Source organism: Streptomyces aquilus, assembly GCF_003955715.1.
Classification (GTDB): domain Bacteria; phylum Actinomycetota; class Actinomycetes; order Streptomycetales; family Streptomycetaceae; genus Streptomyces; species Streptomyces aquilus.
In genome coordinates this window covers 4,505,042-4,562,036 of sequence record NZ_CP034463.1, presented here as the reverse complement: position 1 = coordinate 4,562,036, position 56,995 = coordinate 4,505,042, and the positions used below count along the sequence as shown (strand labels likewise).

The 56,995-nt window shown below is 71.5% G+C and carries 51 protein-coding genes (2 of these 51 cut by a window edge); 30 read left to right on the top strand and 21 right to left on the bottom strand.

The window, feature by feature from the left end:
* The 4 genes in view from hutU to hutI are tightly spaced (at most 32 nt apart) and all read left to right on the top strand, a layout consistent with a single transcriptional unit that may run on beyond the window.
* Positions 1–1,134, top strand: the 3' portion of a protein-coding gene (hutU, locus tag EJC51_RS20945; RefSeq protein WP_126272494.1) for a urocanate hydratase. 531 nt of this gene lie to the left of the window's left edge; 1,134 of the gene's 1,665 nt are visible here — the last part of the coding sequence; its start codon lies off the left edge, out of view; it ends in the stop codon at positions 1,132–1,134.
* Positions 1,135–1,166: 32 nt separating this feature from the next.
* Positions 1,167–2,378, top strand: a complete 1,212-nt coding sequence (locus EJC51_RS20940; RefSeq protein ID WP_126277061.1) for an allantoate amidohydrolase — start codon at positions 1,167–1,169, stop codon at positions 2,376–2,378.
* Positions 2,375–3,706: a formimidoylglutamate deiminase gene (locus tag EJC51_RS20935; protein WP_126272493.1), complete on the top strand. Its 1,332-nt coding sequence runs from the start codon at positions 2,375–2,377 to the stop codon at positions 3,704–3,706. The genes EJC51_RS20940 and EJC51_RS20935 overlap by 4 nt, the downstream gene beginning before the upstream one ends.
* A 26-nt stretch (positions 3,707–3,732) precedes the next feature.
* Entirely contained in the window at positions 3,733–4,905 is a 1,173-nt protein-coding gene (gene hutI / locus EJC51_RS20930; protein WP_126272492.1) for an imidazolonepropionase, read from the top strand.
* 51 nt (positions 4,906–4,956) lie between these two features.
* Here the strand turns inward: hutI and EJC51_RS20925 are convergent, their stop codons facing one another.
* A complete protein-coding gene (locus EJC51_RS20925) occupies positions 4,957–5,886 on the bottom strand; it encodes an RNA polymerase sigma factor SigF (protein ID WP_126272491.1) in 930 nt (309 codons plus the stop codon).
* Positions 5,887–6,135: 249 nt separating this feature from the next.
* On the opposite strand from EJC51_RS20925, the gene EJC51_RS20920 reads away from it, so the two are divergent.
* The 8 genes from EJC51_RS20920 to EJC51_RS20885 all read left to right on the top strand — a co-directional run bounded on the left by EJC51_RS20920 (position 6,136) and on the right by EJC51_RS20885 (position 13,824).
* Positions 6,136–6,513 (top strand): STAS domain-containing protein, encoded by a 378-nt coding sequence (locus EJC51_RS20920; protein WP_126272490.1) that lies wholly within the window; start codon positions 6,136–6,138, stop codon positions 6,511–6,513.
* Positions 6,514–6,744: 231 nt separating this feature from the next.
* Positions 6,745–7,260 carry an ATP-binding protein gene (locus tag EJC51_RS20915; protein ID WP_126272489.1) on the top strand — a complete coding sequence of 172 codons (516 nt, stop codon included), beginning with the start codon at positions 6,745–6,747 and terminating at the stop codon, positions 7,258–7,260.
* A 106-nt stretch (positions 7,261–7,366) separates the two neighbouring features.
* The gene (locus EJC51_RS20910) at positions 7,367–7,837 is read left to right on the top strand and encodes a carboxymuconolactone decarboxylase family protein (protein WP_126272488.1); all 471 of its coding nucleotides are present in this window, start codon (positions 7,367–7,369) and stop codon (positions 7,835–7,837) included.
* Between the two features lie 408 nt (positions 7,838–8,245).
* Positions 8,246–9,532, top strand: a complete 1,287-nt coding sequence (serS, locus tag EJC51_RS20905) for a serine--tRNA ligase (protein ID WP_126272487.1) — start codon at positions 8,246–8,248, stop codon at positions 9,530–9,532.
* Positions 9,533–9,686: 154 nt separating this feature from the next.
* Positions 9,687–10,376 carry an LPXTG cell wall anchor domain-containing protein gene (locus EJC51_RS20900; protein WP_126272486.1) on the top strand — a complete coding sequence of 230 codons (690 nt, stop codon included), beginning with the start codon at positions 9,687–9,689 and terminating at the stop codon, positions 10,374–10,376.
* 246 nt (positions 10,377–10,622) lie between these two features.
* A complete protein-coding gene (locus EJC51_RS20895; RefSeq protein WP_126272485.1) occupies positions 10,623–11,480 on the top strand; it encodes a hypothetical protein in 858 nt (285 codons plus the stop codon).
* Complete coding sequence (locus EJC51_RS20890) at positions 11,477–12,547, top strand: hypothetical protein (RefSeq protein WP_126272484.1); 1,071 nt, start codon at positions 11,477–11,479, stop codon at positions 12,545–12,547. Before EJC51_RS20895 ends, EJC51_RS20890 begins: the two co-directional genes overlap by 4 nt.
* On the top strand, positions 12,544–13,824 hold the full coding sequence (locus tag EJC51_RS20885) for a hypothetical protein (protein ID WP_126272483.1): 1,281 nt from the start codon (positions 12,544–12,546) through the stop codon (positions 13,822–13,824). The genes EJC51_RS20890 and EJC51_RS20885 overlap by 4 nt, the downstream gene beginning before the upstream one ends.
* A gap of 95 nt (positions 13,825–13,919) precedes the next feature.
* Here the strand turns inward: EJC51_RS20885 and EJC51_RS20880 are convergent, their stop codons facing one another.
* Positions 13,920–15,416, bottom strand: coding sequence for an oligopeptide:H+ symporter (locus tag EJC51_RS20880; RefSeq protein WP_126272482.1), 1,497 nt, complete (start codon positions 15,414–15,416; stop codon positions 13,920–13,922).
* A gap of 328 nt (positions 15,417–15,744) precedes the next feature.
* On the opposite strand from EJC51_RS20880, the gene EJC51_RS20875 reads away from it, so the two are divergent.
* Both EJC51_RS20875 and EJC51_RS20870 read left to right on the top strand, forming a co-directional pair.
* The gene (locus EJC51_RS20875; RefSeq protein WP_016436346.1) at positions 15,745–16,422 is read left to right on the top strand and encodes a response regulator transcription factor; all 678 of its coding nucleotides are present in this window, start codon (positions 15,745–15,747) and stop codon (positions 16,420–16,422) included.
* A 9-nt stretch (positions 16,423–16,431) separates the two neighbouring features.
* The gene (locus EJC51_RS20870) at positions 16,432–17,706 is read left to right on the top strand and encodes an ATP-binding protein (protein ID WP_126272481.1); all 1,275 of its coding nucleotides are present in this window, start codon (positions 16,432–16,434) and stop codon (positions 17,704–17,706) included.
* A 70-nt stretch (positions 17,707–17,776) separates the two neighbouring features.
* Here EJC51_RS20870 and EJC51_RS20865 read toward each other — a convergent pair whose 3' ends face one another.
* Positions 17,777–18,280: a GtrA family protein gene (locus EJC51_RS20865; RefSeq protein ID WP_126272480.1), complete on the bottom strand. Its 504-nt coding sequence runs from the start codon at positions 18,278–18,280 to the stop codon at positions 17,777–17,779.
* 216 nt (positions 18,281–18,496) lie between these two features.
* Here EJC51_RS20865 and EJC51_RS20860 point away from each other — a divergent pair, with 216 nt between their 5' ends.
* The 3 genes from EJC51_RS20860 to EJC51_RS20850 are packed head-to-tail and all read left to right on the top strand — an operon-like array spanning position 18,497 to position 21,347.
* Entirely contained in the window at positions 18,497–19,636 is a 1,140-nt protein-coding gene (locus EJC51_RS20860) for a 5-(carboxyamino)imidazole ribonucleotide synthase (RefSeq protein ID WP_166682885.1), read from the top strand.
* On the top strand, positions 19,633–20,163 hold the full coding sequence (gene purE, locus EJC51_RS20855; protein WP_126272478.1) for a 5-(carboxyamino)imidazole ribonucleotide mutase: 531 nt from the start codon (positions 19,633–19,635) through the stop codon (positions 20,161–20,163). Before EJC51_RS20860 ends, purE begins: the two co-directional genes overlap by 4 nt.
* Positions 20,164–20,168: 5 nt before the next feature.
* The gene (locus tag EJC51_RS20850) at positions 20,169–21,347 is read left to right on the top strand and encodes a dipeptidase (protein ID WP_126272477.1); all 1,179 of its coding nucleotides are present in this window, start codon (positions 20,169–20,171) and stop codon (positions 21,345–21,347) included.
* Here the strand turns inward: EJC51_RS20850 and EJC51_RS20845 are convergent.
* Positions 21,296–22,435 carry an alkene reductase gene (locus tag EJC51_RS20845; RefSeq protein WP_126272476.1) on the bottom strand — a complete coding sequence of 380 codons (1,140 nt, stop codon included), beginning with the start codon at positions 22,433–22,435 and terminating at the stop codon, positions 21,296–21,298. The genes EJC51_RS20850 and EJC51_RS20845 overlap by 52 nt on opposite strands.
* A gap of 62 nt (positions 22,436–22,497) precedes the next feature.
* Between EJC51_RS20845 and EJC51_RS20840 the strand changes: the two genes are divergently transcribed.
* Together EJC51_RS20840 and EJC51_RS20835 are read left to right on the top strand one after the other, a co-directional pair.
* A complete protein-coding gene (locus EJC51_RS20840; protein WP_126272475.1) occupies positions 22,498–22,857 on the top strand; it encodes a MerR family transcriptional regulator in 360 nt (119 codons plus the stop codon).
* A gap of 109 nt (positions 22,858–22,966) precedes the next feature.
* Positions 22,967–24,097, top strand: coding sequence for a dipeptidase (locus tag EJC51_RS20835; RefSeq protein WP_126272474.1), 1,131 nt, complete (start codon positions 22,967–22,969; stop codon positions 24,095–24,097).
* On the opposite strand, the gene EJC51_RS20830 is transcribed toward EJC51_RS20835, so the two are convergent.
* Positions 24,080–24,487 carry a VOC family protein gene (locus EJC51_RS20830; protein WP_126272473.1) on the bottom strand — a complete coding sequence of 136 codons (408 nt, stop codon included), beginning with the start codon at positions 24,485–24,487 and terminating at the stop codon, positions 24,080–24,082. The genes EJC51_RS20835 and EJC51_RS20830 overlap by 18 nt on opposite strands.
* Positions 24,488–24,503: 16 nt before the next feature.
* On the bottom strand, positions 24,504–24,866 hold the full coding sequence (locus EJC51_RS20825) for a VOC family protein (protein ID WP_126272472.1): 363 nt from the start codon (positions 24,864–24,866) through the stop codon (positions 24,504–24,506).
* Positions 24,867–24,950: 84 nt separating this feature from the next.
* Between EJC51_RS20825 and EJC51_RS20820 the strand changes: the two genes are divergently transcribed.
* Positions 24,951–25,451, top strand: coding sequence for a CGNR zinc finger domain-containing protein (locus EJC51_RS20820; RefSeq protein ID WP_126272471.1), 501 nt, complete (start codon positions 24,951–24,953; stop codon positions 25,449–25,451).
* Between the two features lie 132 nt (positions 25,452–25,583).
* Here EJC51_RS20820 and EJC51_RS20815 read toward each other — a convergent pair whose 3' ends face one another.
* Positions 25,584–26,927, bottom strand: coding sequence for a UDP-glucose dehydrogenase family protein (locus EJC51_RS20815; RefSeq protein WP_126272470.1), 1,344 nt, complete (start codon positions 26,925–26,927; stop codon positions 25,584–25,586).
* 190 nt (positions 26,928–27,117) lie between these two features.
* Between EJC51_RS20815 and EJC51_RS20810 the strand changes: the two genes are divergently transcribed.
* Positions 27,118–28,275: an acyl-CoA dehydrogenase gene (locus tag EJC51_RS20810; protein WP_126272469.1), complete on the top strand. Its 1,158-nt coding sequence runs from the start codon at positions 27,118–27,120 to the stop codon at positions 28,273–28,275.
* 60 nt (positions 28,276–28,335) lie between these two features.
* Here EJC51_RS20810 and EJC51_RS20805 read toward each other — a convergent pair whose 3' ends face one another.
* A complete protein-coding gene (locus tag EJC51_RS20805; RefSeq protein WP_097264954.1) occupies positions 28,336–28,884 on the bottom strand; it encodes an acyl-CoA thioesterase in 549 nt (182 codons plus the stop codon).
* Positions 28,885–29,003: 119 nt separating this feature from the next.
* Here EJC51_RS20805 and EJC51_RS20800 point away from each other — a divergent pair, with 119 nt between their 5' ends.
* On the top strand, positions 29,004–30,296 hold the full coding sequence (locus EJC51_RS20800) for an LCP family protein (RefSeq protein ID WP_126272468.1): 1,293 nt from the start codon (positions 29,004–29,006) through the stop codon (positions 30,294–30,296).
* Positions 30,297–30,358: 62 nt separating this feature from the next.
* Here the strand turns inward: EJC51_RS20800 and EJC51_RS20795 are convergent, their stop codons facing one another.
* The 3 genes from EJC51_RS20795 to EJC51_RS20785 form a co-directional block, all read right to left on the bottom strand.
* On the bottom strand, positions 30,359–30,730 hold the full coding sequence (locus EJC51_RS20795) for a four-helix bundle copper-binding protein (protein WP_126272467.1): 372 nt from the start codon (positions 30,728–30,730) through the stop codon (positions 30,359–30,361).
* 168 nt (positions 30,731–30,898) lie between these two features.
* Positions 30,899–31,723, bottom strand: a complete 825-nt coding sequence (locus EJC51_RS20790; protein ID WP_126272466.1) for an SAM-dependent methyltransferase — start codon at positions 31,721–31,723, stop codon at positions 30,899–30,901.
* 123 nt (positions 31,724–31,846) lie between these two features.
* Positions 31,847–33,298, bottom strand: a complete 1,452-nt coding sequence (locus EJC51_RS20785; RefSeq protein WP_126272465.1) for an LCP family protein — start codon at positions 33,296–33,298, stop codon at positions 31,847–31,849.
* A 140-nt stretch (positions 33,299–33,438) separates the two neighbouring features.
* On the opposite strand from EJC51_RS20785, the gene EJC51_RS20780 reads away from it, so the two are divergent.
* Entirely contained in the window at positions 33,439–34,467 is a 1,029-nt protein-coding gene (locus EJC51_RS20780) for a glycosyltransferase family 2 protein (RefSeq protein WP_126272464.1), read from the top strand.
* Between the two features lie 112 nt (positions 34,468–34,579).
* Here the strand turns inward: EJC51_RS20780 and EJC51_RS20775 are convergent, their stop codons facing one another.
* The 5 genes from EJC51_RS20775 to EJC51_RS20755 all read right to left on the bottom strand — a co-directional run bounded on the left by EJC51_RS20775 (position 34,580) and on the right by EJC51_RS20755 (position 42,380).
* Positions 34,580–36,139, bottom strand: coding sequence for an LCP family protein (locus EJC51_RS20775; RefSeq protein WP_126277060.1), 1,560 nt, complete (start codon positions 36,137–36,139; stop codon positions 34,580–34,582).
* Between the two features lie 250 nt (positions 36,140–36,389).
* Positions 36,390–37,982, bottom strand: a complete 1,593-nt coding sequence (locus tag EJC51_RS20770) for an LCP family protein (protein ID WP_126272463.1) — start codon at positions 37,980–37,982, stop codon at positions 36,390–36,392.
* 204 nt (positions 37,983–38,186) lie between these two features.
* Positions 38,187–39,938: an LCP family protein gene (locus EJC51_RS20765; RefSeq protein WP_126272462.1), complete on the bottom strand. Its 1,752-nt coding sequence runs from the start codon at positions 39,936–39,938 to the stop codon at positions 38,187–38,189.
* A gap of 230 nt (positions 39,939–40,168) precedes the next feature.
* On the bottom strand, positions 40,169–41,383 hold the full coding sequence (locus EJC51_RS20760; RefSeq protein WP_126272461.1) for an LCP family protein: 1,215 nt from the start codon (positions 41,381–41,383) through the stop codon (positions 40,169–40,171).
* Between the two features lie 241 nt (positions 41,384–41,624).
* A complete protein-coding gene (locus EJC51_RS20755; RefSeq protein WP_126272460.1) occupies positions 41,625–42,380 on the bottom strand; it encodes a TIGR03089 family protein in 756 nt (251 codons plus the stop codon).
* 140 nt (positions 42,381–42,520) lie between these two features.
* Here EJC51_RS20755 and EJC51_RS20750 point away from each other — a divergent pair, with 140 nt between their 5' ends.
* On the top strand, positions 42,521–43,876 hold the full coding sequence (locus tag EJC51_RS20750) for a peptidoglycan recognition protein family protein (protein WP_126272459.1): 1,356 nt from the start codon (positions 42,521–42,523) through the stop codon (positions 43,874–43,876).
* A gap of 157 nt (positions 43,877–44,033) precedes the next feature.
* The gene (gene manB, locus EJC51_RS20745) at positions 44,034–45,116 is read left to right on the top strand and encodes a mannose-1-phosphate guanylyltransferase (protein WP_126272458.1); all 1,083 of its coding nucleotides are present in this window, start codon (positions 44,034–44,036) and stop codon (positions 45,114–45,116) included.
* Between the two features lie 192 nt (positions 45,117–45,308).
* Here manB and EJC51_RS20740 read toward each other — a convergent pair whose 3' ends face one another.
* The 4 genes from EJC51_RS20740 to EJC51_RS20725 all read right to left on the bottom strand — a co-directional run bounded on the left by EJC51_RS20740 (position 45,309) and on the right by EJC51_RS20725 (position 49,274).
* The gene (locus EJC51_RS20740) at positions 45,309–46,340 is read right to left on the bottom strand and encodes a DNA-3-methyladenine glycosylase family protein (RefSeq protein WP_126272457.1); all 1,032 of its coding nucleotides are present in this window, start codon (positions 46,338–46,340) and stop codon (positions 45,309–45,311) included.
* A gap of 148 nt (positions 46,341–46,488) precedes the next feature.
* On the bottom strand, positions 46,489–47,790 hold the full coding sequence (locus EJC51_RS20735; RefSeq protein ID WP_126272456.1) for a coenzyme F420-0:L-glutamate ligase: 1,302 nt from the start codon (positions 47,788–47,790) through the stop codon (positions 46,489–46,491).
* Positions 47,787–48,746, bottom strand: a complete 960-nt coding sequence (gene cofD / locus EJC51_RS20730; protein ID WP_126272455.1) for a 2-phospho-L-lactate transferase — start codon at positions 48,744–48,746, stop codon at positions 47,787–47,789. Before cofD ends, EJC51_RS20735 begins: the two co-directional genes overlap by 4 nt.
* Before the next feature lie 33 nt (positions 48,747–48,779).
* Entirely contained in the window at positions 48,780–49,274 is a 495-nt protein-coding gene (locus tag EJC51_RS20725) for a cysteine dioxygenase (RefSeq protein ID WP_126272454.1), read from the bottom strand.
* 613 nt (positions 49,275–49,887) lie between these two features.
* On the opposite strand from EJC51_RS20725, the gene EJC51_RS20720 reads away from it, so the two are divergent.
* The 3 genes from EJC51_RS20720 to EJC51_RS20710 all read left to right on the top strand — a co-directional run bounded on the left by EJC51_RS20720 (position 49,888) and on the right by EJC51_RS20710 (position 55,458).
* Positions 49,888–50,151, top strand: coding sequence for a WhiB family transcriptional regulator (locus EJC51_RS20720; RefSeq protein WP_010986447.1), 264 nt, complete (start codon positions 49,888–49,890; stop codon positions 50,149–50,151).
* A 181-nt stretch (positions 50,152–50,332) separates the two neighbouring features.
* Positions 50,333–53,968, top strand: coding sequence for a glycosyltransferase family 2 protein (locus EJC51_RS20715; protein ID WP_126272453.1), 3,636 nt, complete (start codon positions 50,333–50,335; stop codon positions 53,966–53,968).
* Positions 53,965–55,458 (top strand): DUF5719 family protein, encoded by a 1,494-nt coding sequence (locus EJC51_RS20710; RefSeq protein ID WP_126272452.1) that lies wholly within the window; start codon positions 53,965–53,967, stop codon positions 55,456–55,458. Before EJC51_RS20715 ends, EJC51_RS20710 begins: the two co-directional genes overlap by 4 nt.
* Before the next feature lie 27 nt (positions 55,459–55,485).
* Here the strand turns inward: EJC51_RS20710 and EJC51_RS20705 are convergent, their stop codons facing one another.
* On the bottom strand, positions 55,486–55,929 hold the full coding sequence (locus EJC51_RS20705; protein WP_126277059.1) for a metallopeptidase family protein: 444 nt from the start codon (positions 55,927–55,929) through the stop codon (positions 55,486–55,488).
* 295 nt (positions 55,930–56,224) lie between these two features.
* Between EJC51_RS20705 and EJC51_RS20700 the strand changes: the two genes are divergently transcribed.
* Entirely contained in the window at positions 56,225–56,647 is a 423-nt protein-coding gene (locus EJC51_RS20700; protein WP_053760356.1) for a DUF3499 domain-containing protein, read from the top strand.
* Between the two features lie 195 nt (positions 56,648–56,842).
* Positions 56,843–56,995, top strand: partial view of a phosphomannomutase/phosphoglucomutase gene (locus EJC51_RS20695; protein ID WP_126272451.1) — the 5' end (the start) only. Its footprint extends 1,212 nt past the window's final position; the window shows 153 of its 1,365 coding nt (coding positions 1–153); it begins with the start codon at positions 56,843–56,845; the stop codon falls past the right edge of the window.

Genomic DNA, 56,995 nt, shown 5'->3' with positions numbered 1-56,995 from the left:
CCCCTCGCGGTCACCATGAACGACGGCGTCGCGATCTGTATCGACTGCGACCCGCGCGCCATCGAGCGCCGCATCGAGCACCGCTACCTCGACGTCAAGGCCGACAGCCTCGCCCACGCGCTCCAGCTCGCCACCGAGGCCCGCGACCAGCGCAAGCCGCTGTCCATCGGCCTCCTCGGCAACGCCGCCGAGCTGCTCCCGCAGATGCTCGCCGAGGGCGCCCCCATCGACATCGTCACCGACCAGACCTCGGCGCACGACCCGCTGTCCTACCTGCCGGTCGGCGTCGCCTTCGAGGACATGGCCGACGCGGCGGCGAAGGACCCGGCCGGGTTCACCACCCGCTCCCGCGAGTCCATGGCCCGGCACGTGGAGGCCATGGTCGGCTTCATGGACGCCGGCGCCGAGGTCTTCGACTACGGCAACTCCATCCGCGGCGAGGCCCAGCTCGCGGGCTACGACCGCGCCTTCGCCTTCCCCGGCTTCGTCCCCGCCTACATCCGCCCCCTCTTCTGCGAGGGCAAGGGCCCCTTCCGCTGGGCCGCCCTGTCCGGCGAGGCCTCCGACATCGCCAAGACCGACAAGGCGATCCTCGACCTGTTCCCGGAGAACGAGTCCCTCGCCCGCTGGATCAAGATGGCCGGCGAGCGCGTCCACTTCCAGGGCCTCCCGGCCCGTATCTGCTGGCTGGGCTACGGCGAGCGCGACAAGGCCGGCGAGCGCTTCAACGACATGGTCGCGAGCGGCGAGCTGGCGGCGCCCCTCGCCATCGGCCGCGACCACCTGGACGCCGGATCGGTGGCCTCGCCGTACCGCGAGACCGAGGCCATGCTCGACGGCTCCGACGCGATCGCCGACTGGCCGCTGCTCAACGCCATGGTCAACGTGGCGTCCGGCGCCTCCTGGGTCTCCCTCCACCACGGCGGCGGCGTCGGCATGGGCCGCTCCATCCACGCCGGCCAGGTCACCGTCGCCGACGGCACCAAGCTCGGCGGCGAGAAGGTCCGCCGCGTCCTCACCAACGACCCCGGCATGGGCGTCATCCGGCACGTGGACGCGGGCTACGACATCGCGGAGTCGGTCGCCGACGAGCGGGGCGTGCGGATCCCGATGCGCGAGGGTGACTCGGCGTGACGCAGACGTCCCACGGCAGCTCGTTCCACACCATGTGGCGCGAGCTGCTCCCCATCGGCCGCCACCCCGACTCCCACGGCTACCGCCGCTTCGCCTGGACCGGCGCCGACGCCGAATGCCGGGCCTGGTTCAAGGAGCAGGCCGAGGCGCGGGGGATGAGCTACGAGCTCGACCGGAACGGCAACCAATGGGCCTGGCTCGGGGACCCGACCGCCGGGGACGCCGTCGTCACCGGGTCGCATCTGGACTCCGTGCCCGACGGCGGGGCCTTCGACGGGCCGCTCGGCGTCGTGTCGTCCTTCGCCGCGCTCGACGAACTGCGGGCCCGGCGGGTGGAGTTCACCAAGCCCCTCGCCATCGTCAACTTCGGCGACGAGGAAGGCGCCCGCTTCGGGCTCGCCTGCGTCGGCTCACGGCTCGCCTCCGGGCAGCTCACCGTCGAGCAGGCGCACCGGCTGACCGACGGCGAGGGCATCAGCCTGCCCCGGGCCATGGAGGCCGCCGGGTACGACCCCGACGCCATCGGGGCCGACCACGAGCGGCTCGGCCGCATCGGCGCCTTCGTCGAACTGCACGTCGAGCAGGGCCGCGCGCTGGACCTGTCCGGCGACCGCGTCGGCATCGCCAGCGCCATCTGGCCGCACGGCCGCTGGCGCTTCGACTTCCGGGGCGAGGCGAACCACGCCGGCACCACCCGTCTCGTCGACCGGCACGACCCCATGCTGTCGTACGCCGAGACCGTCCTCGCCGCCCGCCGCGAGGCCGAACTCGCCGGTGCCGTCGCCACCTTCGGCAAGATCTCCGTCGAACCCAACGGCGTCAACGCGATCCCCTCCCTCGTGCGCGGCTGGCTCGACTCCCGCGCCGCCGACCAGGCGAGCCTGGACCAGGTGGTCGGCGGGATCGAGAAGGCCGCCCGCGAGTACGCCGACGCCCACGGCATCGCCCTCGACATCGTCCGGGAGTCCTTCACCCCCGTCGTCGAGTTCGACCACGCCCTGCGCGACGAACTGGCCCGCATCCTGGGCAAGGAGGCGAAGGACACGGACTTCAGCGTCCCCGTCCTGGGTACCGGTGCCGGACACGACGCCGGAATCCTGTCCGGGACGATCCCGACCGCCATGCTGTTCGTACGCAACCCCACCGGCGTCTCGCACTCCCCGGCCGAGTTCGCGGCCGAGGACGACTGCGTGGCCGGGGTCCTCGCCCTCGCCGACGTACTGGAAGGACTGGCCACCTCGTGACGACGTACTGGCTGGAGCACGCCTGGCTCGACACCCACGTCGAGCCGGGCGTCGCCGTCGAGGTCGCGGACGGCCGGATCACCGCCGTCCGCACGGACGTGCCCACCCCGCCGCCCGGCGCCGAGATCCTGCGCGGCCTCACCCTCCCCGGCCTCGCCAACGCCCACAGCCACGCCTTCCACCGCGCCCTGCGCGGCACCGTCCAGGTCGGCTCCGGCACCTTCTGGACCTGGCGCGAGGTCATGTACGCCACCGCCGACCGGCTGACCCCGGAGAGCTACCACGCCCTCGCCCGGGCCGTGTACGCGGAGATGGCGCTGGCCGGCGTGACCTCCGTCGGCGAGTTCCACTACGTCCACCACGCCCCCGGCGGCACCCCCTACGCCGACCCCAACGCCATGGGCGAGGCCCTGATCGCGGCCGCCGCCGACGCCGGTATCCGCATCACCCTCCTCGACACCGCCTATCTCTCCGCCGGCTTCGGACAGCCCCCCAACACCCACCAGCTCCGCTTCTCCGACGGCACCGCCGAGGCCTGGGCCGAACGCTGTTCACTTCTCAAGGAACGGGATCACGCGCGGATCGGGGTCGCGATCCACTCCGTACGGGCCGTGCCCGCGGGCGAGTTGGCGACCGTGGCCGCATGGGCCGAGGAGCGGCGGGCGCCGCTGCACGTCCACCTGTCCGAGCAGACCGCCGAGAACGACGCCTGCCGGGAGGCCCACGGTCGCACCCCCACCCGGCTCCTCGCCGACCACGGCGTCCTCGGCCCCCGCACCACCGGCGTCCACAACACCCACCTCACCGACGAGGACATCGCCCTCCTCGGCGGCTCGGGGACCGGGACGTGCATGTGCCCGACCACCGAGCGGGACCTCGCCGACGGCATCGGCCCGGCCGTGGCCTTGCAGAAGGCCGGGTCCCCGCTCTCCCTCGGCTCCGACAGCCACGCCGTCATCGACCTGCTCGAAGAGGCCCGCGCGATGGAGCTGAACGAGCGGCTGCGCACCCGCACCCGCGGCCACTGGACCGCGGCGGCGCTGCTGCGGGCCGCCTCCGCCGACGGCCACGCGGCCCTCGGCTGGGACGCGGCGGGCACCATCGAGCCCGGCGCCCTCGCCGACCTCACGACGATCGCGCTCGACTCGGTCAGGACAGCGGGCCCGCTGCCCCGGCTGGGCGCCGAGACGGCCGTATTCGCGGCGACGGCAGCGGACGTACGGCACACGGTCGTGGGCGGCCGGCAGGTCGTACGCGACGGGGCGCACACACTCGTACCGGATGTGCCGCAAGCCCTCGCGCGGGCCGTCGACGCCCTCCGCGGCTGACCACCACCCCGAAGGACGCCACCGCCATGAGCAGCACCGTCATCACCAACATCGCCGCGCTCGTCACCAACGACCCCTCCCTCGGTGACCGCTCCCCCCTCGGTCTGATCCAGGACGCGGCCGTCGTCATCGACGGCGACCACGTCGCGTGGACCGGTGAATCAAGCAAAGCACCCGCCACTGACAATCGCGTCGACGCCGGGGGACGGGCCGTCCTGCCCGGGTTCGTGGACTCCCACTCCCACCTCGTCTTCGCGGGCGACCGCACCCAGGAGTTCAACGCCCGCATGTCGGGCCGCTCCTACACCGCGGGCGGCATCCGGACGACGGTCGCCGCGACCCGCGCCGCGAGCGACGAGGATCTCGAAGCGAACCTCACCCGCTATCTCGACGAGGCCCTGCGCCAGGGCACGACGACCTTCGAGACGAAGTCCGGCTACGGCCTCACGGTCGAGGACGAGGCCCGCGCCCTGCGCATCGCCGCCGCCCACACCGACGAGGTCACCTACCTCGGCGCGCACATCGTCTCCCCGGACCACGCCGACGACCCGGCCGCGTACGTGGCCCTCGTCACCGGCGAGATGCTCGACGCCTGTGCCCCGTACGCCCGTTGGATCGACGTCTTCTGCGAGAAGGGCGCGTTCGACGGCGACCAGGCCCGCGCGATCCTCACCGCCGGCAAGGCCAAGGGCCTGCACCCGCGCATCCACGCCAACCAGCTGTCCTACGGCCCCGGCGTCCAGCTGGCCGTCGAACTCGACGCCGCCAGCGCCGACCACTGCACCCACCTCACGGACGCCGACGTCGACGCCCTCGCGAACGGCGACACCGTCGCCACGCTGCTGCCCGGCGCCGAGTTCTCCACCCGCGCCGAGTGGCCGGACGCCCGTCGCCTCCTCGACGCCGGTGTCACCGTGGCCCTGTCCACCGACTGCAACCCGGGCTCGTCCTTCACCTCGTCCGTGCCGTTCTGCATCGCGCTCGCCGTGCGGGACATGGGCATGACCCCGGACGAGGCGGTCTGGTCGGCCACGGCGGGCGGCGCGGCCGCCCTGCGGCGCACGGACGTCGGCAGGATCACCGCGGGCGCCCGGGCGGACCTCACCCTCCTCGACGCCCCGAGCCACGTCCACCTGGCCTACCGGCCGGGGGTGCCGCTGGTGAGCGGGGTATGGCGACGGGGCGTGCGCGTCGTCTGACGCACACGCCCCGCACCTGAAAAGCAGTCCCGCACCTGAAAAAACCAGGGGTCAATCCTCGACTGTCAGCCCTTTTCGCAGCCGCACCAGCGTCCGCGACAGCAGCCGTGACACATGCATCTGCGAGATGCCCAGCTCGTCGCCGATCTCCGACTGGGTCATGCCCGCCACGAAGCGCAGGGACAGGATCTTCCGGTCCCGGGCGGGGAGGTCGGCGATCAGGGGCTTCAGGGACTCCACGTACTCGATGCCCTCGATGCCGTGGTCCTCGTAACCGATCCGGTCCGCCAGCGCGCCCTCGGCGTCGTCCTCCTCCGGCTGCGCGTCCAGCGACGACGCGGTGTACGCGTTGGAGGCGGCCATGCCCTCCACGACCTCGTCCTTCGTCAGCCCCAGGCGCTCGGCGAGTTCGGCGACCGTCGGTGCCCGGTCCAGCTTCTGCGCCAGTTCGTCGCCGGCCTTGGCCAGGTCGAGGCGGAGTTCCTGAAGACGGCGGGGTACCCGCACCGACCACGAGGTGTCGCGGAAGAAGCGCTTGATCTCGCCGACGATCGTCGGCATCGCGAAGGTGGGGAACTCCACACCGCGGCTGAGCTCGAAGCGGTCGATCGCCTTGATCAGGCCGATCGTGCCGACCTGGATGATGTCCTCCATCGGCTCGCTGCGGGAGCGGAAGCGGGAGGCGGCGAACTTGACCAGGGCCAGGTTGAGCTCGACGAGCGTGTTGCGGACGTACGAGTATTCGTGGGTGCCCTCCTCCAGCGACTCCAGGCGCGCGAAGAGGGTCTTGGACAGGGCTCGTGCGTCCACCGGCCCCACCTCGTCGTACGGGGGGATCTCCGGAAGCCCGGCCAGCAGGTCGTCCCGCTGGTCCTGCTCGATCCGTTCCATCTGTTCGAGCTGCTCGATGGGATCCAGCTGTTCCGGGGGGGATGTCGACGTCGCGATCTGGGTATGCGATGCGTCGAGCCGGGGTGACATGATGTCCTCCATCGTTCTCGGCATGTGGCTGCCGAAGCCGTGCGTGCACTGCGGTGTGCGGCGCCTCCAAAGCCGGCCGTGTCGAGTACGTGTCCCTACTAGCCCTACCCGCTATCCCGACCTCACCGCAAGTGCGTTCTGTGGAGAAATGTCCGTTTGTGTGCGGATGTTCAGGTGTCAGGGTGTGTGAGGAAGGCGTAGTGTTCGAGGGCGTCAACAGCAGCCACGACGTCGGGAGAGAGAGACGGCATGGACCGCGGGACGGTCGGCAGCGCACAGTCTGGCCGGCTTCTGGTCGAGGTGCGGGAAGAGGGCGCCAGCGCCGTCGTGACCCCGGCAGGTGAGCTCGATCACCACACGGCCGATTTGTTGCGTGAGCCACTCGAGGAGTGCCTCGCCAAGGGCTTCAGTCGCCTGGTGGTCGACTGTTCGCGCCTGGAGTTCTGTGACTCCACGGGCCTGAACGTACTGCTGGGGGCGCGACTGAAGGCGGAGGCCGCCGGGGGTGGGGTGCATCTCGCGGGGATGCTGCCCGTGGTGGCGCGCGTCTTCGAGATCACGGGTGCGGACGCGGTCTTCACCGTGCATGACACGCTCGCCGCGGCCCTGGCCGACGAGGCCGGCTGAGCCGGTCCGTGCCGGCCGCGCGGAGCTCGTCGCCGTCCCGGGTGGCACGGCGCTTTTCCCGCGTGTCGCCTTCCGTACCGAAACAGGGGGTGTTCTGCCGGTTCGGTCGGGCAGGAGACATCCTGGGCGTCGCGGAGGCGACATCCGCAAAAGTCGCGCGGGGGACACGTCCGCGACGTGACTATTGAATCGTGAATTGATGACTTGGTGAATCGGTGAGGTGAAGCGCTGATGAGCAGCACCCGGCCTTACTCGCCGGGCGACCGCGGCCGGGAGGCCGACGGCGCTTCCGGGGCGTCCGAAGGGGGTGCGGTCGTGCCGTCTGACTCCTCGGCGGGCCGGCAGGTCCGCAGGCTGAGCTTCGACGGCGCGAGCGGGGTCGTCCCGCTGGCCCGCGACTTCGCCCGGCAGGCGCTGTACGCGTGGGGCTGGCTGCCCGCCGCCACCGCGGACCAGCGGGCCGCCGCCGAGGACGTGCTGCTCGTCGTCTCCGAGCTGGTCACCAACGCCTGTCTGCATGCCGAGGGGCCGGACGAGCTGTGGATCGCCTGCGACAACAAGGTGATCCGCGTCGAGGTCTCCGACCGCGGCACGGGCCAGCCGGCGCCGCGCACCCCGCACCGCGCGGGCCGTCCCGGCGGCCACGGCATGTTCATCGTGCAGCGGCTCTGCCTCGACTGGGGGGTCATCCGTAACCCCGGGGTGACGGGCAAGACGGTCTGGGCGGAGCTCGGAGCGCCCGCGTAAGCGGTGGCTATCGCACGTGACGCAGGTCACATTCGCTGATGTCACAAATGGACCGGGTCCTTCAGTCCTAGGTGTGTAAGGCCAAGCAACGGCAGAGGAGCACACCATGGAAGCCCGGCTCTCCCCCCACGGCACCCCCCTCCTGGGCAAGGTCCTGCCTCACCTCATCGCGGCGAACAAGGCGGTCGCCGAGTCCGGCGTACCGGCCGCGACACAGGAGCTGGTCAAGATCCGCGCGAGCCAGATCAACGGCTGCGGGGCCTGCCTCGACATGCACACCAAGGAGGCCGCCGCCGCGGGAGAGACCCAGCACCGGCTGCTCATGGTCGCCGCGTGGCGCGAGGCCAAGGCCTTCACCGAGCCGGAGCGGGCGGCGCTGGAGCTGACGGAGGCGGGCACCCGGCTCGCCGACGGCTCCGGAGTGCCGGACGACGTGTGGCAGAACGCCGCGAAGCACTACGACGAGGAGCAGCTGCTGGCCCTCGTGATGCTGATCGGCGTGATCAACTTCTTCAACCGCATGAACGTCATGACCCGTCAGCCGGCCGGCGACTACCAGGTCGGCATGCTCCACTGACACCACCGGGGCGGTACGACCGAGGCGCGGCCGGGACCTGTACGAGGGGCCCCGGCCGTCGCCGTTCCGGCCGCCCGAAATCCGTTTCCCCCGCCCCCGCCCCGTCCCCTACCCTCGGCCACAACGCGCTGACGGAGACAAGTAGCCCGGGTCACGCGAGTCGAGAGAGCCGCCGGTGGGTGTGAGGGCGGCCTCGCCGGCCCGGCGCGAATCCACTCCCGAGTGCGGGGAGGAAATGCCCCGCCGGCCGGCCCCCGTCACCGGGCCCGACGAGACCGTCGTACCCACGACAGTGGCGTACGGCGGTGAAGGCGTGGTGGCACCGCGAGCACCCTCTCGCCCACGCCCCGAGGGATCAGCCCCGGGGCGGTGCATGCCGCTCCGGACGAGACCGGACGGAGCAGCGACATGCTCGACGTCACCCTCATCCGACAGCACCCCGACCGTGTCCGCGACGGCCTGCGCAAGCGGGGCGTCGACGTCGACGTCCCCGGCTTCCTCGCCCTCGACGCCGAGTTCCGCGCGGCCCGTACCGCCGTGGAGGAACTACGGGCCGAGCGGCGCCGGATCTCGGCCGCCGTGGGCGCCCGGCGCAGGGACGGCGACCCGGGTGAGGAACTTCAGGCCCAGGCCCAGGAGTTGACCGGACGGCTCGCCGAAGCCGACGCGGCGCTCAGGCGGCTCGCCCAGCGGCATCAGGAGTTCCTCGACGGACTGCCCAACCTCCCGGCCGACGACGTCCTCGCGGGCGGCAAGGAACACAACCAGGTCGTACGGACTGTCGGCGCCCCGCCCGAACTCGCCCAGCCGGTACGGGATCACGTGACGCTCAGCGAGGAACTCGGCCTGGTCGACCACCGCCGTGGCGTCCGTCTCGCCGGCAACGGCTACTGGGTCTACCGGGGCGAGGGCGCCGCCCTGGAGTGGGCGCTGCTCAACCACTTCCTCGACGCGCACCGCCGGGCGGGCTACGAGTTCGTGCTGCCCCCGCACCTGCTGACCGAGGAGGCCGGTTACACCGCGGGCCAGTTCCCGAAGTTCGCCGACGAGGTCTTCCGCACCGGCGAGGGCGGTGGACGCCGCTTCCTGCTCCCCACCGCCGAGACCGCCCTCGTCAACCTGCACCGCGGCGAGACCCTCGACGAGCGCGACCTGCCGCTCAAGTACGTGGCCTACACGCCCTGTTACCGGGTGGAGAGCGGCAGCCACCGCACCGCGGAGCGCGGCACCCTGCGCGGCCACCAGTTCAACAAGGTCGAGCTGTTCCAGTTCGCCCGGCCGGAGGACTCGGAGGCCGCCCAGCTGGAACTCCTCGCGCGGGCCGAGGAGTTGGTGGCCGGGCTCGGCCTCCACTACCGCGTCACCAAACTCGCCGCCAAAGACACCAGCCCCGCCCAGGCCAAGACCTACGACGTCGAGGTGTGGCTGCCCAGCCTCGGCGCGTACGCCGAGGTCAGCTCGGTGTCGAACGCCCGCGAGTACCAGGCCCGGCGCGGCGGCATCCGCTACCGCCCGGCGGGCGGCGGCAGGACGGCGTACGTGCACACCCTCAACGCCTCGGGCCTTGCCACCAGCCGTCTCCTCCCCGCGATCCTGGAGCAGCACCAGTGGCCGGACGGGACGGTGGCGGTCCCGGAGGTGCTGCGGCACCGGGGCCTGCCGGATGTCCTCCGCCCTCGGGTTACCCAGGGTTAGCTCACCACCCGGGCCTCCACCCGAACCCCCTTCGGTGCGCGCCGGATCGTCACAACTCCGGCGCGCACCGTGTCTTCCTTCCTCACGACCCCGGGCGTACCTTGACGGCCGAATCTGATGTGCCGTCAGGAATCGACGAAGAGGGAGCGGAACCGTGTCGTACCGGAATCGAACCGCCGCGCTCGCGTCCGCCGCGGCCCTGGCCGGCTCGGCGGTGCTGATGGCCGCCCCCGCCGCCCATGCCGAGGTCGTCGACGTCAAGTACCAGTGCAAGACACCGATCGGCGACAAGAGCGCCGTCTCGCCCATCGACATCAAGGGCGTCAAGAGCGGCAGCGGCTACAAGATCACCATGTCGTGGCAGAAGGGCGTCTCCTCCAGCCCGGTCGACCTGGGCAAGGGTGCGATGGCCCCGAGTGCCGTCATCAAGCTGGGCGGCGCCGACAGCGGCACCCTCAGCGTGTCCGGGCCGGCCAACCAGGCGGTCGTCCCCGCCAACACCCCCATCAAGATCAGCGACTTGAGCGGGACGTACACCCCGAAGAAGTCCGGCAAGGTCACCTTCACCGCGGGCGTCCTCACCATCAAGGCCCTCGGCACGACGACCACGTGCACGCCGACGAACAGTCCCGGCCCGTCGCTCACCCTGGACGTCACGGCCGCGAGCGGAGGTTCCGGCGGCAGCGGCACCCAGAGCGGCAGCGACTCCGGCGCCGAACTCCCGCAGACCGGCCCCGAGGACTCGGCGATCGCCCTCGGCACCCTCGGCGGCACGGTCCTCCTCGCGGGCGCGGCCGGCACGCTGTGGCTGACGAGGCGGCACCAGGCGGCAACCCGCCGCTGACCCCGTGAGCCGGTACGGCAAGCCGGAGCCTCGCCGCGCCGGCCCCGCGCCGCTCGACAGCCGGTGCCCCGCCGCCGGCCCCGCGCCGCTCGACAGCCGGTGCCCCGCCGCCGGCCCCGCGCCGTCCGACACCCGCAGCCCCGCCGCCGACCCCGCCAGCCGTACGACAGCCGGAGACACCCCGTGAGCCGTACGCCAGCCGGAGACCCGCCGCACCCGTGAGCCGTACGCCAGCCGGAGCCGCCGATGCCGTCCGCCGTCCGTGTCCTGGGCCTGACCCTCCTCACCGTCCTCACCCTGCTCGCCGCCGTCCCGGCCGCGCACGCCGCCGCCGGTGACGACGGTTGGTCGGCCGCGCCCGCCGGGGAGGCGCGGCCGTCGTTCTACGCCGAGGGCGGGCCCGGCACGGTCCTGGAGGACACGGTGTCCCTGACCAACCGCGGCCGCACGCCCGTGGACGTCTCGCTGCGCGCGGAGGGCGCCGAGGTCACGTTCGCGCACGCCCGGCTCCGGCTGCCCCCGCGCACCCGCACCGAGGTGCCCTTCACGGTGACCGTCCCGGCCCACGACGCCACCGCCCGGCTCGTCGCGCGCGCCGGCGACGGCACCACCCGGCGCGTCCCCGTCCATCTGCGGGCCACCGTTCCCACGGTGTCGGCCCTGACCGTCGAACACGTCTCCGTGCACGCCGACCGCATCACGTACGAGCTGGTCAACCGTGGTACGACCGCGCTCGCACCCCGGCTCGCCGTCCACGCCGACGGCCTTCTCGGCCCCCTCCTCGACCGCGCCCCGCGCGCCCTGCCCGTCGCCCTCGCGCCGGGCAGCCGCACCGAGTTGAGCGAGCCCTGGGAGGGCCCCGCGCTGGACTCCGTCGAGGTGCGGCTGACGGTCACGGCGGCGGGCGGCGCACGGGACGAGGCGCGGGTCTCGGCGGGCGTCGGGCCGTGGGGCGCGGTGGCGGGCGGGGTGGGGGTGGCGGTGGCCGGGGGTGCGCTGTTCGTCGTACGGCGGCTGTTCGTCGTACGGCGTCGTGGGCGCCCTGGGGCGGGCCCGGCCGAACCCTCTTGTCCGGAAGCCGAGTTGACGGGAGCGGTGTCGTGAAGCTGCGGATTCTCGGGGCGGCGGTGCTGGCGCTGCTGCTGGCGTCGGTCTCGGCCGGCCCGGTGCGGGCCGCCGAGCAGCCCGTCGTCAAGCTGTCCAAGTCGCAGGCGGGGACCGGCGGTTCGATTACCGTCACCGGCAGCGGCTGGCGGCCGAAAGCGCTGCTGATGATCCTCGTCTGCGGCCAGGCCGTGCCCGCACGGGGGGTGCCCGGCGGCACCAACTCCTGTGCCAACGCCGACGGCCGGGCCGTCACCACCGACGCCAAGGGCCGCTTCAGCAGGAAACTCCCGGTCGCCGAACCCCCGGTGCCCTGCCCCTGCGTGGTGCACGTGGCGACGGTGACCGGGGCGAAGGCGGAAGCGGACGCGATCTTCCAAGTGGCCGGGCACGCGGTGGAGCCGCTGCCCGCCGAGACCTCCGGCGGCCGGCTGTCGATCCTCACCGACACCCGCCTCGACGGCTCCGGCGGGCTGCTCACCTGGTTCGGGGCGCCGCCCGCCCGCACCCTGGTCTTCACCGTCGGCAACGTCGGCACCTCGGCCGTCAAGAACCCCGTCTTCCAAGTCGGCACCTCCCACGGCGTGTTCGCCCCGCAGTGGGAGGAACAGCAGTGGCGCGGCACGATCGAGCCCGGCAGGAAGGCCCGCGTCGAACTGCCCGTCGAGCTGACGGGCGGCGCGCACGGCGACTACACGGTCTCGCTGAAGTACGGCGGCAAGGTCCTCGCCGAACAGCCCTGGGGGGTGGGCCGCCCCTGGGGCGTGACCCTGTTCTGGGTCCTGGTCTGCCTGGTCGTGCCCGCCGCCCTGTTCCGTCTCGGGATGGCCGTGGTCGACCGGGTACGGCCGCGCCGCCCGGGTCGCCCGCAGCGGGCCCCCGCCCGGCTGCGGCTGCCCGAACTCACCCTGCGGCTGCCGGGGTTGCGCACCGGCCCCGCCGAACAGCCGCCCCCGCCCTCGACCCTGCCGTGGTTCACCCCGGACTCCGATCCGGGCACGGCCGGTCGGCTCTCCGCACCGCACGACGACAGCCCGACGACCCCCACCAGAAAGGGATCCACGTGAGCAAGCGAAGGAGAGCCGTACCCGACCGTGCGAGAGTCGCGCTGGCGCTCTGCGGGGCGGGCGTCCTGATCGGCGTCGCCGTCGCGCCCGCACAGGCCGCGGAGGTGTCGTACGCGACCCACTGCGTGCCGCCCGCCGGCGTCGGCCTCGACCCCGTGGACGGCACCACCAAGGTGGAGATCACCGCGCCGGCCACCGCCGAGGTCGGCGACGAGGTCGAGGTGGTGTGGAAGTTCGTCCAGGCCGCCTCGAAGAACCCCGACCTCATCGACATCGGGGAGAACCAGGTCAAGCCGACCGGCACCCTCAAGGCGGCCGGCGCGCAGAGCACCGACATCGCCATGGCGGGGCCGCAGCAGAACCCGCCCATCCCCAAGGGCGGCGACATGGTGCTCTCCGACATGAAGGGCACGCTGAAGCTGACGACGGCCGGTGAGGTGACGCTGACGCCGGACGCGTACACGGTCACCGCGTACGGCACGGACACCAAGTGCACGCCGAGCGCGCAGGTGCCGACGGCGGCGACGATCGACGTGCAGGCGGGTGACGGGAGTTCGCCGACCCCGACCTCCTCCGACGAGCCGAGCGAGAGCCCGAGCTCCAGCGCGTCCGAGGAGCCGACCGCGAGCGCCACGCAGTCCGACGGCGGACAGACCGACTTCCAGGGCAAGGTCGTCGACATCCCCTACACCTGCAAGTCGCCGATCGGCGAGCAGAAGGCGACGTCCACGATCCAGATCAACGCCAAGAAGGACGGCGGGAACTACGGCCTCACGGTGCAGTTCAAGAAGTCCCCGATGAACAGCCCGGCCAACATCCCGAAGGACTCCATCAAGCCCTCGATGGAGGTCGTCCTGGGCGGCGCCGACAAGGGTTCGGTCCCTGTGGAGGGCCCGACCAACGCCGAGGACATCAAGGCGGGCGACCCGATCGAGATCCCGGACATGACCGGCACCTACAGGCCGGGGGCGACGGGCGAGTCCACGCTGTCGCCGGGCGTCCTGACGATCAAGGCCCTCGGCACGACGACCACCTGCACGCCGGACTCGACCTCGGTGTCCCTGAAGCTCGACACCTCTAAGCAGGAGGGCGGGGCGTCCGGCGGCTCCTCGACCGGCGGCGGCTCGTCCTCGGGCGGCGGCTCCTCCTCGGGCGGCCTGGCGGCGACCGGCGCCGAGGACCACGGCGCCCTGAAGGCCCTGGGCCTGGTGGCCGGCACGGCCGTACTGCTGGGCGCGGCGGTGTTCACGTTCCTGCCGGGCAGGCGACGCGTCTGAAGGCCCCGAAGGGCCGCCGCACCGGGGGCCCGTCTGAAAAACCTGAAGGGCCGCCACACCGGGGGGTGCGGCGGCCCTTCGTCACAGTCCTCGGGTCAGCGGACGCTGCCCATGAGTTCCTTGACGCGGCTGCGGTACATCCAGACCGCGGCGCCGGCGAGCACGGCGAGCGTGGCCTCCAGGGCGACGATGCCCGTCTTGTTGAGGTCGACGCCGGCGATGGACAGCAGGCCCGTCGTGGCGTCGCCCGCGGTGACCGCGAGGAACCAGACGCCCATCATCTGGGAGGCGTACTTCGCCGGGGCCATCTTCGTCGTCACCGACAGGCCGACCGGGGAGAGCAGGAGCTCACCGACGGTCTGGACGAAGTAGATCGCCACCAGCCAGGCCGCCGCCGCCTTGTGACCGCCGTCGGCGATCGCCAGCGGGGCGAGGAACAGGAAGAAGGACGCGCCGACCAGGACCAGGCCCGAGGCGAACTTCACGATCGTGCTCGGCTCCTTGCCGCGCCGGTTCAGCGCCAGCCAGAACCAGGCGAAGACCGGGGCCAGCGCCATGATCAGGACCGGGTTGACCGACTGGTACCAGGAGACCGGGAACTCCCAGCCGAAGATGGTGTTGTCGGCCGAGGAGTCGGCGAAGATCGACAGGGTCGAGCCGCCCTGGTCGTAGATCATCCAGAACACGGCCGCGGCGACGAAGAACCAGATGTACGCCGACATCGACTTCTGCTCGCTGCGGTCCAGGTCCTTGTCGCGCTTGATGCGGGCCAGCACCATCACCGGGATGATCAGGCCGAGCAGGGTCAGCGGGACCAGGATCCAGTTCAGCGTGTAGTGGCCCGAGAAGCCGACGATCGCGTAGAAGACCACGGCGACACCGGCCCAGATCGCGGCCTTGCGCAGGGTCGAGGCCTTCTCCTGCTCCGACAGCGGGGTCGGGACGACGCTGGAACGGTCCGCCAGGTGGCGGGAGCCGATCAGGAACTGGCCGAGGCCCAGCGCCATGCCGAGCGCGGCGAGGGCGAAGCCCAGGTGCCAGTTGACGTTCTCACCGATGGTGCCGATGACCAGCGGCGCGGCGAACGCGCCGAGGTTGATGCCCATGTAGAAGACGGTGAAGCCACCGTCCCGGCGCGGGTCGTCGGGGCCGTCGTAGAGGTGGCCGACCATCGGGGAGATGTTGGCCTTCAGCAGGCCGGAGCCGATCGCCACGAGGCCGAGGCCCGCGTAGAAGGTGCCGGAGGACGGCAGGGCCAGCGTGAGGTGGCCGAGCATGATCACCGCGCCGGCGACGGCGACGGTCTTGCGGGGACCCCAGACGCGGTCGCCGAACCAGCCGCCCGGCAGGGCGAGCAGGTACACCAGCGAGACGTACACGGAGTAGATCGCGGTCGCGGTGGCGGCGCTGAGGTGGAGGCCGCCGGGGGCGACGAGGTACAGCGGGAGGAGAGCCCTCATGCCGTAGTAGGAGAAACGCTCCCACATCTCGGTCATGAAGAGAGTGGCCAGTCCGCGGGGGTGGCCGAAGAAGGTCTGCTCGGTTCCGGGGGTGCCCCGGCGGGCCGAGTCCTTCGTCAGGCTGGACGCCATTGGTCGTTCCTTGCTGGTGGGGACGCGCAACGTGTTTCAAGGCTGGCGGTGGCCGGCCCGCACACAAAAGAGACCTTCAGCGTGAACTGCTCTGCCAAAGGTCCCCGTGCTGCAAAAGGCGTCTTTCACCATACGGCAGGACAGTGCCGGAAATGGAAGGACTTGAGAGATGGATCACAGGCGTCAATGGAACCCTGCACGCCTTTTCCAAGGCTCTCACCAGGCTCTCACCTCTGGTACATAGGTTCGTACCAGAACGCCCCATGGTAAGAATCACGGGCTTGCGATCACACCCCAGCATCTGCATTCCGCGGTCTACCATCAGCTCATGACCCGTGTACTGCTCGCCGAGGACGATGCGTCCATCTCGGAGCCGCTGGCCCGCGCCCTGCGCCGGGAAGGGTACGAGGTCGAGGTGCGTGAGGACGGCCCCACCGCACTCGACGCCGGAATGCAGGGCGGTGTCGACCTGGTCGTGCTCGACCTGGGTCTGCCCGGCATGGACGGCCTGGAGGTCGCCCGCCGGCTGCGCGCCGAGGGCCACGCCGTGCCGATCCTCATCCTGACCGCGCGGGCCGACGAGGTGGACACCGTCGTCGGTCTGGACGCGGGCGCCGACGACTACGTCACCAAGCCCTTCCGCCTCGCCGAACTGCTCGCCCGGGTCCGGGCCCTGCTGCGGCGCGGCGCCGCCGAGCCCGCGCAGCCGCCGGCCACCCACGGCGTGCGGATCGACGTCGAGTCGCACCGCGCCTGGATGGGCGACGAGGAGCTCCAGCTCACCGCGAAGGAGTTCGACCTGCTGCGCGTCCTCGTGCGGGACGCGGGCCGGGTCGTCACCCGCGACCAGCTGATGCGCGAGGTCTGGGACACCACCTGGTGGTCCTCCACCAAGACCCTCGACATGCACATCTCCTGGCTGCGCAAGAAGCTCGGCGACGACGCGGCGAACCCCCGCTACATCGCCACCGTGCGCGGTGTCGGCTTCCGGTTCGAGAAGAGCTAGCCGAACCCCGTGCGCCGCCGCCTCATCCAGTCGACGCTCGCCGTCGTCCTCGTCGTCATCGCCGTGTTCGGGGTCTCGCTCGTCATCGTCGAGACCCGGACCATCAGCAACAGCGCCCAGGAACGCGTCGACTCCGAGGCGGTCCGGCTGGCCAGCATCGTCGACAGCCGGCTGCTCGGCGAGCAGACCGTCGACGCGGAGGTGCTGAAGGAGCAGGTCGCAGGGGAGCGGTTCGCCGAGATCCACATCCCCGGCGAGCCGGTCATCGAGGTCGGCGTCAAGCCCACCGGTGACGTCATCAGCTCCACCGAGAAGGGCGAGGAGGGCGAGACGGTCACCGTCCAGGAGCCGCGCTCGTCCGTCACCCGCGAGGTCGGCCGCACCCTGCTGATCATCGGCGCGGTGGCGCTGCTCGCGGTGATCGCCGCCGTGCTGCTCGCCGTACGGCAGGCCAACAAGCTGGCCTCGCCGCTCACCGACCTCGCCGAGACGGCGGAACGGCTCGGCTCCGGTGATCCACGCCCCCGGCACAAGCGGTACGGCGTCCCCGAGCTGGACCGGGTCGCCGACGTCCTCGACGGCTCCGCCGAGCGCATCGCCCGCATGCTCACCGCCGAGCGGCGCCTCGCCGCCGACGCCTCCCACCAGCTGCGCACCCCGCTGACCGCGCTGTCCATGCGCCTGGAGGAGATCACCCTCACCGACGATCCCGACACGGTGAAGGAGGAGGCGACGATCGCGCTCACGCAGGTGGAGCGGCTGACGGACGTCGTCGAGCGGCTGCTCACCAACGCCCGCGACCCCCGCACCGGCTCCGCGGTCTCCTTCGACCTCGACGAGGTCATCCAGCAGCAGCTCGCCGAGTGGCGCCCCGCCTACCGCAGCGCGGGCCGGGCCATCGTCAGCTCCGGCAAACGGCATCTGCGGGCGGTCGGCACCCCGGGCGCGGTCGCGCAGGTGCTGGCGGCGCTCATCGAGAACTCGCTCATGCACGGGGGCGGCACGGTGGCGCTGCGGACGCGCGTGACCGGCAACCAGGCCGTCATCGAGGTCACCGACGAGGGGCCGGGCGTGCCGGCCGACCTGGGCGCGCGGATCTTCGAGCGGACGATCAGCGGGCGGAACTCCACGGGCATCGGACTGGCGGTCGCGCGCGACCTCGCGGAGGCCGACGGGGGGCGCCTGGAGATGCTCCAGGCGCAGCCGGCGGTGTTCGGGCTGTTCCTGTCGCGTACGCCCCTGAAGAAGCCGGCGATGGACGACCAGGAGCCCACGGTCCGATAGGGCTTGTGTTGTGTGGCAGGTGCGGCGCCGTCGTGGCTGGTCGCGCAGTTCCCCGCGCCCCTTAGGGACGTCAGCTGACCCTTTGCTTGGAACGCGGCCCGCGCTCCGCCTGGGCCAGGATCTCCTCCGCGCTCGCCACCAGCTCAGGCGCCGGCAGGGCCTTGAACACCCACGTGCGGTACGACCAGAAGCGGAACAGCGTCGCGATGCCGATGCCGAGGAACTTGAAGACGTTGCTCTCCAGCGGGCTGTCCCAGCCGAAGCCGTACGTCGCCACGTACAGCACGCCGTTCTCGATCACCAGGCCGACCGCGCTGAACAGCAGGAACAGCGTCAGCTCCTTCGTACGGCCGCTCTTGTCGCGGTCGCGGTACGTGAAGTACCGGAAGCCGATGTAGTTCGAGACGATCGCGACGACCGTCGCGATCACGCTGGCGCGCACCACCTGGAGGTCGGTGGTGTGCCGTACCAGGTTGAAGACGAGCAGGTTGACGAGCAGCCCCGCACCGCCCACGGCGCCGAACTTGGCGATCTCGTGCACGAGCCTGCGCAGCCCTGAGGAACCACGTCCCATGGAAGTACAGGCCCCCAGTCGGTCGGTTTCGTCGACGTCGGTCGGTTTCGTCAACCCAGCCATGCTAACCATCCCCCCTGCCGGTTGCCTGCGCGCGGACGTACACGGCCGTAAAGAAGCTGGTATGAGCGGGGGAAAGCGGGCGGAAAGCAGGCACAAAGCGGGCGGAGGAGGAGCGCAATCCGGCCGCCGTGGCGTGGCCGATACCCTAGGAGCGTGACGTTCCCGGTAGTCGGCATGGTCGGCGGGGGCCAGCTCGCTCGTATGACACACGAGGCAGGCATCCCGCTCGGCATCAGGTTCAAGCTCCTCAGTGACACCCCTCAGGACTCGGCGGCGCAGGTCGTGAGCGATGTCGTCATCGGCGACTATCGCGATCTCGACACGCTGCGCGCGTTCGCGAGGGGCTGCGATGTGATCACCTTCGATCACGAACACGTACCCACCGAGCACCTCCGGGCTCTGGAGGCGGACGGCATCCCCGTGCGCCCCGGTCCGGACGCTCTCGTGCACGCCCAGGACAAGGGCGTGATGCGGGCGCGGCTCGACGCGATCGGGGTGCCGTGCCCACGGCACCGGATCGTGAGCGACCCGGCGGACGTGGTGGCGTTCGCCGAGGAGGGCGACGGCTTCCCGGTCGTGTTGAAGACCGTCCGCGGCGGCTACGACGGCAAGGGCGTGTGGGTCGTCGACTCCGCCGAGGAGGCCGAGGACCCCTTCCGGGCCGGTGTGCCCGTCCTCGCCGAGGAGAAGGTCGACTACGTCCGCGAGCTCGCCGCCAACGTCGTCCGCTCCCCGCACGGCCAGGCCGTCGCCTACCCGGTGGTGGAGTCCCAGCAGGTCAACGGCGTCTGCGACACCGTGATCGCCCCGGCCCCCGACCTGGACCCGGCGCTCGCGCTGGAGGCCGAGGAGATGGCGCTGACCATCGCCAAGGAACTGGGCGTCGTCGGCCACCTCGCCGTCGAGCTGTTCCAGACCCGCGACGGCCGCATCCTCGTCAACGAGCTGGCGATGCGCCCGCACAACAGCGGCCACTGGTCCATGGACGGCGCGATCACCAGCCAGTTCGCCAACCACGTCCGGGCCGTCCTCGACCTGCCGCTCGGCGACCCGCGCCCGCGCGCTCCGTGGACGGTCATGGTCAACGTCCTCGGCGGCGACTACCCGGACATGTACTCCGCGTACCTGCACTGCATGGCCCGCGACCCCCAGCTCAAGATCCACATGTACGGCAAGGACGTGAAGCCCGGCCGCAAGGTCGGCCACGTCAACACCTACGGCGACGACCTGGACGACGTGCTGGAGCGCGCACGTCACGCTGCCGGTTACCTGAGAGGCACCATCACCGAATGAGCCCTGTCGTAGGCATCGTCATGGGGTCGGACAGCGACTGGCCCGTCATGGAGGCCGCCGCCCAGGCCCTCGACGAGTTCGAGATCGAGTACGAGGTCGACGTCGTCTCCGCCCACCGCATGCCGCGCGAGATGATCGCGTACGGCGAGGAGGCGGCCGGGCGCGGCATCAAGGTGATCATCGCGGGTGCGGGCGGCGCCGCCCACCTCCCCGGCATGCTCGCCTCCGTCACCCCGCTGCCGGTCATCGGCGTGCCCGTGCCGCTGAAGTACCTCGACGGCATGGACTCCCTGCTGTCGATCGTGCAGATGCCGGCCGGCGTGCCCGTCGCGACCGTCTCCGTGGCCGGCGCCCGCAACGCCGGGCTGCTCGCGGCCCGCATCCTCGCCACCTCCGACGAGGAACTCCTCGGCCGCATGAAGGAGTTCCAGCAGGAGCTGGGCGACCAGGCCACGGAGAAGGGCAAGCGGCTGCGCGCCAAGGTCGAGGGGGCCGGCGGCGGCTTCGGCTTCGGTTCAGGGAAGTGACGGCCATGTCCTCGCTGGGGGCCGCCCGGGAACTCCTCGCCGAGTTCCCGGTCGTCGACGGCCACAACGACCTGCCCTGGGCGCTGCGCGAACAGGTCCGCTACGACCTCGACGCCCGTGACATCGCCACCGACCAGAGCGCCCATCTGCACACCGACCTCGTCCGGCTGCGGGCCGGCGGGGTCGGGGCGCAGTACTGGTCGGTGTACGTCCGCGCGGACCTGCCCGACGCGGTGCCGATGACGCTGGAACAGATCGACTGCGTACGGCAGTTGATCGACCGGCACCCGGCCGACCTGCGGGCCGCGCTGACCGCGGCGGACATGGAGGCGGCGCGGTCGGAGGGCCGTATCGCCTCCCTGATGGGGGCCGAGGGCGGCCACTCGATCGCCAACTCGCTCGCGACGCTACGCGCGTTGTACGCGCTCGGTGTCCGCTACATGACCCTCACCCACAACTACAACAACGACTGGGCGGACTCGGCGACGGACGAGCCGAACGCCGGCGGCCTCACGGCCTTCGGGCGGGCGGTCGTGGCGGAGATGAACCGCGAGGGCATGCTCGTCGACCTCTCCCACGTGGCGGCGACGACCATGCGGGACGCGCTGGACGCCAGCCTGGCGCCGGTGATCTTCTCGCACTCCTCGTCCCGGGCGGTCTGCGACCATCCGCGCAACATCCCCGACGACGTCCTGGAGCGCCTGCCCGCCAACGGCGGGGTCGCGATGGTGACGTTCGTGCCGAAGTTCGTCCTCCAGGCGGCCGTGGACTGGACGGCGGCGGCCGACGAGAACATGCGCGAGCACGGCTTGCACCACCTGGACACCACCCCCGAGGCGATGAAGGTGCACCGCGCCTTCGAGGAGCGGCACCCGCGCCCGGTCGCCACGGCCGCGACCGTCGCCGACCACCTCGACCACATGCGCGAGGTCGCCGGCGTCGACCACCTCGGCATCGGCGGCGACTACGACGGCACGGCGTTCACCCCGGACGGCCTGGACGACGTGTCGGGCTACCCGAACCTGATCGCGGAACTCCTCGACCGCGGCTGGTCCAAGGCGGACCTGGCCAAGCTGACCTGGCAGAACTCGGTGCGGGTGCTGGGCGCGGCGGAGGACGTGGCCCGGGACCTTCAGGCGACGCGCGGCCCGTCCAACGCGACGATCGAGTCGCTGGACGGCTGAGCGCCGGTTTCGTGCAGGGCGGGGTAGTCGGTGTAGCCGGCCGCCCCGCCCACGTACATCAGGTACCGGTCCCGTACGGGGTTCAGGGGCGCCCCGAGCCGCAGCCGGTCCACCAGGTCGGGGTTGGCGAGGAACGGCCGCCCCAGGGCCACCAGGTCGGCGCCCGCGGCCAGCATGTCCCGCGCGGCCCGGGTGACCGCCTCGGTGCCGAGGTCGGTCAGCACCGGGTTGCCGATCAGGGTGCCGGGCCAGTCGGCGCGGATGCGGCGGTACCAGTCGGTCGCCGGGTCGGCGTGCACCAGGTGCAGATAGGCGAGACCGAGGTCCTTCAGGCGGGCCACCAGCGCCGGGTAGAGGGTGTCGGTGTCGTCCTCGACGATGCCGTTGACCGTGCCGCCGGGGGAGACCCGTACGCCCACCCGGTCGGCGCCGATCGCGTCCGCGACCGCCTCGGTGACCTCGACGGTGAACCGCACCCTGCGCTCCACGGGGCCGCCGTACGCGTCCGTCCTGCGGTTGGTGTTGGCCGCCAGGAACTGGTGCAGCAGATGCCCGTTGGCCGAGTGCACCTCCACCCCCTCGAACCCCGCCTCGACGGCCCGGCGCGCGGCCGCGGCGAAGTCGGCGGCGGTGGCGCGGATGTCGTCGAGGCTCATCTCCCGTGGGACGACGGCCGGCCGGTGCCCACGCGAGGTGAAGATCGTCTCCGGGAGCGGGACGGGGGAGGGGGCGACGGGGTGCAGCCCGGTGGTCTCCGGGTGGCTGACCCGCCCGCCGTGCTGGAGCTGGAGGAACATCCGCCCGCCCGCCGCCCGTACGGCGTCGGTCACCCGCCGCCAGCCCGCCACGTGCCGGTCGGTGTGGATCGCGGTGATGTTCGGGTACGTCTGCCCGACCGCGTTGGGTGTCGCCGCCTCGCCGATGATCAGACCGGCGGAGGCGCGCTGGGCGTAGTGGGTGACCATGAGGTCGGTCGGGGTGCCGTCGGCCTCCGCGCGGTTGCGGGTCAGCGGGGCCATCACCAGGTGGTGGGGGAGGGCGAGGCGGCCGAGGCGGGCCGGGGCGAGGAAGTCCGTTGTATGCGTCATGCCGGGACGGTAGAACTTGACACTGATGTCAGATTCAAGTCCGTCGGAGGGGTGCGACACAGATGCGGATCGGTGAACTCGCCCGGCACACCGGCGTCAGCGAGCGCTCGCTGCGCTACTACGAGGCCCAGGGCCTGCTCGCCGCCGACCGCACCCCGGGCGGCCACCGGGACTATCCCGAGGCGGCCGTGGACCGCGTCATCAGGATCCAGGAGCTGTACGCGGCCGGCCTGCACAGCGAGAAGATCCGCCAGCTGCTCCCCTGCATGCGGGACCAGGACGGCGGCCCCTCCACCGTCGCCACCCCACGCCTCGTCGCCGACCTCACCGCCGAACGCGACCGCATCGACCGCATGATCGCCGACCTGGTCCGCTCCCGCGACACGCTCGACGAGGTCATCCAGGCCGCGGAGGCCGGCTAGGACACGGCCAGTACGCCGAACGCCCCACCCACCAGGAAGCCCCCCGCGCCCCGTGCGACGGTGACCGTACTGCTGATCATGTCGCCGACCACGACGTACGGAGCCCGCCATGGCAGATCTCCAGGACGAACTGCACACGACGACCGAGGTCGGCGCGCTCGACGAGCTGCCCGACCCGTTCGCGGAGACGGTGGAGGCGGCGCAGTCCTACACGCCCGTCTCCGACCCGGACACCGAGCCCCTGGAGCGGGCGCACGCCATCCTCGCCGCGCATCCCGTCGCCGACGGCTACAGCGGACTGCCCTGGGCCCTGCGGCACCTGTCCTGGTTCGACCTCGAACTCGGCGAGAGCTCCGTCGACACGGACGTGCCCCGGCTGCGCGAGGGCCACGTGGGCGCCCTGTTCTGGTCACTGCACCTGCCCGAGAGCATCGGCGGTGACCGTGCCGTCGGCGCCACCCTGGAGCAACTGGACCTGGTCAAGACGGTCGTGGGGGCGCACCCGGAGGGTCTCCGGCTCGCCCACACCGCCGGCGAGACGGCCGACGTACGGCACTGCGGCCGCGTCGCCGTCCTGCTCGGCCCCGCCGGTGCCGCCGCCCTCGGTGACTCCCTCGGCATCCTGCGCTCGCTGCACGCCCTCGGCCTGCGCGCCCTCACCCTGTCCGGCGCCTCCTGGGCGAGCGAGGCGGGACTCACCCGGTTCGGCGAGGAGGTGCTGCGCGAGATGAACCGGCTCGGCGTCCTCGCCGACCTCTCCGGCGCCTCCGCCGACACCGTCCGCCGGGCGCTCGCCGTCTCCAAGGCGCCGCTGCTGTGCACCCGCTCCGCCGCCCGCGCGCTGCGCCCCCACCCCGCCAACCTCCCCGACGACCTGCTCGCCGAGCTGGGCGCCGCCAAGGGCCTGTGCATGGTGCCGCTCACCGCCGAGCAGACCGGCCCGAACGTGCGGGACGTGGCCGACCACCTGGACCACGTCCGCGCGGTCGCCGGTCCTGAGTGCGTCGGCCTGTCCGGTACCTACGACGCCGGCACCGCCCATCCGCAGGACCTCGCCGACGCCTCCTGCTACCCCCACCTCGTCGCCGAACTCCTGCGCCGCGACTGGTCCGAGTCCGACATCGCCCTGCTGACCTGGGGCAACGTCCAACGCGTCCTGCGCAGCGCGGACTTCACGGCCCGCGCCGCCCGGGAGCGGCGCGAGCCGTCGACGGCGAAGATCTCAGACCTGGACGGGTAGCCGCCGGTGCGGGTCGATCCGGCAGAGGCAGAACGGATGCCCCGCCGGATCGGCGTACACCCGGAAGTCCTCCTTGTCCGCCGCGTGCAGCGGCCGCGCACCGAGCGCCAGCACCTTCTTCTCCGCCTCCTCGACCTCCTCCCACGTCGACCCCGCGTCGAAGTCGAGGTGGAACTGCTGCGAGTTGCGGTCCGCGCGCGGCCACTCCGGCGGCGTGTACCCCTCGGCCCGCTGGAAGCAGAGCCGGGGGCCGCCCGGCACGTCGAGCACCACCCACTCGGGATCGTCGTCCTGCGGAGTGCCGCCCACCACCCCGGCGTAGAACCGGGCGAGCGCCCGGGCGTCGGGGCAGTCGAGGACGACGGAACGGAAGCGGGTCACGGCGGTCATGGGGATACCTCCCGGCTCAGCAGGCACACAGGCAGAACGGGTGCCCCGCCGGATCGGCGTACACACGCCAGGTGCGGGTGCGGTCGGCCGCGTCCAGGGCCGTGGCGCCGAGCGCCAGGACCTCCTTCTCGGCGGCGTCCATGTCCTCGACGGTCAGGTCCAGATGGAACTGCTGGGAGTTGTGGTCGGCGCGCGGCCACTGCGGAGCCACGAACCCGGGCGCGGCCTGGAACGCCAGCGACGGTCCGCCGGGCACCTTCACGTCCACCCACTCCCCGTCCCCCTCCACCGTGCCGCCCAGCACCTCGGCGTAGAAACCGGCCAGTGCGCGGGGGTCGGGACAGTCCAGGACGACGACGCCCAGCTTGGCGAGAGCCATGACTTCCTCCGGTGTTACCTGTAGGAGCGGTCAACGAGTAACGCGGTTACCGCATACTCCCCCATAAGAGGTAACGTCGCAAGCATGAGTGAGAGATCGGCCGCCCCGGGCAGCCTGGCGCTGGTCGAGTCGCTGGTGAACACGCTGGACATCGAGTCGGGCGCCGACGCCCTCGACACGGCGGACGGCCGCGCGCGCTTCGGGCTCACGGAGGAAGAGGTGCCGGGGGCGCGCGAGCTGCGGGAGTCGCTGCGGGCGGCACTGCTGGCCCACGCGGGCCATCCGGCGCACGCTCAGGTCACGCCCCTCGGCGAGCTGCTGGCCGCGGCACCCCTGCGCGTGACGGTCGACGCGACCGACGGCTCCGCCGCCCTCGCCCCCGCCGACGCCGGACGCCTGCCCGCCCGTGTCGCCGCGGCCGTCGCCGAGGCCCTGATCGCGGGCACCTGGCTGCGCCTCAAGTCCTGCGAGGCCCCCACCTGCCACTGGGCGTACTACGACCGCAGCCCCGCCGGCCGCGGCCGCTGGTGCTCGATGCAGGTGTGCGGGGCGCGCGCGAAGATGCGGCGCTACCGGGCCAAGTAGTTCACCGGATGCCGCACAACCCGGATGCCGCACAACCCGGATGCCGCACAGGCCGGTGGTGCAGAATGCAACAAGACGCCGGTTCGGCCGACTGAGCCTCGGCCGAACCGGCGTCGCCTTCTCCGGCAGGGATCAGGCGGTGGGCCGCCCCATCGCCCGGTACGTCCACCCGGCCTTCCGCCACAGCACCGGGTCGAGGCTGTTGCGCCCGTCCAGGATCAGCCGCACCGCCGCGGCCTCGCCGAGCGCCGCCGGGTCCAGCTCGCGGAACTCCCGCCACTCCGTCAGATGCAGGACGACGTCGGCGCCCCGGACCGCCTCCACGGCGGTGTCGGCGTAGCCGAGGGTCGGGAAGACCCGGCGGGCGTTCTCCATGCCCATCGGGTCGTAGACGGTCACCTGGCCGCCCTGGAGATGGATCTGCCCGGCCACGTTCAGCGCGGGCGAGTCCCGGACGTCGTCCGTGTCGGGCTTGAAGGTGGCGCCGAGCACCGCGACCCGCTTGCCGAGGAACGGTCCGCCGCCCAGCGCCTCCCGCGCCAGCTCCACCATCTGCCCGCGCTGGCGCATGTTGATCGAGTCGATCTCCCGGAGGAAGGTCAGCGCCTGGTCGGCCCCCAGCTCACCGGCGCGCGCCATGAAGGCGCGGATGTCCTTGGGCAGACAGCCGCCGCCGAACCCGATGCCGGCCCGCAGGAACTTCCGGCCGATCCGGTCGTCGTACCCGATCGCCTCCGCCAGCTTGGCGACATCGCCGCCCGAGGCCTCGCACATCTCCGCCATCGCGTTGATGAAGGAGATCTTGGTGGCGAGGAAGGAGTTCGCCGAGGTCTTCACCAGCTCGGCGGTGGGGAAGTCGGTGACGACGAACGGCGTGCCCTCCGCCACCGGCGTCGCGTACACCTCGCGCAGCAGCTTCTCGGCCCGCTCGCTGCGCACCCCGACCACGATCCGGTCCGGGTGCAGCGTGTCCTGCACGGCGAAGCCCTCCCGCAGGAACTCCGGGTTCCAGGCCAGCTCGGCGTCGGCCCCGGCGGGGGAGTGGTCCGCGAGGTAACGGGCCAGCCGGTCGGCGGAGCCGACGGGCACGGTGGACTTGCCGACGACGAGCGCGGGCCCGGTCAGGTGCGGCGCCAGAGAGGCGATCGCGGAATCGACGTACGACATGTCGCAGGCGTACTCGCCGTGCTTCTGCGGCGTGTTGATGCACAGGAAGTGGACATCGCCGAAGGCACCCACCTCGGCCCAGTCCTGGGTGAAGCGCAGCCGCCCGCTGGACCCCTCGATCCCGGCGACGTGCTTGCGCAGCAGCTCGTCCAGGCCGGGCTCGAACATCGGGGCCTCGCCGCGCTGGAGCATGGCGATCTTCTCCGGTACGACGTCCAGGCCCAGCACCTCGAAACCGAGCTCGGCCATCGCCGCCGCGTGCGTGGCGCCGAGGTAGCCGGTGCCGATCACGGTGATCTTGAGGGCCATGGGTGCTCCAGGGGTGGACGGCGTTGGTGCGCTGCCCGAGCATAGTCGGGGCGTGACGGCGCCCCTCGTCGGGCAGCCTTCCCCCTGTCGCCAAGCTCACGTATCACTCCCGTGGGCGGGCCTCTAAAATTTGAGTTACTTAACGGTAATTAGCGTCGACCACCGCAGCGCACTGGGAGCGTGAGACACCTTGGCCGGATCGGCTGACTTCGACCTGTACCGCCCGTCCGAGGAGCACGACATGCTCAGGGACGCCATTCGCTCGCTGGCCGAGGCGAAGATCGCGCCGTACGCCGCCGCGGTGGACGAGGAGGCCCGCTTCCCGCGCGAGGCCCTCGAGGCGCTGGTCGCGAACGACCTGCACGCCGTCCACGTGCCCGAGGAGTACGGCGGCGCCGGCGCGGACGCGCTGGCCACCGTGATCGTGATCGAGGAGGTCGCGCGCGTCTGCGTGAGCTCCTCCCTGATCCCCGCGGTGAACAAGCTGGGCTCGCTCCCGGTGATCCTCTCCGGCTCCGAGGAGCTGAAGAAGAAGTACATGACGCCGCTCGCCAAGGGCGACGGGATGTTCTCGTACTGCCTCTCCGAGCCCGACGCGGGTTCCGACGCGGCCGGCATGAAGACCCGCGCGGTCCGCGACGGCGACCACTGGATCCTCAACGGCGTGAAGCGCTGGATCACCAACGCGGGCGAGTCCGAGTACTACACGGTGATGGCCGTGACGGACCCCGAGAAGCGCTCCAAGGGAATCTCGGCGTTCGTCGTCGAGAAGTCCGACGAGGGCGTCTCCTTCGGCGCCCCGGAGAAGAAGCTCGGCATCAAGGGCTCCCCGACCCGCGAGGTCTACCTCGACAACGTCCGCATCCCCGCCGACCGCATGATCGGCGAGGAGGGCACCGGCTTCGCCACGGCGATGAAGACCCTGGACCACACCCGCATCACGATCGCGGCCCAGGCCCTCGGCGTCGCCCAGGGCGCCCTCGACTACGCCAAGGGCTACGTCCAGGAGCGCAAGCAGTTCGGCAAGGCCATCGCCGACTTCCAGGGCATCCAGTTCATGCTCGCCGACATGGCCATGAAGATCGCCGCCGCCCGCGCCCTGACCTACCAGGCCGCGGCCGCCTCCGAGCGCGGCGACAAGGACCTCACCTTCCAGGGCGCGGCGGCCAAGTGCTTCGCCTCGGACGTGGCGATGGAGGTCACCACGGACGCGGTCCAGCTGCTGGGCGGCTACGGCTACACCCGTGACTACCCGGTGGAGCGGATGATGCGCGACGCCAAGATCACGCAGATCTACGAGGGCACCAACCAGGTTCAGCGCATCGTCATGGCGCGCAACCTGCCGTAACGGCCGTACGAGGAAGGGGCGCCCGGATGATCTCCGGGCGCCCCTTTCCGTCTGCCGCCGTCAGTCCTCGAAACCCTCCGCGGCCCGCTTCTCCCGCAGCTCCATGATCGCCCGGCGTCGGGCCAGCCGGTGGGTGCGGCGGATCTGGGCCTCCTGGTAGCGGCGCTTGTCCTTCTCCGTCTCCGGGATCACCGGCGGTACCACGCGGGGCTTGCCGTCGGCGTCGACCGCGGCGAAGACGAGATACGCGGAGCCGACCTGGGTCGCCGGGTTCGACTCGTTCCAGCGCTCCGCCAGCACCCGCACCCCGACCTCCATCGAGGTCCGGCCGGTCCAGTTGACCTGGGCCTTCACATGGACCAGGTCACCGACCCGGACCGGCTCCAGGAACACCATCTCGTCCATGGAGGCGGTCACCGCGGGCCCGCCGCTGTGCCGGCCGGCCACCGCGCCCGCCGCGTCGTCGACCAGCTTCATGATCACGCCGCCGTGCACCGTCCCCAGAAGGTTGGTGTCGTTGTGGGTCATGATGTGGCTGAGGGTGGTGCGGGACGCCGACGTGGGCTTGCCAGGAATGTCGGACTCCGCTGCGGGGGCCTGGTCTGTCATGCCGTCCACCTTATGCCGCCGCCTCGAACGCGGACTTTGTGTTGGGTTCGCAACAGCAGTGCCCTGATTTTCCTACGACCCTTGTAAAGGGCACAGCCGTTCCCGGCACACTGGGCCCCATGAACGATTGGCCCGAGGCATGGTCCGACGAGAACCGCGGCAACCGCTACGGACGCGGCAGCGCGAGCGCACAGCCTGAAGGCGCCCGCGCCATGCGGCAGGTCCGCAGGCCCGCCTCGGGTGCGTACGGGGGCGGCCCCGGCCAGTCCGCGCCGCCCTACGGCGGCGGAGTGCCGCAGCAGCCCTCCTACGGCGGCGGCTACACCGACGCCCCCGCCGGCGACGGGTACGACAGCGGCTACAACACCGGCCAGGTCTACGGCGGTGGCGGCCCCGCCGGGCCCGGCGGCCGGGGGCGAGGTGAGCGTCCCGCGCCGAACTGGCGCCGCCGGATCAAATGGACGGCGATCACGGTCGTCACCGTCCTGGTCGTGACCACGATCGGCACGTACTTCTGGGCCGACTCCAAGCTCAACCGCGAGGTCGACCTGTCGAAGGTCATCGACCGGCCCGACTCGGGCAAGGGCACCAACTACCTGATCGTCGGCTCCGACAGCCGTGAGGGCATGTCGGCCGAGGAGAAGAAGAAGCTGCACACCGGGTCCGCCGAGGGCAAGCGCACGGACTCGATGATGATCCTGCACACCGGCGACAACGGCGACACCCTGATCTCCCTGCCGCGTGACTCCAACGTGACGATCCCGCAGTTCAAGGGCTCGGAGTCCGGCAAGATCAGGCCCGCGATGGGCGCGAACAAGCTGAACGCGGCCTACGCCATCGACGGTCCGACGCTCCTGGTCCGCACCGTCGAGTACAACACCGGTCTGCACATCGACCACTACGTCGAGATCGGCTTCGCCGGCTTCGCCAACATCGTGGACGCGGTCGGCGGCGTGGACATCACCATCCCGGAGGGCGGCATGAAGGACACCAAGTCCGGCGCCGACTTCGCGGCGGGCAAGCAGACCCTGAACGGCGAGGAGGCCCTGGCCTTCGTCCGTACCCGGTACGCCCTCAAGGCCTCCGACCTGGACCGCACGAAGAACCAGCAGAAGTTCCTCTCGGCCCTCGCCAACAAGGTCGCCACCCCCTCGACGGTCCTCAACCCCTTCAAGCTCTACCCGACCATGGGCGCGGGCCTGGACTCCCTGATCGTCGACAAGGACATGGGCCTGTTCGACCTCGCGGAGATGTTCTGGGCGATGAAGAGCGTCAACGGCGGCGACGGCAAGTCGATGAACATGCCGATCTCCGGCTCGGTCGGCGGCAACCTCGTCTGGGACAAGGCGAAGGTGAAGACGCTGGTGGACGAGCTGAAGAACGACGAGAAGGTCACCGTCTCCGGCAACTGACCCGACGACACCACTCAGGGGCACCCCTCGGGGTGCCCCTGAGCCGTTTCAGGCCGCCCTGCTCACATCGTGGCGCCCGCCATGCTGCGACACATCTCCGCGCAGCGACGACACGCCTCCGCACAGCGCATCATCATCGGGTCGTCCGGCATGGCCATACACGCCTCGGCGCACATGTCGCACGCCTTGGCGCACAGCGCGCACATCTCGGCCGACATCGGGGAGCGGCGCATCATCATGTCCGCGCACATGCGGGTCATCTCGGAGCAGTCCATGAGCGCGCGCATGATCTGCATCTGGGCCTGGCCGCCCATCTGCATGCAGGAGCTCATGGTCTCCTCGCACATGCTGTGGCAGGACATGCAGGCCTCGACGCAGTCCTGCATCTCCTTGCTCATGGCGGTCATTCCGGTCATTCCGGGCTTGGTGGTCATGGCTCCTCCTCGGGGGGTGCGGAGCCCGGGACGGGCCCCGTGCGCTTCCGTCCTACGCCCGCCCACCGCCCGGCGCCATCGGGCGGACGGTAATAATCCGGAACGTAGCCGACGCATACGCACGGTCCCGACCATTTCGCCGGGGCGGCCTCGCCACCGCCATCCGGGTTACGGCTTCCTGCCCACCCCCGCGAAGTGCGTGACCTCGGCGATCTCGCCCTCCGGAGCCTCCGGCCGCCAGCGTGAGCAGGAGACGATGCCGGGTTCGAGGAGCTCGACGTCCTCGAAGAGGCGGGCGAGGTCGGCGCGGCTGCGCAGGGTCATCGGGGCCGAGCCCTGGCTGTTCCAGTACTCCACCGCCGTCTTCATCGCCTCGCCGTCGACCTCGGTGGTGGGGTGGGAGATCACCAGGTGGCTGCCGGAGGGAAGGGCCGCCAGCAGCTTGCGCACGATCGCGACCGCCTCGTCGGTGTCCATGACGAAGTTGACGATGCCGAGCATCGTGACCGCGACGGGGCGGGTGAGGTCGAGGGTCTCGGCGGCGCCCCGCAGGATCGCCTCGGGGTCGTGGACGTCGGCCTCGATGTAGTCGGTGGCGCCCTCGGGCGTGCTGGTGAGCAGGGCGTGCGCGTGGGTGAGGACGAGGGGGTCGTTGTCGACGTAGACGATCCGGCACGCGGGGTCGACGCGCTGGGCCACCTCGTGGGTGTTGTCGGCGGTCGGCAGTCCCGTGCCGATGTCGAGGAACTGCCGTATGCCCGCCTCCTCGGCCAGATACCGGACCGCGCGGGACAGGAAGGCGCGGTCCGCGACGGCCGAGCGCGGCAGGGCCGGGACGAAGGACAGGATCTGGTCGCCGACCTCCTCGTCCACGGGGTAGTGGTCCTTGCCGCCGAGCCAGTAGTTCCAGATCCGGGCGGAGTGGGACACGTCGGTCCGGAGCCTGGTCACGCGTGCGACGCCTTCGTCACGGGGCACTGCGGGATCGGACATGAGCCTGGTCTCCTTCGGGCGGCACTGACCGGACATCACCGGTCGGGATGCGCACCAAACTAGACACAAGTCAGCGGCCCTGGCCGGAAGTTGACCGAAGTTCCGGGTTTACGGGCTTTGGGCTCACAGACACCTCACCTCGTCCCCGGTCACCACCCCGAACTCCCCCTGGTACGGATCCTCCGCCCGCACCTTCCGCACCCGCTCGAAGTCCGCCCCGGCGATCACCTTCAGCACCGCCCCCTGCCCCGGCACCGGCCGCAGCTCGCTGCCCGGCAGCGCCGCCGCCAGTGACTTCGCGGAGCGGTCCCAGCGGGGGTCGTAGGCGACGACCGTGCGCTTGACGGCGCGGTTCGCCGAGGTGACCGGCTGGTGGGTGGTGCGGAAGCCGGTCGCGGCGAGCTGGGCGTCGACGCGCTTGCCGAGCCCGGCGGTCGCGGTGCCGTTCTCGACCTGGACGCGGATCTGCTGCGGGGCGACGGCGACCCGTACGGCCTTGCTCTTCGGCTTGTGCACGGCCAGCGGCTCGTCCTCGCGCAGCGCCTGGAAGAGCCGGCCCGCCTTCCGCGCGTCCCATTTCAGGGTGGAGCCGACGCCCTTGACGGCGTACCCCATCTGCCCGATCGGGACCGTCGTGAACTCGGAGGAGGACGGCGAGAAGTTCCGCATCGCCCGCCCCAGGTCCAGGAGTTCGTCCGTGCCGAACTCCCGGTCCGCCCGCACCGAGCCCAGCACCGCCCGCGTCACGTCCCGGAACTTGAGCGGGTTGAGGAGGATGCCGGAGGACGTCGCGCGGTCGATCAGCGCCGCCATGAAGCGCTGCTGCCGCTTCATCCGGCCCAGGTCCGCCGCCCCGTCGATGTGCCGGGAGCGGACGTACTGGAGGGCCTCGCCGCCCATCAGGGTGTGCGAGCCGGCGGGCAGGTCCAGGCCGGTGTAGGAGTCCTTCAGCGGTTCGGCGGTGCAGATCTTCACGCCGCCGACGACGTCCACCGTCTTCATGAAGCTGGTGAAGTCGACCTCCAGATAGTGGTCGATCTTCACGTGCGTCATCGTCTCGACGGTCCGCACGGTCAGCTGCGGGCCGCCCTCCGCGTACGCCGCGTTCAGCTTGATGGGGTGGCCGTGGTGCTGCTCACCGGTGGTCTGGTCGGTGTGCGGGGGCGTCATCGCGTACGAGTCGCGCGGCAGGCTCACCACGCTGGCCCGCTCCCGGTCCTCCGAGATGTGCACGATCATGATCGTGTCGGTGCAGTGACAGGGCGCGCCGCCGAGGCGGTACTTCTGCCGCTCGGCCTCGGTGATCTTGTCCCGGCCGTCGGTGCCGACCAGCAGCACGTTCATGCCGTGCCCGGCTCTCGGCCGGTTCTTCATGTCCTTGAAGGGGTCCACGCGCGCGATGTCCGCGTCGAGGCTGGAGAGCACCCCGTGCCCGATGCCGGCCGAGGCGAGGATCACCACGGAGAGCGTGGTCACCGCCCGAGCGGCCCAACGCGGTTTCCGCCGCCGAACGGGTGGCCGCGGCCTCGGTCGGGGCCGGGGGGCGGTGGGGGAGCGGCGGGGCGGCGTGGACATGGGGGACACCTCCGCTGAGACCGGACCTGAGGGCCTTACATGGGATCTTCAGCACCGTAGGCCGATACGATCTGCGGCCCGGGACGCCGCCCCGGGCGGGGCGCACCGGTGTCCCCCGTTCGCGGTAACGTGAGCCCCCTATGAACGCCAAGCCCGACGTGCAGCTCCCCGCCGTGTCTGTGATCATGCCCGTCCTCGATGAGGAACGGCATCTGCGCGGAGCCGTCCAAGCGATCCTCGCGCAGGAGTACGCCGGCGAGATGGAGGTCGTGATCGCCCTCGGTCCGTCCAAGGACCGCACGGACGAGATCGCCGCCGAGCTCGTGGCCGAAGACCCCCGCGTGCACACCGTCCCCAATCCGACCGGCCGCACGCCCGCCGCCCTGAACGCCGCGATCAAGGCCTCCCGCCATCCGATCGTCGTCCGCGTCGACGGCCACGGCATGCTCTCGCCGAACTACATCGCCACCGCGGTACGGCTCCTGGAGGAGACCGGCGCGCAGAACGTCGGCGGCATCATGCACGCCGAGGGCGAGAACGCCTGGGAGGACGCGGTCGCCGCCGCGATGACCTCGAAGATCGGCGTCGGCAACGCGGCCTTCCACACGGGCGGCCAGGCGGGCGAGGCCGAGACGGTCTACCTCGGTGTCTTCCGCCGCGAGGCCCTCGAACAACAGGGCGGCTACAACGAGGAGTTCATCCGCGCCCAGGACTGGGAGCTGAACTTCCGCATCCGCGAGGCCGGCGGTCTGATCTGGTTCTCGCCGGAGCTGCGGGTGTCGTACCGCCCGAGGCCGTCGGTGAAGGCGCTGGCCAAGCAGTACAAGGACTACGGCCGCTGGCGGCACGTCGTCGCCCGCTACCACTCCGGCTCCATCAACCTGCGCTACCTCGCCCCGCCGGTCGCCGTGTGCGCGATCGCGGCCGGCCTCGTGGTCGGCGCGACCCTGACCCCGCTCGGCTTCGTCGTCCCCGGCGGCTACCTCGCGGCGATCGCCCTGGGCTCGCTCCCGGCCGGCAAGGGCCTGTCCCTCAAGGCCCGCCTCCAGATCCCGGTCGCCCTCGCCACCATGCACATGTCGTGGGGGTACGGCTTCCTGACGAGCCCCAAGTCGCTCGCCCGCAAGGTCATCGCGTCCCGGCGGCCGGCGGTGCTGACGGAGGCGTAGAGGCCTGCGAAGTCTCTCGACGTACCGACGTACCGACGTACCGACGGATCGACGGGCCGAAGGCCCCCTCCCGGACAACAGGGAGGGGGTCTTCGCCTTTCACATCCGCGCGCTACCAGGTGAAGTCCGGATTGACGTGCATGCAGGCCTTGGTGTCCGCGCCGTTGAAGGTGTCCTCCGACTCGGGCAGCGAGTCGTCCTCCTTCGGGGCCTTGTACGTCGTGCCCTCACGCCAGTCCGCGCCCACCACGAGCGTCACCCCGGAGACGTCCGTGGACTTCTTCACCGAACTCGTCGGCACGCCGAGGACCTTGGCCACCCGCAGGGCGTCGCCCTTGAGGTCGATGCTCGGGTAGCGGATCAGGGTCTTCGCCGTCGCCGTCGCCGTCGTCCGGTCCGCCGCGGCCTTGGTGAAGCCCTTGCCGACCAGGAGCCCGGCCACCGTGCCCGCCCGGCCGGAGACGGGGGCGAGGGTGTCGGTGCGGGTGCCGTTCTCGACGGTGATGCCGATCTCGTCGTCCGCGGCGGCCTGGTCGGAGGTGGTCGTCTCCTGCGCGGCCTTCTTCTTGTCCTTGCCGTCGAGGGCGATGTCCTCACGGACGAGCCGGAAGACCTTCTCGGCCTCCTCGGGCTTGGGCACCACCCGGTTGCCGTCCGCGGCGTACTGCCAGGGCATCGTCGTCATGGTGATGCGCTTCGTGGGGACCTTGCGCAGCTCGTTGCTCAGGTCGTACAGCTTCGTCACCGACCCCAGCCCGTCGTCCACCGTCAGTGCCTCGGTGGCCGTCTCGGCGAGCTTGCGCAGCTTGTTGGGGCTGCTCAGCGTCGCGTTCTCACGCAGCTGGCGGACCATCGAGTTCATGTACTGGTGCTGGGCCTTGGCCCGGGCGATGTCGGTGTTGTCCTCGAAGCCGTACCGGGTGCGCAGCCACTGAAGGGCCTGCTTGCCCTTGATGGGGGTGGTGCCCTCCTTGAGCTTCAGGCCCGAGCCGTGCCCCGTCGAGGTGTGCGAGTAGATGTTGGCGTCCACGCAGACCGGGACGCCGCCGATCGCGTCCGCCATCGACACCACGCCCGCGAAGTCGACCATGATGAAGTGGTCGATGTGGATGTCGGTGAGCTTCTCCCAGGTCGCCACCGTGCAGCCGGGGCCGCCGCGGCCCAGCGAGTCGTTCGTCATCGCCGAGGTGAGCGCCGGGTAGACCTTGTCGTCGTCCGGGTCCGTGCACTTCGGGATGTCGACCAGGGTGTCGCGCGGCATGCTGACCACCGACATGTTGGAACGGTCCGCCGACACGTGCAGCAGCATCTGGACGTCCGCGCGCGGCGCGGTGTTGTACGTCTCCTTGGCGCCGCCGAGCTTCTGGTTCTCGGCGTTGTCCCGGGCGTCCGAGCCGATCAGCAGGATGTTCAGCGGCGTCTGACCGGCGGCGTTGGCCTCCGTCTTGGCGGCCCTGTCCTTCTCGTCGCCGATGTTCAGGTCGTCCTTCTTCAGGTTGCCGTTGAGGTGCCGGTAGTAGAGGTACCCGGCGCCCGCGGTGCCGACTATGACCACCGCCAGCACGATCGCCGCCCAGCGCAGGAACCGCCGGCCCCGCCTGCGGCCGCCTCGGCCGCGCCGTCCCCCGCCGTGCCCTGCGGGCGGTCTGGGGCCCTGCGGTGTGAGGGACATCGTGTCCTCGACCGCGGGCACCTCTCCGCGCACGCTCTGCGTCAACTCCCCTGCCCTCCCCACCCTGTGCCACAAAAGCGGACCCTTGGCCGGCCCGCCGAGCCTCCCCTTGCCCGGCGGGCGGCTGGTCGACTGTGCGCCCGGTCCGCCTGCTCGGAAGCGTACGCGAGCGCGGCTCATCATTCTTCAGTCACATAGGAGTTCGCTGTGGGGGCAGGGGTTTCCCTCGGTCGCCCCCGTCAGCGCGCTCCTACCACTGATACGTCGGGTACACGTCCATGCACTTGCTGTCGTCGGCCCCGTTGATCTCGTCGGAGTTCGACGGCAGGTCCCCGGCCTTCGGGTCCGCCTTCTTCGGGTACGTCGTGCCCTCACGCCAGTCGGTGCCCACGACGAGCGTGATCCCGGAGACGTCCGCCGACTTCTTCACCGAACTCAGCGGAATCCCCAGGGACTTGGCGACACGCTGGGCGTCGCCCTCCAGGTCGGCGCTCGGATAGCGCACGACGGTCCGCTCCTCCGACAGCCCCGCCGTGGCGTCCGCGGTGGCCCGGGCGAAGCCCTTGCCCAGGAGCAGATCGGTGACGGTACGGGCCCGCCCGTTGGCCGGGCCGAGCGTCGAGGACGCGGTGGCGTTCTGCACGGCGACCGCGATCCGGTCGTCGGGCGCCGCGGGGTCGTCGGAGACCTTCTCCTCGGTCTTCTTCCTGCCGCCGGAGCCCTTGTCGTCGAAGGGGACGTCGTCGCGGAGCATCTGCCACATCTTCGCGGCGCCCGCGGGCTCAGGGACCAGGTGGTTCTTGTCCTGGGGGTCCTCGGCGTTCGGCATCGTCGTCATGGTGAGCCGGTCGGTCGGCACCGACTTCAGCTGCATGCCCAGGTCGTACAGCTTCTTCACGGTGCCGATCTCCTCGGAGACCGTGAGGGACTTCGTGGCCGCCTCGGCCAGGTCCATCAGCCGCCCGCCGTCGGTGAAGACGTTCTGCTGCTTCAGCGTACGGATCATCGAGTTCAGGTACATGTGCTGGGCCCGCGCCCGCATCTGGTCGCTGCCCCAGGCGTGCCGGGTGCGCAGCCACTGGAGCGCCTGCTTGCCCTTGACGTCGTGCTTGCCCTTGGTGAGCTTGAGGCCGGAGCCGCCCTTCTGCATCGCCGTCGGGCGGTCCCACACGTTCTGGTTCACACAGACCTCGACACCGCCGACCGCGTCCGCCATGCTCACCACGCCCGCGAAGTCGATCGTCATCCAGTGGTCGATGTAGACGCCGGTCAGGTTCTGCCAGGTGTCGAGCGTGCAGCCGGCCCCGCCGCGGGCCAGCGTCGTGTTGATGATGTCGTTGGTCGCCGGGTACACGTGACCCGTCTTGGGGTCCGTGCACTTGGGTATGTCGACGCGGGTGTCGCGCGGGATGCTCACCACGGCGGCGCTCTTGCGGTCCGCGGACAGGTGGATCAGCATCTGCACGTCCGCCAGCGGCGGATTGCCCCGGTTGTCCCTGCTGCCGCCCAGCTTGACGTTCTCGTCTGAGTTACGGCTGTCGGAGCCGATCAGCAGGATGTTCAGCGGCGTCTGCCCGGCGGCGTTCGGCTTGGCCTTCGCCGCGTTGGAGCCGCCCGTGCTGCGCTTACCCTTGTCGATGTTGGCGTTCAGATGCTGGTAGTACAGATAACCGGCGCCGGCCGTGCCGAGTATCAGAACCGACAGCGTCGTCGCCGACCAGCGCAGCACGCGATGCTTGCGGCGCGGTCGCGCCCGGCGTCTGCCGTGTCTGCCCCCACTGCCCTCGGCCGCCCCCTCCGCGGCCTCCGGCTGCTGCTCTTCCCGGACACTGCTGTGGCTCATCTCCCCGTCCTCCCCACCCTCACCACACACCCCACAGGCCTGCCGTACGCCCTGTTAGACGTTCGACAGGCCTGTCAGGTCAACACACTTCAGATGTTCGGCGGGCGCCGTTGCCCGCGTCCCCGCCCTTCAGCGGGCGCCGTCGCCCACGTCCCGCCCCTCAGCGAGCGCCGTCGCCCGCGTGCCCGCCCCCGCGGGCTCCGCTCACTTGGCGCACTTCACCTCGTTCGCCGTGGTCTTGTCGACGTTCGACGCCGTCGCGGTGGAGTTCATCTTCACGCCGGCCCCCTTGAAGTCCTCGCCCAGCGTCAGCGTCATCGTCGGCAGCCCCTGGGAGTTGGTGACGCTCTTGCCGGGCTTCATCATCGAGCCCTTGAGCCCCAGGATCGAGGCCAGCCGGCGAGCCTGGTCGGCCTGGTCCGGGGCGTACTCCAGGGTCGTCTTCGCCTGCGACTTGTCGGCGTTGCCCGCGTTCTCGGACTTGGTCACGCCCGCCTCGGTCTGGAGGTAGGTGAGCTCCTCCTGGGCGCTGCCGGCCGCGGCACCGCCGTTGAGGATCCGCACCCGCACCTCGGAGGCGTCCGACTTGGTGCCCTTCAGCCGGGCGGCGACGGCGGCCTTCTCCTTCTTCTCCTGGGCCTTGACCTCGGTGAAGGAGGTGTCGCTCTTGATCATGTTGAAGACCTGGGAGGCGTTCGGCTCAAGGGGCACGACGGTCGCCTTGACGACCTCGGTGGGGTTGTCCTTGACCGGGACCGTGGTGAAGGTGATGTTCTTCATCGGCACCTTCTTCAGCTCCAGGGCCACGTCCTTGAGCGTGCTGGCCTTCCCTATGCCGGTGTCGACGGTGAGCGCCTTGGTGGCCGCGTTGGCCAGCTTGATCAGCTTGGTCGGGCTGGTGAGGGTGTCGCCGGAGGTCATCTTGCGCATCAGCGAACTCATGAACTGCTGCTGGACCTTGATGCGGTCCAGGTCGCCCTGGTTGCCGAAGCTGTGCCGGGTGCGGACGAAGGCGAGGGCCTGCTCGCCCTCGATCGTGTGCTTGCCGGCGGACAGCTTCAGATGCGAGTCGGGGTCGTCGACGTCCTTGCCGAGACAGACCTCCACACCGCCCACCGCGCTCGTCAGCGTCTTCACCGCGTTGAAGTCGGCCATCGCGAAGTGGTTCACGTCGATGCCGGTGAGCTCCTCGACCGTCTTCATGGTGCAGCCGGGGTTACGGCCGTCCTGGCCGAGGCTGGTGTTGAAGCGGACGTTCTGGGTGCCCGGGATGATCTTCTCGGTGCCGTCGTCCTCTTTGGTCTCGCAGTCCGGCACGTCGACGATCAGGTCCCGGGGGATGCTCATCGCGGTCGCGTTCGTCCGGTCCTTGGAGACGTGCAGCAGGATGTTGGTGTCGGCGTGCCCGACGCTGCCCTTGTCGCCGTAGCCCTCGTTGCCCGACCCGGTCCGCTTGTCGGTGCCGATGATCAGGATGTTGAAGGCCTCGTCCTTGCTGAACCCGTCGTCGGCCACGTTTCCGACGTCCTCGGTCGTGACGTTGCCTTCGAGGTGCTTCAGGTACAGATACGCGGCACCGGCCGTGCCGACCAGCACGAAGGCCATCACGCCGCCGGTCCACAGCAGTATTTTCTTGCCGCGCGCCTTCTTCTTGACCGGCCGCCGGTTGCGGCGCCCGGGCGGCGGTTCCTCCGGCGCACCGCGCCGACGCCGTGGCGGCGGTACGTCACGGCCGGGGGCGTCGGCGGGCGAGGTGCGTCCCGGCGCGGCCGTTCTGCCGCGCGGCGCCCCCGAAGAGCCCGCCGGGCGGGGAGTCGTTCTGCTGCGGGGCCCCGGGACCGCTGATTGCGGTGCGGAAGGAGTCAGTCGCAGTTCGTATTCGCCAGTGTTCGGATTGAGTACCCACTGGTCTGCGGGGTCGATGTCGTCCGCCCGCCCACGGCCTTGCGCGTCCACGGTTGTCTGAATCCTCCGTCGGGGCCACGCGGCGCCTTCCCCCTCAAAGGCGCTCGGGTCTCGGTCACACAGTGCACGACCCCAGGAAGACCTATCGGCCTGCTGCACCGGATCGCTCACACTATCCGGCCAGTTCACTGGCAAGCGACGACGGTGACAAATTCCACGTCCCTACAACCGGGCAATCCACCCATTTCCTTGAACAGATGTACGTCGCCTTGGTAATCGCTTTACTTACAGGTGTCCTCGGCGGCCGTGTTTCCGCGGAACGTGGGTGCGGGCGACTCCTCGTCGCCGTCCGCTTCTTCTTGCGGACCGTCGCTCGAATTGGGGTTCTTTGTCGCGGAATCCCGCGGAACTTCCTCGGCGACCGCCACCGGCGCGTCCGTGCGCAGCCGGGCGAACAACTGCTCCGCCTCGGCTTCGACGAGTTGGTCGCGGTTGGCGTCGTAGGCGTACGACTCCCGCGGCACGGTCAGGAATTGCACACGTTCGGTGGGGATGTCGCGCAGTCCGCGCACGAGTTCGTACAAACCACGCAAGCTCGCCAGATCCGGATCGGTCGTGAGCGAGGACGTGGCCGCGTCCAGCACCGGATAGAGCTTCACCGGATTGAGCAGGACGTCGTTGCTCTGCACTTTGTTGACGAGCGCCCCGAGGAACCGCTGCTGCCGGTCCATCCGGTCGGTGTCGCTGCCGTCGCCGATCGACTTGCGGGCGCGGACGTAGCCGAGGGCCTGCTCCCCGTCGAGCGTCACCTTGCCCGCCGGGAGCCTCAGCTTGGCGGCCTTGTCGTTGATCGGCTTCGTCAGGCAGATCTCGACGCCGTCGACCGCGTCGACCATGTCCTTGAAGCCGTGGAAGTCGACGACCATGTGATGGTCGATCCGGATGCCGGTCAGCTTCTCCACGGTCCGGATGGTGCACGCCGAACCGCCCTTCTGGAAGGCGGAGTTGAACATCGCGAACATCGGCTCGGTCCGGCTGCCGTCCGCCTGGAGGCAGGCCGGTACGTCCACCATCAGATCGCGGGGGAGCGAGACGGCGGTGGCGCTGTGCCGCCCGGCGGAGAGGTGCAGCAGGATCGTCGTGTCCGAGCGCTCGGTCCCCGAGTCCCGCCCGTAGCGCGCGTTGCCGTCCCCGGAGCGCGAGTCCGACCCGATCAGCAGGATGTTCTGGGCGTCCTTGACGAGGGCGGTGGGCCGCTCCTTCTCGTACCGGGCGAGTTCGGCGGCGGCGGCGTTGTCGGGCGTGATGTTCCCGTCGAGCTTGGCGTAGAGCGCCCACCCGGTCCCGACGGCCGCCACGAGGACGACGCCCACCCCGATCGCCCCGCCCCGCAGCCAACGCCGCCGACGCCGCCGTATCAGCCCCCGCCCGGTGGCGGAAGCCCCCGCTCCCGGACCGAGGGTGCCTTTGGGGGGCTTACCTGCGGTGTCGGTCACGGTTCGATCCACCCCTCATGGCGTACGAGCGTCGTGCGGGCTGCTCCTACGACCATGACGCGGAGGGGAGGGCTGGGGCGGCTGGTGTTGAGCCGGATGGGGGAGTGGCGGCACTTTTCGTGGGCGGTGCAGGTGATGCCCCTCAGGGGTGCGGGGCTGTATCGATGTGCGGCTCCGCCGCGTGGGCGCGACCAGCCACAGCGCACCCGCACCCGCCAGACGACGGACCGCGGCACCCCCTTCAGCGCGCCGTAACAGTCACCCGCTCACTCTCCACCCGCTTCGCCAGCCCTTCCTCACCCAGCCGCTCCAGATTCCGGCACAACACCACGGACCCCCCGGTGGCCAGCGGCGAGTACAACCCCGCGCACAGCCCCTCCCACGTGTCGTACGGCAACCCCGACAGCAACCGGGACCCCGGCCCCGTGAGCCCCAGGCCGGAGGCCTCCGCGGCCGCCCGCTCCACGAGCTCCGCCCCGCTGAACTCCCGCCCGGCCACGACCAGCGCCGGCTCATCGGGGTCGACCGGCGCGAACGGCGCGAACCGGTCGCCCTGCCCCGGCACCTCGACCGCGTAGTCGGCGAAGCCGTCCGGCGGCTGCGGGAAGCGTCCGCCGAGCGGCCGCAGGGCGAGCGCGATCCGGGAGCCGGAGCAGGCGCGTGCCGCGTCGAGGGTGTCCGGGCCGCTCACCACGATGTCGGCCGCCTTGGGGTCCCCGGCGACATCGGCGACCACGCCCACCGAGGAGCACGCCAGCAGCCACACGGCCGTCTGCCAGTGCGCGGGCAGCAGCAGCGCGACCCGGTCGCCGGGCTCCGCGGAGAGCTCGCCCTGGAGCAGGTTGGCGGTCTTGGCCACCCAATTGGCGAAGGTGGCGACGGACAGTTCGACGCGTTCGCCCGTGGCGTCGTCGTAGAAGGTCACCAGGGGGCGTCCGGCATCCGCGGCGAGCGCGGAACGCAGCAGGTCGGCAGGGGTGCGATCGGTGGCGTTCACCCGGGCAAGCGTACGCGGGCGCACGGCGCGGCGGCGAGGGACCGGCCCGCCGTCGGCTCACCGGTTCGGGGGAACGCCAGCCGACGCTCCGTCAGTTCCCGGATAGACAGAAATGTATGACTATGTCCAACATCGTTCACATGCGTGGATTTCTTGCTTCCTCGATCGGTGTCACGTGTGCGGCCGCCCTCGCCCTTCCGCTGACCCCACCCGCCGCCGCGACCGTCGCGCGTCCGGCGCCGAGCGCGGAGGCGGCCGTCCCGGGCAGTACGCAGTCGCTGCCCCTCACCCCGCTCGGCGCCGACCGCTCCCTGGGCTCCGCCCCCGTCCAGGGCCTGCCCCGCCGCGATGTGCACCGCTTCTCGATGGTCGGCGTCGTCTGGGACGACCCGGACACGGCCCTGCACGGCCGCGTCCAGGTACGCGCGCGTGCGCTCGGCTCGGGCACCTGGTCCCCCTGGCAGGACGTCGAGACGCACTACGGCGACGACGGCGCCGACCCCGGCACGGCCGAGCGCTCCTCGGGCCGGGTGCGCGGGGCGACGGCACCGCTGTGGGTGGGGGACTCGGACGGCGTGGAGGTACGGGTGCGGGCGGGCGCCGAGACGCGCGAGGTCGGTGCCACGCCGACCGCGCTGCCGTCGGGGCTGCGCCTCGAACTCGTCGACCCCGGCGGGGCCGCCCTCCCGCAGGGCAGCCCGGCCGGCGGCCCGCGGGCGCGTGGCGGGCTCGGCGTCGAGGCCCCCGAGGCCCTGGCCGCCTCCGCCGCCAACGCCGGACTCGCGCCACTCGGCGCCCTCGAGATCCCCGCCCTCGACCGCACGCGGACCGAGCGGGAACTGCGCACCCTGCGGGCCGGTGAACTGACGGAGAGTCAGCGGGTGAAGCCGTTGATCGGCCCGCGCCCGCGGATCGTGACACGCCGCGGCTGGGGAGCGGACGAGACGCTGCGCGAGAAGAAGTTCGTCTACACGAAGAAGGTGAAGGCGGCCTTCGTGCACCACACGGCCACCGGCAACGGCTACCGCTGCTCGCAGGCCCCCTCCGTCATTCGCGGTATCTACCGCTACCACGTCCGGAGCATGGGCTGGCGCGACATCGGCTACAACTTCCTCGTCGACAAGTGCGGAAAGATCTACGAGGGCCGCGCCGGGGGAGTGGCGAAGGCCGTCCTCGGCGCCCACACCCTCGGCTTCAACACCAACAGCATGGGGGTCGCCGTCCTCGGCTCCTTCGGCTCCACCCGCCCCTCGTCCGCCGCGGTGAAGGCCATCGCCCGGCTGACGGCCTGGAAACTCGGTCTCTACGGCGCCAATCCGCGCGGAAAGACATACCTGAAGTCGGGCGGTGGCAACCTCTACCGCAAAGGCACGAAGGCTCGGCTGAACGTCATCTCCGGCCACCGCGACGGCTTCTCCACGGCCTGTCCCGGCTGGGAGCTCTACCGCAAACTCGGCACGGCCCGCTCGACCGCGGCGCGCTACCAGGGGAGGTAGGGGGAGGACGAGGGGCCCGGAGAACCAGGGGGACGGACAGAGAACCGTACTGCCGTCGAATCCGTCGATGCTGTCGAAAGCGCCGCACAACGGTCTGCATACACTGACCGGCCGAAAGAGAGTTCGGCCGGTCACCGGCAGGAAGCAGAGACGACAGGTGACAGAAGCGATCCTCCTGGTCGGAGGCAAGGGCACGAGGCTGCGCCCGCTGACGGTGCACACCCCGAAGCCCATGGTCCGCGCGGCCGGAGTCCCGTTCCTCACACATCAGCTGGCGAGAGCCAGAGCCGCGGGCGTGGACCACATCGTCCTGGCCACGTCCTATCTGGCCGAGGTCTTCGAACCGTACTTCGGCGACGGCTCGGCCCTCGGACTGCACATCGAGTACGTCACCGAGGAGGAGCCGCTCGGCACGGGCGGGGCGATCCGCAACGTGGCCTCGCGTCTCCACTCGGGCCCCGACGACCCGGTCCTGATCTTCAACGGCGACATCCTGACGGGCCTGGACATCAGGGCGCTGGTGGCCACGCACGAGTCGACGGACGCGGACGTCTCCCTGCACCTGACGAAGGTGACCGACCCGCGCGCGTACGGCCTGGTCCCCACGGACGAGACCGGAAAGGTCCTGGCCTTCCTGGAGAAACCCCAGAGCCCCGAGGAGATCGTCACCGACCAGATCAACGCGGGCGCCTACGTCTTCCGCCGCTCCCTGATCGACACGATCCCGACGGGACGCCCGGTGTCCGTCGAACGCGAGACCTTCCCCGACCTGCTGGCGGCCGGCGCCCACCTCCAGGGCATGGTCGACTCCACGTACTGGCTGGACCTGGGCACCCCGGCCGCCTTCGTACGCGGCTCGGCCGACCTGGTCCTCGGCCGCGCCCCGTCCCCCGCGGTGCCCGGCCGCTGCGGCGACCGGCTGATCCTCCCCACGGCCCGCGTGGCCCCCGACGCCAAACTCACCGGCGGCACGGTGGTCGGCGAGGGCGCCTTCGTGGCCGAGGGCGCCCGGGTCTTCGGCAGCACGATCCTGCCGGGCGCGGTCATCGAACCGGGCGCGATCATCACGGACTCCCTGATCGGCACCCGCGCGAGGGTCGGCGAACGCTCCGTCCTCACCGGCACGGTCATCGGGGACGGCGCGGTGGTGGGCCCCGACAACGAGCTGAGAGACGGCGCGCGGGTGTGGTGCGACGCCAGGATCCCGGCGGGGGCGGTGCGCTTCTCGTCGGACCAGTAGGGAACGACGGCACTGTCGCCCCCTGACCGTGGCTGCCTTCTCAACGCCGGCCCGCATTTTCAGCCTGTCCGGCGTTTGAGGACGAGGCCCTTTCGGGGCCGAAGCGGGGGTCTTGGGGGGCTGGGGGGCGGCAGCCCCCAGTGAGGGGACGGGTAGGGGCGGCGGGGGCGAAAAACCCTTGGCGCGCCCCCGTCACAACCGCCCGATATCCCCCCGAGGCATCCGCGGCGCCCGCCGCGCCGGCGTCCGCCCGCTCAACAAGATCAACCGAGCCGCCCGATGCCGCTGCCCCGCATAAGGCTCCAGCAGCGACAGCATCGCCTCGTCATCCGCATCCCGGTCCCCCGCCAGCGCCCATCCCACGATCCCCGGCAGATGCAGATCCCCCACGGTCACCGCGTCCGCCGCCCCATGACTGCGCTGCACCACCTCCGCGGACGTCCACGGCCCCACCCCCGGCACGACCTCCAACCGCGCCTGAGCCTCCGCCGCAGACATGCCCACCGCCTGCTCCAGCCGCGCGGCAACCCGCACGGCCCGCAGGATCGTGGACGCCCGCTTGTTGTCGACGCCGGCCCGATGCCACTCCCACGACGGGATCAACGCCCACGTCCGGGGCGCCGGCATCACCCACAGCCGCCCGCCGGCCGCGGGCCCCGGCGCAGGCTCCCCGAACTTCCGCACCAGCGACCGCCATGCCCGGTACGCCTCGTCGGTGGTGACCTTCTGCTCCAGGATCGACGGGATCAAGGACTCCAGCACCAGCCCGGTCCGCGTCAGCCGCAACCCCGGCCGCCGATGCCGGGTCACCGCCAGCAACCGGTGCCGCGGCACGAAGACGGACGGATCGTCGGCGGCTCCGAGCAGCTCGGGCAACCGGTCGAGCAACCACTCCGCCCCCGGCCCCCACGCCTCCCCGCGGACCTCTCCGTCGCGCCGCGCGGCGACCCGCAGGGTCCCCGGCCCGGCCGGCGTCAGACTGGCCCGCCACACCGACCCGTCCGGCATCGCCCGGAACGTCGGATCGGCGGGCCCGCGCCGCAACGGCCCGAGCACCAGCCCCAGATCCAACGGCCACTCCGGCACGAACGTCCGCACCCGCCCCGGCGCGGCCGCGGGCCGCGGCACACCCCCGGGCACGCCTCCCGGCGCACCTCCCGGCACGGCGACATGCCCACCGCGCACCGTCGTACGCGTGGGCCGCGGAGCGAACCGTCCAGCCACGAATGAAGTCCCGGGAAAGCCGAAGGAAGGGGGCGCTACGAGAGTAGAGGGAAGCGCTACGAGAGTGGGCCTACGAGCGCAGAGCGGGCCCTACGAGAGTAGGGGCGCGGAAGCCAAGCTGCCCTCACCCCGTGTCCACCGCAACACGTCACCGCACCTCGATGAACATCCCCGCGTCCCGCTCCGCCCGGGCCTTCGGCTCCTCCGCCGGATGCCCGACCGCCACGGCCCCCATCGGATCCCAGTCCTCCGGCAGCCCCAGCACCTCCCGGACCACGTCCCGGCAGAACATCGTGGACGACACCCACGCGGACCCCAGCCGCTCCCCGGCCAGCGCGACGAGGAAGTTCTGCACCCCGGCCCCGGTGGCGACGACGAACATCTCCCGCTCGGCCCCGTCCCGCCGCGGATCGCCGTACGTGTGCGAGCCGTCCATGACGAGACACGGCACCACCAGATAGGGCGCGTTGCGCAGCACGTCCCCGCGGCGGACCCGCTTGGCGATCGACTCCTCGGTCTTGCCGTCCCGCCGCAGATCCGCGATCCACGCGTCCCGCATCGCGTCCAGCAGCTCGGTCCGGGAGGCCTCGGACTCCAGCAGCACGAAACGCCACGGCGTGGTGTGGTGCGGCGCCGGCGCGGTCACCGCCGCGGCGACGGCCCGCCGCACGGCACCCCCGTCGACCGGCTCGTCCGTGAAGGCCCGGACCGTACGCCGCTGGGTCACCGCCAGCCGGACCGCCTCGGAGGTGCCCAGCCGGAACATGTCGTCGCGCGCGCCGCGCACCATGGCGCCCGCCCCCTCCCCGTGCTCGGCGGAGACCACGTGCGGCAGCCCGCGCACCACGGCGACGGGCAGCCCGGCGGCCTTGCCCTTGACCAGATCACCGGCGGCGGCCAGTTCGTCGGCCGTGGCGACGACGGTGGCGCTGAGCGGATTGCCGTACGCGTCCGTGCCCCCGCGCAGGTCGTCGAGGACCCGCACCCCCGCGGCGCCGATCGCCACGTCCGTGAGCCCCGCGCGCCAGGGGCGCCCGAAGGTGTCGGTGACGATCACGCCGACGTCGACCCCGAGCAGCTCCCGCAGCCCCTCGCGGATCGCACGCGCGGAGGCGTCCGGGTCCTCGGGCAGCAACAGGACCGTCCCGGCCGGGGTGTTGGAGGCGTCGACGCCGGCCGCGGCCATGATCAGCCCCTGCCGGTTCTCGACGATCCGCAGCGCACCGCGCCGAGCCACCACGCGGACCGTCTCGGCGTCGATCGCCGCCTCCCGGTCGGCCGCCTCGACGATCCGGCCCTCCGCCTTGGAGACGATCTTCGAGGTGACGAGCAGCACGTCACCGTCGGCGAGGCCGGGCTCGGCGGCGGCGATCAGCTTGGCGAGGTCGTCCCCGGCCGCGATCTCGGGCAGCCCGGGCACGGCCCACGCGCGGAAGCCGTCCGTACTCATCGGGTCCGGACCTCCTCCGCCAGCGCCAGCGCCTCGCGGGCCATCTGCGCGCTCGCGTCGAGGTCCGTCATCATCAGCGGTACGGCCCGGCAGCGGATGCCGGCCGCCTCGACGCGCTCCACGGAGGCCGCGTCCACGGTGTCGACGAGCCAGCCGTCGAGCAGCCCCGAGCCGTAGTGCTCGGCCACCGCCGCGGCCGTCGACTCCACGCCCACCGCCGCCAGCACCTTGTCGGCCATGCCGCGCACGGGCGCGTCCCCGACGATGGGGGACAGGCCGACGACGGGGACGCCCGCCTCGGCGATCGCCTCGCGGATGCCGGGCACGGCCAGGATCGTGCCGACCGAGACGACCGGGTTGGACGGCGGGAAGAGGATGACGTCCGCCGCGGCGATCGCCTCCAGGACGCCGGGCGCGGGCTTCGCCTGCTCGGCGCCGACCGGCACGATCGCCTCCGCCGGGACGGAGGCGCGCAGCCGTACCCAGTACTCCTGGAAGTGGACCGCCTTGCGCTCGCCGTCCACCTCGACGGCGACATGGGTCTCCACGCGGTCGTCGGACATCGGGATCAGCTTCACGCCCGGCTGCCACCGGTCGCAGAGCGCCTCGGTGACCGCGCTGAGCGGGTACCCGGCGCCGATCATCTGGGTCCGCACGATGTGCGTGGCGAAGTCCCGGTCGCCGAGTCCGAACCACTCGGGCCCGACGCCGTACGCCGCGAGCTCCTCCTTGAGGTGGAAGGTCTCGTCGGCCCGGCCCCAGCCCTGTTCCTCGTTGATGCCGCCGCCGAGCGTGTACATCACCGTGTCGAGGTCCGGGCAGACCTTCAGTCCGAAGAGGTGGATGTCGTCGCCGGTGTTGCCGATGACCGTGATGTCCGCGTCCGGCACGGCCTGCTTCAGACCGCGCAGGAAACGGGCACCGCCGATGCCGCCTGCCAGAACCACGATTCGCATGGGACCAGCATTGCAGGCGGGTACGACAACGCGTCAGGCGGTCACCGGACGCGCCGTGCAGGCATGGGAGGTGTGCATGGGCATCTCCGTCAGACCCGGGTAGTACACGTGCAGGCTGACCGCCGGCTCCAGCGCGTCGTTGACGACCTCGTGCACATAGCCCGGCGCGAACACCCGCTGCGTGCCGGCGGCCAGCGCGCGCGTGCCGCGGTCGGTGCGCTCGGTCAGCTCGCCGTCCAGGACGGTCAGCACGCCGGACGAGCGGCCGTGGTCGTGCGGTCCGCTGCCCTGACCGGGCACCCAGGACAGCAGCCAGACCTCGTAACCGGGGCCGGTGCGCAGCCGGTGGTACCAGCGCGACGTGGCGTCGTACTCCACCAGGTGCTCCCACTGCGAGCGGTCGGCGGCGATGGAGCGGGCCAGGCCGACGAACTCCGCGACGGTGACGGGGTGCTCGCGCGGGGCCTGGAGCAGGTGGGGGACCTCGAGGATGTCGCCGGCGATCTGGAGGTCGTTGTCGCTGTTCATGGATGCGGTGGTTCCTCAGTGAAAGAAGGTCAGTCAGACAGAGGGAACGAGAAAGGCCGAGTCCCCGGGGGATTCGGCCTTCAGCTGGAGCGGCGGGTGTGGTTCGCCGGGCTCAACAGCTGTGACAGCAACAGCAACAGCGAGCGCGGGCAGCACCGTGGGACCCGGCGGTGCGGGTCGAGGTGAGTGCCAAGTTCGCGAGCATGCCCACAAGGACAGCGGTTCACACCCCCACTGTCAACTCGACACCGGCATGTGGGACCGGTTTCACCTCATCCGGTTCATCTGTGAGGTGAAAGGTTTGTTCACGGGGCTACCGGGACACATGGCGCACAACCGGCGCGCACGGAACGGGAACGAGCTCCTGGGCGTCCTTCTCCGTACAGGTCCTGCACGGGTCGGACGACCCCGCGGACCCCGTCTGCTTGTCAAGGTTTATGGCGATTTGAACACTTTCCGCTAGGCCTTGGTTCCGCAGAGTGAATAAGGGGCCCAATAGCAGATCTCGGCTTGACTCGCCCGGAGCAGCACACTTGTAATTTCACTCGTGTCGTTCAGCCGAAATCGGTAACGGCTACATCACGGGGACGCGAAAGACAGACGAGGGGCGCACATGACCGAGCTGGTGCAGCAACTGCTGGTCGACGACGCGGACGAGGAACTCGGCTGGCAGGAGCGCGCGCTGTGCGCCCAGACCGACCCCGAGTCCTTCTTCCCCGAGAAGGGTGGCTCCACCCGTGAGGCCAAGAAGGTCTGCCTGGCTTGTGAGGTCCGCTCCGAGTGCCTCGAGTACGCCCTCGCCAACGACGAGCGCTTCGGCATCTGGGGCGGCCTGTCCGAACGCGAGCGGCGCCGCCTGAAGAAGGCCGCGATCTGAACCGACCGGCCGCGGATCGCACGTACATACGGGACTTACGGCCCGTCGCAGGTGGGTTGTCCACAGGCGGCGGGCCGTCGTCATGCCCAGCCGATAGTGTGGTCGCTCGTCCGAGACGCCCCGCTGCCCCCTCGGGGCACAGGCGTCCACCGCAGTCCACCGAACCGGGGCCCGTACCTCGATGTCCGTGCACAGCCACACGGCAGCTCACGACGCTGCCACTCCTGAGTTCCCGCGTCATGTGGTGACCGCGGTCCTCGTCTCGCATGACGGCGCCCGCTGGCTGCCCGACGCGCTCGCCGGGCTGCTCGGCCAGGAGCGCCCCGTCCAGTTCGCGATGGCCGCCGACACCGGCAGCGCCGACACCTCCGCGCAGCTGGTCACCGACGCCCTCGGCGCCGACCGGGTGCTGCACCTCGCCCGCCGCACCGGCTTCGGCCAGGCCATCGAGGAGGCCAACCGCACCGCGCCCGTCCTCACCCCGGACGAACTGCCGTACCTGAAGCGGCCCAGCGGCTGGGACCCGGTCACGCGCACCTGGCGCGACGACGCCTACGACCTGCCCGAGCTCCCGCACGGCGAGCCGGTCCAGTGGCTGTGGCTGCTGCACGACGACTGCGCCCCCGAACCCGACGCCCTCGCCCAGCTGCTGCGCGTCGTCGACCAGGAACTGGAGCTCGGCCGCGACGACGTGGCGGTCGTCGGGCCCAAGCTCCGCGGCTGGTACGACAAACGGCAGCTCCTGGAGGTCGGCGTCACCATCGCCCACTCCGGGCGCCGCTGGACCGGCCTCGACCGCCGCGAACAGGACCAGGGCCAGCACGACCACGTCCGGCCCGTGCTCTCCGTCTCCACCGCCGGCATGCTCGTGCGGCGCGACGTCTTCGAGGAGCTCGGCGGCTTCGACCGGCACCTTCCCCTGATGCGTGACGACGTCGACCTGTGCTGGCGCGCCACCGCCGCCGGCCACCGCGTCCTCATCGCCCCCGAGGCGGTCGTACGGCACGCGGAGGCGGCCTCGCGCGAGCGCCGTGCCGTCGACTGCGTGGGCCGCACCGCGGCCTCCCCGCACAAGGTCGACAAGGCGGGCGCCGCCTACACCCTGCTCGTCAACAGCCGTACGGCCGTGCTGCCCTGGGTGCTGATCCGGCTCGTCGTCGGCACCGTGCTCAGGACGGTCGCCAACCTCGTCGGCAAGGTCCCCGGACAGGCCCTCGACGAGATCCGCGGTCTGCTCGGCACCCTGCTGCGGCCCGAGCGGATCATCGCCGGGCGCCGCAGGCGCGGCACACCGGTGGTCGACAAGGACGAGCTGCGCCCGCTGTTCCCGCCGCCCGGCGCGACCGTGCGGGCCACCGTCGAGCAGGCCGCCGGCAGCTTCTTCGGCAGCTCCGACCCCGAGGCCACCTCGGGCGCCGGACGTCATGGCGGCGCGGTCGAGTCCGGACCCGGCGGCGACGACGCCGACTTCCTGGAGATCGAGCAGTTCGCGCGCGTGAAGCGCATCGCCCGCAAGCCAGGGCCGGTGCTGTTCCTGGTGCTGCTGCTCGTCTCGCTCGTCGCCTGCCGCGCGCTCCTCGACTCCGGCGCCCTCTCGGGCGGCGCCTTGCTGCCCGCCCCGGACGACTCCGGCGAACTGTGGTCGCGCTACCTGGACGCCTGGCATGCCGTCGGCGCCGGCGGCACCGCCTCCGCGCCGCCGTACCTGGCGATCGTGGCGATGCTCGCCTCCGTGCTGTTCGGCTCGACCGGACTCGCGGTCACCGTCCTGCTCGTCTGCTCGGTGCCGCTGGCCGGCTTCACCGCGTACTTCGCCTCCCGGCCCCTGGTCGAGTCGCGGCTGCTGCGCGCATGGGCGGCCGTCGTCTACGCCTTCCTGCCCGCCGCCACCGGCGCCCTCGCCGGCGGCCGCATCGGCACCGCCGTCCTGGCGATCCTGCTGCCGCTCATCGCGCGCGCGGGCATCGCCGCCGGCGGTCTCGCGCACCCCTCCGACGCGCGCGGCAGCTGGCGCGCCACCTGGGCGTACGCCCTGCTCCTGACGATCACCACCGCGTTCACGCCGATCGTCTGGCCGATCGCGCTGCTGCTCGGACTCGGCGTCCTGGCCGTGCGCCGCACCGACATCACCGCCTACGGCCTGCGCTTCCTGGCCCAGCTCGGCACCCCGCTGCTGATCCTCGCGCCCTGGTCCCTGACCCTCCTCCCGTTCGGCTTCTTCGAGGAGGCCGGTCTGGAGTACGGCTCCTCGGCCGCCTCCGCCACCGACCTGCTCGGCGCCAGCCCCGGCGGCCCCGGCACGGTCAGCGGCCTGATGCTGATCGGCGTCGTCCTGGCCGCGCTGGCCGCCCTGCTGCGCTCGGAGCGGCAGTTGGGCATCTGGACGGCCTGGGCGGTCGCCCTCGTGGGCCTCGTCTTCGCCGTCCTGTCCAACAACTCCACCTGGGCGGGCCCCGCCACCCTCGTCTACGGCCTCGCCCTCCTGGCCGCCGCCGTGCTCGGCGCCGACGGGGCCCGCGCGCGGGTGGCCGAGCAGAGCTTCGGCTGGCGCCAGCCGGTCGCCGCGCTGATCGCCTTCGCCGCCGCGGCGGGCCCGCTGCTCGTCGCCGCCGGCTGGATGATCGGCGGCGCCGACGGCCCCCTGGAGCGCCGCGACCCGGTGCAGGTGCCCGCGTTCGTCGCCGAGGACGGCAACAACCGCGACCGGGCCCGCACCCTCGTCCTCGACAGCGACTCCGCCGCCCACGTCGGCTACATGCTGGTGCGCGGCTCGGGCGCCCGCCTCGGCGACGCCGAACTCGCCGCCGCGAGCGGTGAGAACACCGCGCTCGACAAGGTCGTCGCCAACCTCGTCGCCGGCTCCGGCGCCGACCAGGCCGACCAGCTCGGCAAGTTCGCCGTGCGCTACGTCCTCGTCCACAAGGGCGCCTCGCGCGAGGTGACCCGCGTCCTGGACGCCACCCCGGGCCTGTCCCGGCTGAGCCAGCAGCACGGCAGCGCCCTGTGGCGCGTCGACCAGGACGTCGCCCGCGCCACCATCGTCGGCGGCACCGGCACGCCGACGCTCGTCGCCGCGGGACCCGTCGAGATCCACACCACGATCCCGTCCGGCGCCGACGGGCGCACCCTGCGCCTCGCCGACACCGCCGCCGAGGGCTGGACGGCCACCCTGGACGGCAGGCCGCTCACCCCGACCACGGTCGACGGCTGGGCCCAGGGCTTCGAACTCCCCGCCTCCGGCGGCAAGCTCGACGTCGTCTACGACGAACCGATCACCCACACCGCCTGGCTGTGGACCCAGGGCGCCCTCGCCCTCGTCCTCGTGGTGCTGGCCCTGCCCGGCCGCCGCCGCGACATCGACGACGACCTCCCCGAGGAGGAGCGGGCGATCCCCGCCCAGGCGACCGAGGGCGAGGGCCGCCGCGCCCGCCGCCTGCGCGCCCAGGCCGAGGCCGAGGAGACCGCCCAGGGCGACGACCCCACGTCTCCTCCTTCGGAGGAGACCCCGGTACCGGTCCCGCAGCAGCAGTCCTACGGCGACTGGGACCAGTCGGCCTACCAGGGCACCGGGTACGACCCCTACGCCGGTGACCAGTATCAGCCCGCCCAGCAGTACCCGGCGGGCGGCTACGACCAGCAGGGCTACGCGGACCCGTACCAGGGCGGCCAGTACGACCCGTACGCCTACGGGGGCCAGACGCAGCAACCGTCGTACGACCAGTACGGGCAGCCGTACGACCAGGGTTACGACGCGACGTACGACCCGGCGCAGCCGCACCAGCACGGCGGCGAGCGTCCCGACGGGAGCCAGCAGTGAACCGCACGACCGTGTCCCTGATCGCCTGCGCGACCGCTCTCGCCGCCGTCACCGGCTTCGCCTCGCTCAGCGCGCCCGACGCGTCCGGCACGGACACCGCCAAGGCGGCCGCCGAGCTGCCCGTGGAGCGCACCAGCCTGCTCTGCCCGAGCCCCAGCCTCTCCGACATCGCCGACACGTCCTACACGTCGTTCACGCCCGTCACCAAGGGCACGGGCAGCGACGGCAAGGCGGAACTCGTCTCCGCGGCAAAGGAGTCGGAGGGCGGCGACAAGAAGGCCGGCGACAAGAAGGCCGACAAGCCGGTCCTCACCGCCAAGGAGCCCGGCACGCCCGACACCGAGGACACCTCCGGCGGCGACTCGCCCGCACTCATCGGCACCGCCGAGGGCCGGTTCGCGCCCGGCTGGACCGTGCAGGAGACCACCGAGGTCGCCGCGGGCACCGGACGCGGCCTCCAGGGCGTCAACTGCTCCGCCGCCGACACCGCGTTCTGGTTCCCCGGCGCCAGCACCGCCGCCGACCGCACCGACTACGTCCACCTGACCAACCCCGACGACTCGGCGGCCGTCGTCGACATCGAGCTGTACGGCAAGGACGGCGCCGTGGCGGCCACGGCCGGCGAGGACATCACCGTCCCGCCGAGGTCCAGCGAGCCGATCCTGCTGTCCACGCTCACCGGCGAGAAGCAGACCAACCTCACCGTGCACGTCAACGTCCGCAGCGGCCGCGTCGGCGCCGCCGTGCAGGCCCTCGACGACAAGATCGGCGGCGACTGGCTGGCCGCGTCCACGGACCCGGCGGGCAGCCTGGTCCTGCCGGGCATCCCCAAGGACGCCACCGCCGTGCGCCTGGTCGCCTTCGCGCCCGGCGACGAGGACGCCGACCTGAAGGTGCGCCTGGCCTCGCCGTCCGGGTCGATCACCCCGGCCGGCAACGAGACGCTGCACGTCAAGGCCGGCATGACCACCGCGGTCGACCTGGGCGCCGTCACGCGCGGGGAGGCCGGTTCGCTGGTCCTGACGCCGACCGGCGACTCCGTGCCGGTGGTGGCCGCGCTGCGGGTCACCCGGGGCAAGGGCGACAAGCAGGAGACGGCGTTCATCCCGGCCACCCGCCCGGTCGGCGCGCGCGCGACGGCCGCCGACAACAGCGCCAAGGGCACCACGCTGTCCCTGGTGGCGCCCAGCGGCACCGCGCAGGTCAAGGTGACCGCGTCAGCGGGCAGCGACGGCGGCACGCCGGCCTCGAAGACGTACACGATCAAGGGCGGCACCACCCAGGACGTCGAGCTTCCCGAGCCGAGCGGCCGGAAGGGCACGTACGCGCTGACGGTGGAGCCGGTCTCGGGCGGCCCGGTCTACGCGGCCCGGACCCTGGCGGCCACCGAGGACGGCATCCCCGGCTTCACGGTGCAGACGCTGCCGGACGACCGGGGGATGGTCGCGGTGCCGGAGGCGGACGAGGACCTGTCGGTGCTCCAGAAGTAGCTTGCAGGGGCGCTTCTCGGTCTCCTCTCAGTCCTCGCCGTAGCGCGGGTCGACCGTCTCCGGCGTCAGCCCGAGCAGCTCGGCGACCTGCTCGACGACGACCTCGTGCACCAGGGCCGCGCGCTCGTCGCGGCCCTTGGTGCGGATCTCCACCGGGCGGCGGTAGATCACCACGCGCGCGGGGCGCCCCTCGCGTGCGGAGATCGTGCCGCCCAGGGGGACCGCCTCGTCGTTGAAGCTCCGGCCGTCGAGGTGCGGCACCTCCAGGACGAGGAAGTCGATGTCGGCGAGCTGCGGCCAGCGCCGCTCCAGCCGCTCCACGGAGTCCTGCACCAGATCCGCGAACGCCTCGGCGCGGCTCGCCGCGAGCGGGACCTGGGGCGGCGCGATCGGGCCGCGCATGCCCCGGCCGTGGCGATCACGTCGGCGGGGCCCGGGGCCGGCGGCACGGGGCGGTACGGGGTTGTCCATCACTGGTGAAGCGTAGTCCCCGGCGAGGCCTGGCGCCCGGGGCCCACGCGGGGCCCGGGGGCTCTTCGGCCACCTCGCACGGCATGTCACCGGATGACCATTCCAGCCAAGGTTGGGCTCGATTCCATATCCCTCCGAGACCGGTGATCTCATGTCAATTGACCTTGTTTGTACGGAGTGATGACCGGAACCGGTGTTGTTCGAGATCTCGGTAAGCGGTGTCCGTGCAGGTCAGCACGGTGTGCCCAAAGGGGCGTGTGGGGCGTTTCACACCACGACACGGTGGAGTGACCTCATGGAGAGTCGTCGCGGCCCGCTCAAGAGTGCGGTACCGTCCAACGTCGTGAGCCCTGTACGTCGCTGTTCGCGCACCGCTTGCGGCCGCCCCGCCGTCGCGACGCTGACGTACGTCTACGCCGACTCGACCGCGGTCCTCGGCCCGCTCGCCACCTACGCCGAACCCCACTGCTACGACCTGTGCGCCGAGCACTCCGAGCGCCTCACCGCCCCGCGCGGCTGGGAGGTCGTCCGACTGCTCGACGGTTCGGCCCCCGCCCGCCCCAGCGGCGACGATCTGGAAGCGCTTGCCAACGCGGTCCGCGAGGCGGCCCGCCCGCAGGAGCGCGCCGCCCAGGCCGGTGGCGGGGGACGCGCGGCGGACCCGATGGAGGTCGCGCGGCGCGGACATCTGCGGGTGCTGCGCTCGCCGGACAACTGACCTCCCGGTCGGCAACCACCCCTTCTTCGTGTGCATTTGCCGCACGTTCCACGTCGGGCAGAGCTCCCCGTGCCGGACTGGATGCTGTCCTGACCTGAGGTTACGTTCTTGGGTCCACTCGGCGGACGGACGGCGGGCTGTCGATGGCTACGGGTAGTTTGAGGCGACCGACAGGACTTTTGGAGGGGTTAGGCAGTGGCTGCTGATCTGTCACAGCTCGTGAAGGCTTACGACGTACGCGGGGTCGTTCCCGACCAGTGGGACGAGACGCTCGCCGAGCTCTTCGGAGCGGCTTTCGTGCAGGTGGTCGACGCGAGCGCGATCGTGATCGGCCACGACATGCGGCCC

Excerpts from the sequence above, each read along its gene's own strand:
- EJC51_RS20940 (WP_126277061.1), top strand. The coding sequence starts at position 1,167 with ATGTGGCGCGAGCTGCTCCCCATCGGCCGCCACCCCGACTCCCACGGC.
- hutI (WP_126272492.1), top strand. The coding sequence starts at position 3,733 with ATGAGCAGCACCGTCATCACCAACATCGCCGCGCTCGTCACCAACGAC.
- EJC51_RS20925 (WP_126272491.1), bottom strand. The coding sequence starts at position 5,886 with ATGTCACCCCGGCTCGACGCATCGCATACCCAGATCGCGACGTCGACA.
- EJC51_RS20920 (WP_126272490.1), top strand. The coding sequence starts at position 6,136 with ATGGACCGCGGGACGGTCGGCAGCGCACAGTCTGGCCGGCTTCTGGTC.
- EJC51_RS20915 (WP_126272489.1), top strand. The coding sequence starts at position 6,745 with ATGAGCAGCACCCGGCCTTACTCGCCGGGCGACCGCGGCCGGGAGGCC.
- EJC51_RS20910 (WP_126272488.1), top strand. The coding sequence starts at position 7,367 with ATGGAAGCCCGGCTCTCCCCCCACGGCACCCCCCTCCTGGGCAAGGTC.
- serS (WP_126272487.1), top strand. The coding sequence starts at position 8,246 with ATGCTCGACGTCACCCTCATCCGACAGCACCCCGACCGTGTCCGCGAC.
- EJC51_RS20895 (WP_126272485.1), top strand. The coding sequence starts at position 10,623 with ATGCCGTCCGCCGTCCGTGTCCTGGGCCTGACCCTCCTCACCGTCCTC.
- EJC51_RS20880 (WP_126272482.1), bottom strand. The coding sequence starts at position 15,416 with ATGGCGTCCAGCCTGACGAAGGACTCGGCCCGCCGGGGCACCCCCGGA.
- EJC51_RS20875 (WP_016436346.1), top strand. The coding sequence starts at position 15,745 with ATGACCCGTGTACTGCTCGCCGAGGACGATGCGTCCATCTCGGAGCCG.
- EJC51_RS20865 (WP_126272480.1), bottom strand. The coding sequence starts at position 18,280 with ATGGGACGTGGTTCCTCAGGGCTGCGCAGGCTCGTGCACGAGATCGCC.
- purE (WP_126272478.1), top strand. The coding sequence starts at position 19,633 with ATGAGCCCTGTCGTAGGCATCGTCATGGGGTCGGACAGCGACTGGCCC.
- EJC51_RS20850 (WP_126272477.1), top strand. The coding sequence starts at position 20,169 with ATGTCCTCGCTGGGGGCCGCCCGGGAACTCCTCGCCGAGTTCCCGGTC.
- EJC51_RS20845 (WP_126272476.1), bottom strand. The coding sequence starts at position 22,435 with ATGACGCATACAACGGACTTCCTCGCCCCGGCCCGCCTCGGCCGCCTC.
- EJC51_RS20840 (WP_126272475.1), top strand. The coding sequence starts at position 22,498 with ATGCGGATCGGTGAACTCGCCCGGCACACCGGCGTCAGCGAGCGCTCG.
- EJC51_RS20835 (WP_126272474.1), top strand. The coding sequence starts at position 22,967 with ATGGCAGATCTCCAGGACGAACTGCACACGACGACCGAGGTCGGCGCG.
- EJC51_RS20830 (WP_126272473.1), bottom strand. The coding sequence starts at position 24,487 with ATGACCGCCGTGACCCGCTTCCGTTCCGTCGTCCTCGACTGCCCCGAC.
- EJC51_RS20825 (WP_126272472.1), bottom strand. The coding sequence starts at position 24,866 with ATGGCTCTCGCCAAGCTGGGCGTCGTCGTCCTGGACTGTCCCGACCCC.
- EJC51_RS20820 (WP_126272471.1), top strand. The coding sequence starts at position 24,951 with ATGAGTGAGAGATCGGCCGCCCCGGGCAGCCTGGCGCTGGTCGAGTCG.
- EJC51_RS20815 (WP_126272470.1), bottom strand. The coding sequence starts at position 26,927 with ATGGCCCTCAAGATCACCGTGATCGGCACCGGCTACCTCGGCGCCACG.
- EJC51_RS20805 (WP_097264954.1), bottom strand. The coding sequence starts at position 28,884 with ATGACAGACCAGGCCCCCGCAGCGGAGTCCGACATTCCTGGCAAGCCC.
- EJC51_RS20800 (WP_126272468.1), top strand. The coding sequence starts at position 29,004 with ATGAACGATTGGCCCGAGGCATGGTCCGACGAGAACCGCGGCAACCGC.
- EJC51_RS20795 (WP_126272467.1), bottom strand. The coding sequence starts at position 30,730 with ATGACCACCAAGCCCGGAATGACCGGAATGACCGCCATGAGCAAGGAG.
- EJC51_RS20790 (WP_126272466.1), bottom strand. The coding sequence starts at position 31,723 with ATGTCCGATCCCGCAGTGCCCCGTGACGAAGGCGTCGCACGCGTGACC.
- EJC51_RS20785 (WP_126272465.1), bottom strand. The coding sequence starts at position 33,298 with ATGTCCACGCCGCCCCGCCGCTCCCCCACCGCCCCCCGGCCCCGACCG.
- EJC51_RS20780 (WP_126272464.1), top strand. The coding sequence starts at position 33,439 with ATGAACGCCAAGCCCGACGTGCAGCTCCCCGCCGTGTCTGTGATCATG.
- EJC51_RS20775 (WP_126277060.1), bottom strand. The coding sequence starts at position 36,139 with ATGTCCCTCACACCGCAGGGCCCCAGACCGCCCGCAGGGCACGGCGGG.
- EJC51_RS20770 (WP_126272463.1), bottom strand. The coding sequence starts at position 37,982 with ATGAGCCACAGCAGTGTCCGGGAAGAGCAGCAGCCGGAGGCCGCGGAG.
- EJC51_RS20750 (WP_126272459.1), top strand. The coding sequence starts at position 42,521 with ATGCGTGGATTTCTTGCTTCCTCGATCGGTGTCACGTGTGCGGCCGCC.
- EJC51_RS20735 (WP_126272456.1), bottom strand. The coding sequence starts at position 47,790 with ATGAGTACGGACGGCTTCCGCGCGTGGGCCGTGCCCGGGCTGCCCGAG.
- cofD (WP_126272455.1), bottom strand. The coding sequence starts at position 48,746 with ATGCGAATCGTGGTTCTGGCAGGCGGCATCGGCGGTGCCCGTTTCCTG.
- EJC51_RS20725 (WP_126272454.1), bottom strand. The coding sequence starts at position 49,274 with ATGAACAGCGACAACGACCTCCAGATCGCCGGCGACATCCTCGAGGTC.
- EJC51_RS20720 (WP_010986447.1), top strand. The coding sequence starts at position 49,888 with ATGACCGAGCTGGTGCAGCAACTGCTGGTCGACGACGCGGACGAGGAA.
- EJC51_RS20715 (WP_126272453.1), top strand. The coding sequence starts at position 50,333 with ATGTCCGTGCACAGCCACACGGCAGCTCACGACGCTGCCACTCCTGAG.
- EJC51_RS20705 (WP_126277059.1), bottom strand. The coding sequence starts at position 55,929 with ATGGACAACCCCGTACCGCCCCGTGCCGCCGGCCCCGGGCCCCGCCGA.
- EJC51_RS20700 (WP_053760356.1), top strand. The coding sequence starts at position 56,225 with ATGGAGAGTCGTCGCGGCCCGCTCAAGAGTGCGGTACCGTCCAACGTC.